Source organism: Asticcacaulis sp., from assembly GCF_051954415.1.
Classification (GTDB): Bacteria; Pseudomonadota; Alphaproteobacteria; order Caulobacterales; family Caulobacteraceae; genus Asticcacaulis.
In genome coordinates, this window is the sequence record NZ_JBQCHT010000023.1 from 1 (window position 1) to 57348 (window position 57348).

The window sequence follows — 57348 nt, forward strand, 5'->3', positions numbered from 1 at the left end:
GAGCGCAAGGACGGCGACGTGATCGACGCCGAAGTCGTAGAAGAAGAGAAGCGCTAAGCGCCGCGTCAGCGCGCGCGCTCCGCGCGCAGCGCTGGCGGCCAAGGCTCGCGGCCAAGGCTTGCGGCAAGACCTGCGGGACAAAGCACCCGCGGGCGGGACCGCCCGCCTCCCCAAAGAAATCCCCTCGCCCCGCGACAGCGGGGAGAGGGTGGCCGAAGGCCGGGTGAGGGGCGGCGTCGTTTGATAAGGTCACAGGTTTCGCCGGATAGAATTGGAAATCATGATCCATTATATGGCCCGCTATTCGCCCATCGCAAATAGCGACGATCGTTTCGAGTATGCCGTCACGGTTCTGCAAGACATGCCCGCTTGGAAACCGCGCCACCGACCAGCCTTCAGCATTCATGAAAAAGTTACGGACCTGATCTTTTGGGTTATCGATATGCTGGCTACCGTCGAGTTCGATAACCAGCTTAAGGTCTAGACACGCAAAATCCGCGATATACGAGCCTATCGGCACCTGACGGCTGAACTTGATCCCATTCAGATTGCGATTACGCAGAGCCAGCCACGATTTATCTTCGGCTATCTTTCCTGCATTGCGAAGCGTTTTCGCTAATGGCGTCAGCCGTGATTTAATGTTGCGCATACGGTCAGCCCCTCATCCGGCCTGCGGCCCCCTTCTCCCCGCGCACAGGGAGAAGGGGCTTTAACGCCCTCCGTCACAGATCGCTGATCTCGTCATGCAGCGGCTTCAACCGATAGCCCAGCCCCCGAACGGTCTCGATCCGGTCGGTGCCGATCTTCTTGCGCAGACGGCCCATGAAGACCTCGATCGTATTGGAGTCGCGGTCGAAATCCTGATCATAGAGATGCTCGACCAGTTCAGTGCGCGAAATCACGCGGCTCTGATGCAGCATCAAATAATGCAGCAGGCGGTATTCCAGCGAGGTCAGACGCAGGGGCTCGCCATTGACCGAGGCCCGCGCCGCCCGCGGATCGAGCCGCACGCCGCCGCAGACCAGCATGGGCTGAGCATGGCCGGCAGCACGCCTGACCAATGCACGCAACCGGGCCAGCAGCTCCTCGGTATGGAAGGGCTTGGTCAGGTAATCATCCGCGCCGGCATCAAACCCCGCCACCTTGTCGTTCCAGGCGCCGCGCGCGGTCAGGATCAGCACCGGCGTGGCCTTGCCGGCGCGGCGCCACTTTTCCAGTACCGAAACGCCGTCGATCTTGGGCAGGCCGAGATCAAGGATCACCGCATCATAGGGCTCGGTATCGCCGAGAAAGTGCGCTTCCTCGCCATCGGGCGCGTGATCGACCACATAGCCGGCATCGCTGAGCGACGCCTTCAACTGGCGCGACAGGTCGGGATCGTCTTCAGCAAGTAATATACGCAACTAGCGTTCTCCAATAATACGGCCGGAATCGGCATCGACCAACAGGTCGACACGCCCGTGATCGGTCGCCACGCGCACCCAGAAGACAGAACCGCCCTGCGGTCCAGCATCAAGCACCCGTCCGCGCTGCCCGGCCACCGCCATGGCGCGATTGATGCGATCATCGCGGTTCTGGAACTGCCTGGCATTGCCGCGATCGAAATTCTGCGCGTTCGCCGGACGATCCCTCGACGGACGGTTGTCATCCTGCCGGTCGTCTCCGCGATCATTGCGGCGATCGTCATTTCCGCGCTGGCGATTGCCGCCGCTGTAATCGCGGTCCTTTTTATTGCCCGCCATAATCATCACGGCCTCATCCAGACCGCCGCGCAGGGTCGGAACTTCCGCCGCCGCGACCGCCGGAGCGGCCACAGGCGCGGCGATCAGCACAAGACTAAGAAGGGGCCAAATCTGTTTCATGACGCCATTTATAGAGGTCGACACCTGAACCTTATCTGAACAGACGCGTCAGGGAAGTAAATAATCGGAAAAAATACAATCTGTCCGATTACACCCTTACCACCCTATTTCCGCCGGGTGGTGATGGTCGGCGTATAGTCCGCCTTGTCGCGCCAGCGTTCCAGCAGACTGGTGAACTCCGCCTTCAGGTCAGCCGGCATCCCGTCCAGGCCCTTGTCCGGCATGGCCAGGACGACATGGGCGAACAGATCGCCGCGCGTGCCGGCCTTGGCATCGAGCGCGCCGCGCCCCTTCAGGCGCAGAATGGCGCCCGAATTGGAGCCCTTGGCGAGATTGACGCTGACCGGGCCATCCGGCGTCGGCGCCTGCACCTTGCCGCCCAGCAGGGCGTCCGGCAGGGAGACGAACAAATCCATATGCAGGTCATTGCCATCCATGCGGAAGACCGGATGGGGCTTGAGGTGCAGTTCGACCAGGGCATCGCCATGCGCGCCACGGCCCGTTGGCGAAGGCGAGCCCTGCCCCTTCAGGCGCAGGGTCTGGCCGTCGCGCGAGCCTTTGGGAATATTGACATCCACCGTGCGGCCATCGGAAAGCAGCACGCGGCGCGTATTGCCGACAATGGTATCGAGCAGGTCGATATCGAGCCGGATCTTAATATCCTGTCCCTTGACCGGCGCCTGTTCGCGCTGACCGCCGAATCCGCCAAAACCACCACCGAACGGACTGCCGCCCCGGCCACCGCTGCCCCCGAACATGCTCATGATATCGTCCATGTCCATGCCCTCAAACTGCGTGCTGCGTCCACCACCGGCGCCAAAGGGCGAACCGCCCGCGCGACCACCACCACCGAAGCCGCGGAAAATCTCGCGCCCATCGGCATCTATCTCGCCGGCGTCGAACTTCTTGCGCTTGTCGGTATCCTTCAGGAAATCATAGGCCGCCGTCACGCGCTTGAAACGCTCCTCGGCCGCCTTGTTGTCGCGGTTGGTATCGGGATGCAGTTCCTTGGCCAGCTTGCGGAAGGCCTTCTGAATCTCGGCATCGCTGGCCCCTTTTTTCAGGCCCAATTCAGAATAGGGATCATTTGCCACTGTGAAACATACCTCCGCAACAGAGGTGTGTCCTACTCGCTATCGTTTCAAGAGGCAAGCATCGCTCGGGCGCCAGAGGTTCTGTTCTTACGCTCCCCCATTTCTTCGCTGGCGCGCTTTAATCCGTTGCCGATCCGGCAATAATTGTAAGCCTTTTTAAATCGGGAATGTAGATACTGAAAAGGAAAACACCCCACCATTCTTTTCCCGCCTCGAAGTAATTCGACACCTCGTTCAGGGAGGGGCTCGTCCAGTCGAGAATAATCGCCGCGCGGCCATCAGGCAGAATAGTTTCTCGAATATCGTCGAACGTCTTCTGAATTTTGGCCGGAGATGCGGACAGACCGTAAGGCGGATTAAGATACGCATAGGCAAATTGCCCGCCCGAACCGACTTCCACACCAGGACTACCACTCGACTTCACCTGAAGCTTTTCGAGCGACAGCAATTTTGGATTGGTGAAATTCTGGCCGTCAATCGTCGTGATGTTGCCAAGTTTAATCAGATTTCCATCTGTGGAATCATACCAGTCGCCAAAAAACTGAACAGGCGATATCTGCCGGCTCTTGAGCTTCTCAAAAGCACTTTCGTTGAGGCTGCCGCTATTGGCGAGCCCATCATGGATCGCCGCCAGGGAATCATTTTCCGCATCTCGCGCGCCATTATAGACGACAAATTGCAAGACGCCGCCCATTTCGTAATAGGGTTTGAAGACTTGCATGACTTCATCACCGGCCATCAGGAGAGTAGGCGACCTGGACAGGTTTTGGGCGAATGAATTATACGGCAAAATCTGCGTACCCATGACAACCGCTATTTTCAATAGTAACCGTCTGTCCACTGTATTCCCCCAGGCCATATGGCTGATAATATGCCGCCATGGCACAGCAGGCAATGGATACCGATGCGATTTGGCAACCGTCACCCAAACGTCAGAATCAACCCCGGCCCATAGCCCCAGACCTGCGACTTCTGCGCGATCTCCACCCGCGCCTCCGCACCAAATCCCGCCGGAAAATCGGCCGCCCGCTCGGCATATACCCATACCGGCGCGCTCACCTCAACTTCCCGCACCAGGTCATCGCCATCCCACACCTGCACGCGATAAAGCTCATAGTCCTCGCATAACGGGGGCTCGGTCTCCCAGCTATCGCCGCCATAGCGTGGCGAGCGCAGCCAGCTAATCACGTCCCCCGACACCTGCCCGAAAACCGGCGCGCGCGGCCGCAAAGCCAGCCCCGTCCAGGTCGCCGTCATATCCCAAGCCCCCGCCGCCGCACCGCCGAAGCCGGTCCGACCCGCGCGCCACAGCCGAGACAGCCCCAGTTCCTCCAGAGCTATATCCGCCCGCACAAACCCGGCCGGCAGGCTTACCACCTCCGCCCCTGCACTCATCCCCACCAGCAGGGCCTGTTCCGTGCCCCACTGCCCGCGGATCAGACCGGTCAGACGATACTGATCGATGCCCAGGGCCGCCGCAGTCAGATACTGGATGATCTCCCATTCGCCATTATCCGCCTGAACGCACAGGTAATTTTCCCCCGCCAGTACCTCCTCCACGCTGCGGCTGACGGGCGCGGCACCTTCCAGATAGATATCGAGTGATGCCCCCTCATGAAGATATTGCGCCCGCTGGACCGGCACGGTCGTCAGCACCCGCCCGACCGACGCCGCCTCACTCACCCGCCCGCGCAGGCGCAGACTGGCCGCACTCGCCCCGGCATAAACATCCGCCCCGGCCCACGGATCGGCGGAAGGCACCAGCACCGGCCGCGCATTCGCCTCGTCCGTGCCGAAACACGGCAGTTCCAGCAGGCGAAAACCGGTCATGATCGCCCCTGCCACCACCGCACTGACCGATCCAGATACCGACGGATCGGCGCTGACAAACGCCCGCGCTTCCGGCGCCGGCGCAAGCGTGACGGTCGGCGTTTCGCCCTGATCAACATGGCCCAGGCGATAGTTCGCCGCCCCGAAGGCCACGCCGTCGCCCGTTTCCAGTTCCAGCAGGCGCAGCGGATCAACATCCAAAGTCACGGTCTGGCTCACGCCCTGCATCGCCCGCAGCGCATAGGCAGCATAGTCCATCGCCTGCCCGGCGCTCAAAACCAGCGCCAGGTCCACCGACGCCTGCGAAGCGCCCGGTTCATCGCCGCGCACCGTCACGGCCAGCAACTGGTAATCACGGTCGACATCGTAACACCGCAGGGTCAGGCTGGCCGGCGGCACCACCAGATCGCGCCGCGCCATCACCGGGTTCTGGTCAGTATAGGCCAGGTCATCGGCCAGCAGCATCCCATCCACCCCATGCGCCGAACCGATCAGCTTCAGCCCCTCGCCGCGCTCAACCACAGCCAGTCCGAGATAGCGCAGCACCGGCGACAGGGCATCCGCCACCGTCATCGGCTGTTCGATGACATAGCCGTCGATCGTGCCCGTCACTTCATCGAGATCGAGTGCATATACCCCCGCCTGCGCCGCGATATCGGCGATCAGATTCCGCGCCTCGCCCGCGCCCACCCGGCCATTCAGCCAGTGACCGGTGCGCCAGTTGGCCGTATCCCCCCAGACATCATCGCGTTGCGGAAAATACGGATAGGGCCGCGCATCGTAAGCCCAGACCGCCATATCCGCCAGCATCGGCCCGCCATAGACTGCCGAGACCGGATTATGCGCTGTGTAATGCTGTATATAGGCGGTGAGACAGGCGCGCTGCGCCCGATCATCACGCGCGCCATTTGAGAACGGCGGCACGGCGCTTTCCGAGCTTTTCGGATCGAGAAAGAGGTTGGGTGCATTCGGCCCTTTGTCGATGGCCCCGCAGCCGATCTCGATAAACCGGATCGGCTTCGATTGCGGCACCCAGTCAGTCGCCACGTATGAGCGCACGCCATTCGGACGGTCGTGATGGGCGTTCGACCACCACGACACGATATCCTTAGGCCGGTAGATCCATGGCTCGCCATAGGCGCCGTCGCTGATCGCCGATCGCGCTTGCGCTACGCGATCGGCCTCGCTGGCATAGTACCAGTCGAAACCCTCGCCGGCGATGATCCGGCCTTGCAGATATCCATCATCATAGAGCGAAGCCGTCAGGGCGCGGTCAAGGTGATCTTCGCCATCGCGCCAGTCTGTCAGGGGCGCGTACCAGTCGATACCGACAAAATCGATATTGGCGTCGGCCCATAACGGATCGAGATGAAAACTGACATGGCCCGTGCCATCGGCCGGCTGATGGCCGAAATATTCCGACCAGTCGGCACCATAACCGATCTGCGCCTCTGGCAAGAGTGCGCGCACCTCGGCCGCCAGGGCGCGTAAGGCGCTGACCATCGGATAGGTGTTTGTGGCGCTGCGCAGGGTCGTGAGCCCGCGCAGTTCGGAGCCGAGCACAATGCCGTCCACCCCGCCCGCCGCCGCGCCAAGGCTGGCACAGTGCTTCACGAAGCGACGGAAACCCCACTCACCATCCATAAAGGCGCTGACTGCCGTGGCTGCGCCTGCCGTCATATCCGTCGCCGAGGTGATCCGTCCACGCCACGGATAGCCGTCGCAATCCATCAGAATAAACGGGATCAGGGTCACGCTGTACCCGCGCGCCTTCAGTTCGCGGATGGCCTCAATCACCACGGCGTCCGCGGGCGTGCCGCCATAGGCCGGTCGCCCCCCGATCCGCGAAACCACATAGGCGTCCTCACGCGCCACGCCATCGACTTCCCAGACGAGCGGCTGCGTGACCTTCTCCGCCACCTCGACACCGGGCCGGATGGTGCATGTGGCCGCATCCAGGCTGGAACCAAACCAGCTCACCACCAGATTGACGGTTGTCACATTCGGCAATTGCGCCTGCAACTGATCGAGCGAGACGACGAAATCCGTGCGTCCGTTACCCGTATGCTGCGTCTCATAGCTGGCGCGCGTCATGCCGCTCAAAACCGCGTTCGGCTCGGTCGCATAAATGAATTCACCCGCACCGGGGATCAGGCAGACGCCCTCGATCAGGGTTTCCAGATCGGCATAATCGCCCTTCGGACGCCGGAAAACCTCGACCGACAGATTGGGCGGACGATTGCCGAACGGGGTGATATCGAGATCCTCGAACACCAGATAGGCCAGGCCGCGATAGGCCGGCGCGGTCTCCTCCACCGCCTCGATCAGGGCATCCGGCGTTTGCGTTTCCTCGCCGCGATAAAGCCGGTAAGCGATCGCCGACTGATCGAGCAATTGCCCGTCGGCCCAGATACGGCCGATACCATCGATCGGCCCTTCGCAAAGCCCCACCGCAAACGACAGGCTGTAGCTGAAACTTTCCGTCTTCCCCGAAGTCTTGCTGGCGCGCGTCGTCGAGCGGTTCTCCTTCAACCGCGCCGCCCAGATAATGGTGCCGGCCACGCGCGCCTTGCCGAAGACCTGTTTGACCGGATCACCCTGCGCGCTCCCGGTCAGTTGCAGGCCGGTCAGCCGCGCCCCGACCTGCCGCGTGGGCGCCAGACTATTCAGCGCCGTCCGGTCAATCGCCGAACCGATCTGCGCGCCGATCCAGCCCCCGACCGGCCCGCCCAGGGCCTGCCCCACCGCACTCAATACCACCTGCGCCAAATCTCAAATCCTCATCGGTTAAGCCTCTCGGCATAAGCCGCTATGGTGAGGCGAAAAGTATTAGCTCTTAAGACCCGTAGCGCAGCGTACGTTTGGGTACGTGAGCAACGGAAGATTAAGAGATGATGCTTTGCAGCCCGCCAGAGCGAGCTTAGGCCAGGGGCGGCGGGAATCGGAACGCCCCCACCACCGCCTTCCGCCAAAACGGCCCCAGCCAGCTCTCGACCACGGCATGGCCCCAATAGGCGTGAATGATCTTCGCCGCCGGATCGCCAATCCCCTCGCCTGCGCTCAAAATGGCCACATGCTTGGCCACCGAACCCGGTTTCATGCGAAAAGCGATCACATCCCCCGCCCGCGCCTCATTCACCGGTTCAAAATGCGCACCCAACTCCGCGATCAACCGGTCTTCCCCGCCAACCTCCGCCCAGTCCGGACTATAGGCCGGCAAGGCGCACGGCTCCGCGCCATAAACCGCCCTCCAGACACCTCGTACCAGGCCGATACAATCGCACCCGACACCCTTCAAACTCGCCTGATGCTGATAGGGCGTGCCGATCCATGACCGCGCCTCGGTGACGATCATCTTCCGGCGCTCTGCTGCCGCGACGCCCCATCCATCACATCGCCACTGCGCGGATAAACCGTCAGGAAATCCTCGCCCGGCAGGTCGGGGAAACCGCGAAAATTCAGCACATTATCGAACACAGTCAGGCAGGTGCTGTAACGCTTGTCGCAACTGGCTGCCGCCAAGGTGCCCGTCAAACCGCAGCGCGCATCGCCGAGGGCGGCATCGCACAGAAACCCAAACCGCCGCCCGATAACGCGATCGAGCTTGGCCGCCGGCCCCTCGATATGGGCGATAAACGATCCGCCTTCCGCCACCCCGCCCCGGCATTCCAGCCGCGCCAGTGTGCCCGCGCCCGTCAGCACATAGTCGGACGGCGCCGTCCAATCGACCGTATAGATTCGCACCGTCGCCGCATCATAAAGCCCCGCCGCGATATCCTCAGTACTGATCGCCTCGCTGGAAATCACGCCAGATATCGCCGCGCTGCCCGCCTCGCCGATATCCGCATTCGCCGCCCCAGCCGTCAAACCCGATTGCGCTTGACAGACAACGCCGAGAAACACCAGCGCTCGGTCATGATCGGTAAAGCCGAGCACCGCACCATCGGCCCGCTCAATCAGCCAGACATGGCAAAACTTCGCCGCTCCCTGCGCCAGCGCAGAGGCCATAGTCTCAAAAATTGTCCTCATACTTACCTTTCTCCTCCCCTGCGAAGCGGGAACTTCGTTCCGAGGGAGGTGGCGCGCGAAGTCGCGCCGGAGGGGGCCTCTGCCTAAACTCGTATCTCGACCAACGACACCGCCGTCAGCCGCCCGGCATCGACACCTTCCAGAGTCAGGTCGATCCGCTCGGAATCGAAGCGCACCGGCGTATCGAACTCGAACCCGGCCGTGACCGTCTGGCCTGCCGCCGGCGCGCCGGCCAGGGTCACGATGCCCGTGGTCTCATCGACCGCAAACCCGACCTCGACACCCTCCACCGCTACGCGCACCGTGCCGTTCACCGGCTTGGTAATATCGCGCACCACGCTGGCGTAAGCCTTCACCAGTTGAAAGGCCGTCGTCACGCCGTCGCCGCTCCCGATCGCCTGGTCGGTCGCCGCCGGACTGACATTCAGCGCGCAGCTCTTGAAATCGGCGAAATCCTTGAAGCGGAAGCCATAGAGCCGTCCTTCCCGCGCCTCAAAAAACGCCAGCAATTCCGCCGCATCGACCAGCGACTTGACGCCCGCCCCGATCAGATAACGCCGGCGCCCAAGCGCCCACGGACTGATCCGCCGCTCATAGCCCGAAGCCAGCGACACGATCTCGGTCTTGCGCTCAATCCCCGAACCCGACCCGAAGGCCAGCCGCGCCGGAAACCGCACCTCATGAAAACCACTCATGAAAATCCTTTCTTATACCTCCCCAACTTGTTGGGGAGGGGGACCGACGCGCCCTTGCGCGTTGGTGGTGGGTGTCTTGCTTCCTTGAAACTTACCTCAGCCCCAGCCGCGCTGCTCGCTGCAAAGCCGTCGCCACCTGCGCCTCCGATCTCACCAAAGCCTGCGGCCCACCCGCCACCATCACGGTCACATTGACAGTAGGCGAAGAACCACCGGCCTCAATCGATCCCGAAACCGCCGGCCGGAAGACCTCCGGCCCGCGCTCACCAACGAGATAACTGCCGCCGGCACCTACAAACCCACCGTCCGCGCGCGCGCCGGAAAACGACGAACTCACCGCCGAAAACACCTCCGACAACACGCTCGCCAGACCGCCCGAAGACGACGACACGCCCGCCGCCGAATTGACCGCCGCCAGCACCGCCGAGGCCAGTTCCTTCAGGCTGATCTTGCCGTCCGAAGCGGCCCGCGCCAGTGACCGCGACAAGCTTGCGCCGGCCTTGGAGAACGCCTGGTCAATGGCAACGGCCGTCTCTGCCGCCGAGGCTTCCAGCGCCTTCAGACTGGCCCCAGCCTCACCAGCCTGGCTACCAAACGGATCACTCATCCGGAAACTCCCGCATCAAATCCTCCAGAGCCTGCCGGCTCAAAACCGCCTGTTCCGGCGCTGCGCTCAGCATCTGCCATTCGCGCCAACTTAAGTGCCAGAAGGCTTCCGGCGCCAGACGCAAACCCAACACGCCATGCCGAAAAAGCGAAATCCAAATATCCTCGCCCGCCCCGTTTGCGGGGAGGGGGGACCGCGAAGCGGTGGGAGGGGCTATCCCACCGCTACCCATTCATCGCCTCGAACGCCCGGACCACGGCTCGAATGGCCTCGGCAAAGCCGATCCCGTCCGGCAAATCATCCATCGCCAGCGCCCGCAAAACGAACATCAGATCCGCCGCACCCAGGGTCTTCAGCCGCTCACCCAGGGCGTCAAATCCGGACACCCCGAAGTGCCCTTCCAGCGCCGCCAGCGCCCCCAGCGTCACGCATAAGCGCACCTCAGCCCCACCCAGCAAGGCCCGCACTTCACCCCTGGCCGAATTACAAAGCGGCAAAGCTGACCTCCCCCGCAGACGCCAGGGTCAGGGCAAAACTGGCCTCGCCATCATGCTGGCCGGCATATTCCAGCGCCGCGATCAGGAACGGCCCCTCGAACTGACCAAAATCGGGTACAATCACCTGCCAGTCGGATTGCGCCTGCGCGAAAAATGCCTCGCGCATCAGCGCATCGGACGCTGCATCCCGAAAGACGCCCGAACCCGAAACCGACAGCGAGCGCACCCCGGCGACTGCCAGCAGTTCGCGCCATCCGCCCGAACCGGAATCGGTGACATCCACCGTCTTCGCATTGAGCGATACCGTCCGCACCCGCAGTCCCGCCACGGTCACAAATGCCTCGCCATCTGAAATCTTGAGCAGCATGTCCCTGCCCTTTTGCACAGCCATATTTTTCTCCTGTTTATCTTCTCCTCCCCTGCGCAGCGGTAACTTCGTTACGAGGGAGGTGGTGCGCGCAGTCGCGCCGGAGGGGGCCAGCCTAAACCGCCTCGGTCACAGCCCTGATCCTGACCAGCGCATAAGTCGTCCGCTGATCCGCTGATCGAAACACATCGACATAGGTCACCCGCAGACTGACCAGACCGGTGATTTCCAGCGCCGCGCCATCGAGCAAAACCCGCAGTTCCGCGGCCATCGCCTTGGCCTCTTCCGAGCCGTCGAACCGCGACACGCACATCAGGTTCAGCGCCTGCTCGGTCACCTCGGCATCCACCCCGCCGATCGATTGTGCCGACACCCGCCCGAAGCTGACATAGGGATAAAGCACCCCCGTTGGCGGCTGGTCATAAACCCGCGCCGGGCTCCCTAGCCAGACGGCCAGGGATGCCTGACCGCGCAGCCAAGCCAGCAACCCCGCCTGTACATCGAGAAGCGCGCTCATGCGTGAACCCTTTCCAGCCGCACGCGCACACTGCCATCCGCGCCCTCATCCAGACTGACAATCCGCCAGTCGAACCCCTTGAGACTAAGCCGGCCGCCACGCGCCATCCCCACTGCCGATCGGCAGAGAAAATCAGCGCCCTGAACCACGGAGGCATCGCCCTCGGCTGTGCTTTCCAGGGCCGGCGTATCGGGCCGAAAATCGCCCCAGATCGTGGCGTCCGGCACCAGCGAAAATGACCGGCCGCCATAGGCACTTTCGGTCTCGGTCACGGCATAGAGCCGCGCCGGCGTCTGCAAACTCATGACCCTCATAGCCGCATCTCCCGGTAAGGCGAGAGCCAGGCTTCCAGCGCCTCCAGGTCCATCACCGTCTCGCCGCGGTTCTGGTACACCTGCGCCACCAGATACAGCAGGCAGAGCCGCAGCGGCGCCGGAGACGCCTCATCGAGCACCACACCGACCTCGCCCTCCAGCCGCGTTTTCGCCGCCGCGATCAGGGTCGTGATCAGGGTGTCCTCGGCATCGTGCGACACGCGCAAAAAGAGCTTGGCCTCGTCAATCGAGACAGGATCAGCCATTTGATTTTCCTTGAGATTATTGATCTGACGACCAATCTAACCCCACCTAAAACAGCGGGGATTATTTCCCCTTACCTGTACCTCCCCGGCTCTGCCGGGGAGGGGGACCGTCCGGCGAAGCCGGATGGTGGTGGGGTTTCTTGCTTAAGAAGCCGCAATCTTCAAAAGTTTGATGGCATCAAAATTCTGCACCCCGCCGCCGACACGCTTGGTGGTGTAGAACAGCACATAGGGCTTGGCCGAATACGGATCGCGCAGCACCGAAATCCCGGCACGGTCGACGATCAGATACCCCTTGGCGAAGTCGCCGAAAGCCACCGAATAGGCATTGGCCGCCACATCCGGCATGTCCTCGATCTCCTGCACCGGGTAGCCGAGCAGCAGCGGCAATTGCCCTGCGGTCATCGCCGGCTGCCAGATATAGTTGCCCTCGGCGTCCTTGAACTTGCGGATCTTCGCAGCCGTGCGGCGGTTCATCACGAAGCTGGCGCCGGGGCGATACTGCGCCTTCGGGGCATAGATCAGGTCGATCAGCGCGTCAGTCGGGTTGGTGGTGGCGAAATCACTGGCCCCACCGGTCGCCACATAGCCGATCTGACCCCAGGTGGCCGAAGCATTGGCTGCCGTGGTGTAGCTCAGAAAGCCCTTCGGCTTTGCCGAACCGTCGCCGGAAACAAAGGCCGTCGTTTCCTGAGCGGCGAAGCTGTCCTCGATCTCCGAAGCCAGCCATTCGTCGAGATTGATATAGGCGTCATCGAGCAGGTCCTGGGTGGCCGAAGGCGAGGCGTAGAGATCGCCGGCCGCGAAGGTGATCAGGTCGAGCGTCGCCGGATTGGTTTCCGGACGCGCGGCGGTTTCCGCCACCCAGCCAGAGGTGACCGAAGCGGTCGTGACCGGCTTTTTGAAGGTCGCCGCACCGACCTGGCGCACAGTGGCCAGCGAACGGAACGGCGACACCTGCGCCAGGCGGCGATCGATAAAGGTTTCCGTTTCGGTCGGCGCCAGCACGCCCGAACCGCTGGAAGACGAAATACCGGCCTTCAGTTCGATGCCCATACGTCCTGAGCGCAGATAACCGTTCCAGGCCGCCTTGGCTTCGTCCGGCTGCACCAGACGGCCCTCTTCGATCACCGGGCGCGACTTCTGGCTCATCAGACGCTGCAAACGTCCCTCGGCCGATTGCAGCGCGCCTTCGATACGCTCCAGCTTGTCTTCCAGCAGGCCGTCACCGCGCTTGGTTTCGATGGCGCTGAGGCGCTCGTCATTGGCCGCCTTGAAGGCTTCAAAATTGGCCAGCACCTCATGCAGGGCCGCACGCACCTCCGGCGAGGCTGCGGCCTGTTTCACTTCTTTCATTCATTTTCTCCAGTTGAAAACATAGTTTCTCATACCTCCCCAACTCGTTTGGGGAGGGGGATCGTCCGGCGTAGCCTCTGGCGAAGCCGATGGTGGTGGGGTTTCTTGCTTACCTATCCCGATATGCTAGGTTCGCCGCCATGATCGGCTTCACTTCACTTGAAATCGCGGTATTGGCAGCCATCTGCGACGGTCAGGTTCCGTCGCTGAGTGCCTTGCTCGATAGTGCCGAAGTGACCGAACGTGAAAATACCGGGCATGGATTTTACACGTCCTTTTCGGTCGATCACGAGCAACCGCCAGTGCCCATTTCAAACAGGCTCCTGGATGGCCTTATCGCTCATATGAGCGACATGGGAGAGGGTATGATCATGGGTTTTATCCTGTGGTTAGAGGACGGCTATCCAGATTGTCTCGAAGGTTTTCAGTACAGTGATAACCAAGGAAACACGGTTGATTTGAAGACGTACGATCTGACGGTCCTCGCCTTCACCCATGTTGAACGGAGGTAATCCGCTTTCTTCTCCTCCCCTGTAGCGAAGCGTACGGGGGAGGTGTCGAGCAAGCGGAGCGCGTCGAGACGGAGGGGGCCACTTGTCACCCTCGATGCCCCCTCCGTCAGCGACACCAGCCCTCTGGGCTTCGCGCTGCCACCTCCCCCGCTATCGCAAGGGAGGAGAATTCAAGCCGCCACGCTTTCCTCACGTATCGACGTGATCCGCGCACTCGGCAGCATAGGGAAGGTGACGATGGAAATTTCCCACAGTTCCACCGCCGTCAGCACCCGCAGGCTGCCGCTATCCTTGCGGCTCTTCACCGTCCGGAAACCAATGCTCAGGCCATCGACCACACCGGCCTTGACGAGGCTACCCACCATCCGGGCCTCGGCGTTCAGATCGAGTATCCGACCGCGTACATAAAGCCCGATGGCGTCCTCTCGCAGCTCATCCCATACGCCCACCGGCGACTTGACCTGATGCTGGTAGAGCATCCGCACACCCTTCGGCCCCGTACTGACAAGCGTGTCACGGAAGGCTCCGGCCACCACCACATCGTCATTCAGGTCGCGCAGGCCAAAGCGCGAGGCATAGCCTTCGATATAGAGGGTCATGAATATTCCCTATCAAGCTTGGTTTCGATCCGGTCGAGCGTGACGCGCTGTGCGAACGCCTGTTCTTCCAGCCGCGCCAGACGTTCATTGACGCCCGCCTGCTGCTCAAGCCGCTGCTCCATCATGTCGAGCCGCGCGCCGGCTCTGCCAACCCACAGCAGGACAAACGCGGTCTGTATAACGATCGTGATAACGGCCGCGACCGGCACGGCCTGCCAGAAATTCATAGCTGCACCTCGCTTAAACCCGCCAGATGCCGACGCTCCGCATCGGTCAGGAAGCTCGCCGCCTCCAGCCTTGCCCACAAAGCGTCCCGCTCGGCCGAAAGCGCCGGCAGGGCCTCGATGTCATTGACGATCCGCGTCCCCGGAAACTTGATCTCCAGCCAGGCGCTCAAACTGCGCGTTGTCTTCTCGGCCAGTGGCAGCACCGCATTGCGCCAGAAGGCGGCATTGGCCTCCTTGTAATTGGCGTAGGAATTATCACCCGGAATGCCCAGCAGTTGCGCCGGCACCCCGAAGGCCAGGGCGATCTCGCGCGCCGCCGCGTTTTTGCCCTGGATGAAATCCATATCGGCCGGCGTCAGCGACATCGGCTTCCAATCGAGCCCGCCTTCCAGCAGCAAGGGCCGCCCGGCATTGTCCTGGCCGGAATAGGTATCGGCCAGTTGATCCTTCAGCCGTGCGAACTGATCCTCGGTCAGCCGTTCTGACGCTTTCGAACCATAGACCAACGCCCCCGATGGCCGCGCCGCATTATCGAGCAACGCCTTGTTCCACGCGCCAGAGGCATTATGCACGTCAATCGAAAATGCCGCTGCCTCCAGTGGCGAAAGGCCGTACCAGTCGTCAAGCGGATGCCATAATTTAAGGTGCAAGACCTTCAGCCAGCCTTCGCTATCGCGGCCGATCATGGTCTTGGCGTTGCCGGTGCTGTATTCATAGGCTTCCGGCCAACCCGAACGCCCGGCCACCACCTTCATCCGGTCGGGCCGCAGGCTCCATAGCTCGCCGGGCGCCTCTTCATCGAGAAACGCCGCCTCGACGTAAGAATTGCCCGCCGTCTGCAAACCGCCATAGAGCGCCTCGCGCAGGTCGGCCCCGCCCTGCTCCGGATTGGGCCGGTCGATCAGCTTTTGCAGCGGATGATCCGGCGCGCGCCGCCCATCAAACTCCACCCGCAAGGGCACCGACGCGCACGCCTCTGCGATCATCCGCACGCAGCGATAGGCGATGGCGTTTTTCGCAAAGCCTTCACTGGCCAGAGCCTGATAATTGCGCGGCGTCCACACCGGCTTCCCGACCAAATTCATGGCGATCACTGACCCCGCCGCACTTTGCTTTTGCTCACGCCTGAAAAGGCCGCTCAGTTTCTCAAACATAAAATTCCTTTCTTCTCCTCCCCTGATTTATCGGGGGAGGTGTCGCGGCTTGTCCGCGACGGAGGGGGCCTCTTCCCTAAACCCGCCGCAATCTCGGCTCCGCCTTCGCGTTCACCAGCAGCGCGCCCAACGCCCAGACCAGCGCATCCGCGCGATCGGGGCTTTTACCTAACGCCCCGCTCCCCAAAGCCATCAGTTCCTCGTCCAGCTCCGCAAATCTCGACCGACCGACAGGGCAGTGACTCACCCGTCCCTGTTCGTACAAGGCCGCCACCGGCTCGGCCCGCGTCCGCTTGCCGGCCCTGGCATGGACCAGTTCGATCGGCACATCGCAGCCCGACATGGCCAGCAGCGACCGCACCATCTCCCCGCCCTGATTGGCCTCAGCGATGATCCGATGGGCGTCATGTTCGGTCACAACCGACGCCACCTTCTGCGCCCAGCCGAGCGGCGAAAATCCGCTGACCGTCGAGTCTTCCAGCACATAGCCACGCTCACCGAGACGCCCCGCCACCACGATCCCGCAGGCATCACCCCCGGCCGTGGCGGACGGATCGACCGCCACCACCACCTCTTCAAAATGGTCCGGCCGCGCGCCATAACAGCGCGCTAGGTCGTCGGCCCGCCACAGGGCACGGTTGTCGTCATCGACCACCAGCCCTTCCAGTTCCTGCGCCGCCAGCCGCGTGCCGCCATAAAGCCCGCGCAGACCTTCCAGAAAGGCCGGCGCCAGGTTTTCAGCATTCTGTGCCGTCGAAGCCCGCGTAATCGCCACGCCCGGCTCGGCCATCAGATTGCGCAGGGCCGTGATCGGCTTGGGCGTCGTGGTCAGGCACAGCCGCGGTTTCTCTCCCAGCCGCAAGCCCATCCGCAGCATGGCCAGGGTCTCGGCCGGATGCCGCCAGGCGCAGAACTCATCCGCCCAAGCGTAATGAAACTGTGGCCCGCGCAAACTCTCCGGGTCTTCCGCCGAATAGGCATAGGCCACTCCGCCATTGGGCCAGCGCAGCCGTTTCCGCGACACCTCATAGCTCGGCCGATTGCCCTTTGAAGCGGTGACTTTCAGCCCCGAAGGCCCTTCGATCATCACCTCGCGGACATCATGCAGGCTGGCCCCGATCAGGGCACACCGCACCCCACGCTGCGCCAGCGCCGCCAGCCATTCGGCGCCCGCCCGCGTCTTGCCCGCGCCGCGCCCACCCATGAACAGCCAGCTATGCCAGTCCCCCGTCGGCGGCGTCTGCGCCGGATTGATGTGGAACGACCACGTCGTCACGAAGTCCGGCGGTTTCGGTCCGTCCGGCAGACTGTCCAGCCAGGCCTGTCTCTCTTCGGGCGGCCACGAGGCGATTGAGTTTATGTTCCAGTTCTGCGCGCCAATCCCGGCCAGCCCAGTCATCATTCATGTCTTCTTCCTCAATATCGTCCGGCGTCTCGTCATCGCCTTTGAAAATCTGCTCGATGGCGGCGTCCGCAGCCTTGAGCGCCTTGGCCATGCGTTCCGCTTCCAGCGGCGTTTTCGGCTCATCCAGGGCTTCAATATGCGCCACCAGCTTTTCCGCCTGCGCCGCCAGCCTCAGCTTCAATGCCTGCTTCCTCTGCGCCAGATCATCCAGTTGTCGTTCCATGCATCCAATCTACCGCACGCCAGGCCAGCGGGGATTTTTCGCACAAAAAAGCCGCCCCATTTTCATGGAACGGCTTTACTTTATACCTCCCCGACTTGTCGGGGAGGGGGACCGACGCGCATAGCGCGTTGGTGGTGGGGTTTCTGACTTACTTCCACACAAACGTCGCCACCGCCCCGGCCGGCAAGGTATATCCAAACGCCTTCCCGTCTGCCTCCACCGTAAACGCCGTCGCTTCCGCATTGCCATTCAATGCAATCAGCACCAAAGATCCATCCGGATTTTTAAACGCCACATTGGAAATCCCGTCCGCCTCATTGGAAGCCACCCGCACCGCGCCCGCCTTGACGAATTTCGACGCATGGCCAAAGGCGTAATATTCGATATTTTTCGTCACCGCGCCTGTGCCGGAATTGATGGTCACGATGCCCCGGCAATCGCTGCATCCGCCCTTGTGCGGACCGAAATTCTCATCCAGCGCCAGGTTCCACATCAGCACGCCCTTCGCCCAGTTGCGCGTCGAGCCAATGATCAGATTCTTCACCGTCCAGTCGAAGGTATCGCTGAACTTTGGTGCCCATTCGCCGCCCGAACATTCGGTGAAATAAGCATCCTTGCCGGGGTAGGCGTCATGCACCGGGCCTTGCGCCGCCACATCGCCGGCATAGCAATGCCAGGCCACGCCGGCGACATAAGGGCTGGCCTTCGCATCATTAAGAACCGTCAGCGGCGAGGACGGCAGATCCCAGTTGTGGTCATAATCGAGAATCTTCGTCTTCCCGCCATCGGCCTTCAGTTTCGGCCCCAGAAACCCGCCGATAAAGGCGGCGCGCGACTCCGGCTCCACCCGCATCCCCGGATAGGAATCCGGCTCGAAGCCCGGCTCATTCTGCAGGGTCAGCAGGGTGATATCGACGCCCTCCGCCCGCATGTCCTTGAGATAGCGCGACAGATAATCGGCAAAATACGGATAGGCGTCCGGCTTCAAAGACCCCTGAATAAGACTATCCGTCGTCTTCATCCAGCCCGGCGCCGACCATGGCGAGGCCATGACCGTCAGCTTCGGATTGATGGCCAGCGCCTGTTTCACCGCCGGGATGACATCCGTCTTCGCGGCATCGATCGAGAAATGCGCCATCTGCGGATCGCTCTGCCCCGCCGGCATGTCATCATAGGAATAATGCGCGCGCGAAAAATCGGAAGCCCCTATGGTCAGGCGCATAAAGCTGAAATTCAGGCCCTCCGCCCCGAACAAATCCCCCATCAGGGCATTACGCTGATCATCCGTCATCCTGTTGCGGATCAGGTAGGCCGAAGCATCCGTCATGGCGGCGCCGAAGCCCACCATGCTCTGGTAGCTCTGCGCCGGATCGACCGTGATCACCGTGCCCGATGCCACCGCGCCGAAATACACATCTCCTTGCGGCGCCAGCAGCTTCGACTGATCGGCATCCGTCTCCCACACCTTGATCGCCGCCTGACTGCCCGCCAGTCCGACGGTCGCGCAGCCGCCCAGGCCCATCAGAGCGGCAAATAGCGCCACCTGGAAAATCCGCATTCTATCCTCCGTCAGGCCTTACAGGTGGCCTCTATATATTGTGCATGGCCCGGCATGGCCGCCACGCATTTTCCGATCACGCCACTGATATCATTGAGATATTTTATTATTTCGCTGTCCGCCCGCAGGTCAACGAACGGATCGTAACCGGCGGGAATCGCACCCTGGCCGATCAGCACCTGTATCCAGCTTTCGTCGACGAAAAGCTCCTCGCCTGTCTTGAAGAACCGCCCGGCCACGCGCCACAAATCCAGCCGCTCACGCAAGGCTTCGGGGATATCCATATCCCGGCAATAGCGCCACATCGGGCTGTCATCGCGCGTGGTCAGCTTGTAGTGCGCGATCAGGAAATCGCGGATCTCACGGTATTCCTCATCGACCAGCCGGTTGAAACTGTCGCGCTGCGCCGGCGCGAACCCGGTGTCCGGAAAGAAGGCCAGCAGCCGCAAAATCACGCTCTGGATCAACTGGATCGAGGTCGATTCCAGCGGCTCCATAAAGCCGCTCGATAAGCCCACCGCCACGACATTCTTGTCCCACACCTTGCGGCGCTTGCCCGTGCGGAAGCGGATCACGCGCGGCTCCGCCAGGGGCTCGCCATCCAGATTGCCCATCAGCACGGCCGTCGCCTCATCATCGCCGATATAGCGTGATGAAAAGACGTGGCCATTGCCGATGCGATGCTGCAAGGGAATCCGCCATTGCCAGCCGGATTTATGCGCGATCGAACGTGTATAGGGCAACAAGTCTCCCGCCGACGTACAGGGAACAGCGACCGCACGATCGCACGGCAGCCAGTGCGACCAGTCCTCATAACCGGCACCCAGGGTCTGCTCGATCAGCAGTGCGCGCATCCCCGAACAGTCTATGAAAAGCTCGCCTTCGACCACCGCGCCGCTCTCCAGCACCACACCTTCGATAAAGCCGTCCGTCGCTCGCTGATTGACCTTTACGACCTTCCCCTCGGTGCGCTTCACGCCCAGCGCTTCCGAATATTTGCGTAGGTAGAGCGCATAGAGTCCGGCATCGAAATGATAGGCATAGGCGATATCGTTGAGCGGCGATGCCTTCATGTCCGGCCGTGCCCGCATGAACCGGTTAGCATAGGCGGCAGCCGTATTGATCGAATAGTCGGCGAAGCGATCCGACACCTGGCCGGTGCCACGCATTTTCAGCCAGTACTGGTGCATCCGCAGCCAACCCAGGTCCTGGCCGATCTTGCCAAAACCGTGGATATAGCTGTCCCCCTCACGGCCCCAGTTGATGAATTCGATCCCCAGCTTGAAGGTCGCCTGCGTGCTCCTGATGAAATCGGTCTCGTCCAGTTCCAGCAGGTGATTGAAGCGCTTGATCGCCGGAATCGTCGCCTCTCCGACGCCGATAGTGCCGATCTCCTCGGACTCCACCAGCTCGATTTCCAGCCCCTTTTTGGCCAGCTTCGCCAACAACGCCGCCGCCATCCAGCCGGCCGTGCCGCCCCCAACGATGACCACTTTCTTCAGAGGAGTCATAGTCGGATACCTGAAACATTTTCTCGTACCTCCCCGACTTGTTCGGGGAGGGGGACCGCGCGCCGGCAATTCAGAAGCCGCGCAAAGAATGGCGCGTGGTGGTGGGGTTTCTTACTTACTTTTTCTCTGCCGGTCGCCAAGTTATACAAGCAAGAAGCCCCACCACCACGCTCATGAAGAATGAGCGCGGTCCCCCTCCCCATCATAGATGGGGAGGTATAAGCATAAGCAAGATTGTTCAGCTTCATTTACATTCCACCGGCGCCGATACGGGCAATGCCCCGACCACACCCGGTTTAGCATAGCTCAGGCCATAGCCCAAAGCGAACTGTGGTGCCGCACCTGGACACCCCGCCGACGGCCAGTCAAACGACAATGTACCCGTAAAATCTTTCGCCCCGAACAGCACATCCGTCACGCCCTTGCCTTCCGTCCCCGGCAGCCAGGCGGCGACAAAGGCATCCGACAGGTTGATCAGGTCATTGGCATAAACCGTCCGGCCCGATTCCAGGACCGTGATCACCGGCCTGCCCTTGCCTGCTACCGCCTGCAACACCTTCAAATCCTCAGGATATCGCGCCGTGTGCGTCAGGTTGCTCACATCCCCCGCCGTCTCGGCATAGGGCGTCTCCCCCACCACAGCTATCACCGCATCATACGCACTGACATCCACGCCCGCCGCATCCGCGCTATAGGTCACATTCCCCGCCTCGGCCTTGATCCCCGCCAGGATGCTGTCGGCATTGGGGAAGTCCGTATTGGCATTATCCGTGCCCTGCCAGGTGACGCTCCAGCCGCCAGTCTGGTTGCCCAGGCTGTCGGCGCTCTTGCCGACCACCAGGATTTTCGCCCCCTTCTTCAGCGGCAGAACGCTGTTGTCATTCTTCAAAAGCACCAGTGACTCGGAAACCGCCCGCCGCGCCAGGTCACGCGCCTGAATGGCCGAAACCTTCCCGGCATAGGGATTACTCGACGGCCGCGCCCCAAAGATCTTCGCCCGCATCTTCACGCGCAAAATCCGCGTCACCGCGTCATCGATGCGCGACATCGGAATGGCGCCGTTCTCGACATCGGCCACGGTCGCATCAATGAATTTGTCCCACTCCAGCGGCACCATCATCATGTCGATACCGGCATTGATCGCCTGCGGGCAATGATAGTTCAGGCAGCCCGGCAATTGCCCGACCGCGTTCCAGTCGGAGATGACAAAACCATCGAAGCCCATCTTGCCTTTCAGCACGTCGGTCAGCAGATATTCATCACCGTGCATCTTGCCGTAATCCTTACCCGTGGCGCCGTCGGTCCACGAGGAATAGGAGGCCATCACGGTCTGCACACCGGCGCCCAGCGCGCCATAATAGCCCTGGCCGTGAATGTTCATCAGGTCGGACTCGGGCGACATATTGACGCCCTGGTCCTTGCCGTTTTCCGTGCCGCCGTCGCCGATATAGTGCTTGGCCGTCGCCACCACATTGCCGGCCTTCGAGAAATCGCCCTGCATCCCGGTGACGTAAGCCGAGGCATAATCTTTCACCTCCAGCGGATCGGAGGAAAAACCCTCATAGGTCCGGCCCCAGCGCTGGTCTTCCACCACGGCAAGCGTCGGCGCGAATACCCAGTTGATGCCCGTGGCGCGTACAGCCTTCGCGGTCGCCGCGCCGATCTCGCCGATCAGTTCCGGATCGTGCGCCGCGCCCAGCCCGATATTGTGCGGAAACAGCGTCGCCCCGATGACATTGCCGTGGCCATGCACCGCATCCGTGCCCCACAACAGCGGAATCTTAGTCTTCATGTCGGTTTTCATGGATGCGTCATAAAATCCGTCTGACATCGCCACCCAATCCTTTAGCGTGGCGTGCTTCATCATATAGGGCCACGAACCGCCGCCATTGAGCACCGAGCCGATGTAGTTCTTGCGGATATCCTCCGGCGTCACCGCCTTGATCTCGGCCTGAGTCATCTGACCGATCTTCTGCCGCAGGGTCATCTGACTGACGATTTTGGCGATCTTCGCCTCCATCGCCGCATCCGGCTTGATGGCGGATTCGATATGCGGCCAGTCCTTCAGTTCCTGCGCATAACTCAAGGGCGCAAACAGAAGGCACAGCGAGATCGATCCGAGCAACACCCGGCGGAAAGACAACTTGGACATGGAAATTTCCTATACCTCCCCAACTTGTTGGGGAGGGGGACCGCGCCATTCTTCATGGCGTGGTGGTGGGGTTTCTTGCTTACTCAAAACTCAAAAAAGACATCCGGGGAAGGCCGGGAGGTGCCCTCCCCGGATAGCCAACACCTGCCGCCACACGCAACGAACGGCGGCAGGCGCTCGGGGGATTACTGGAACTTGTAGCTGACGCCGAAGAGGATCGTCTTGCCGTATTCCTCATAGATTTCCGGATAGGAAGACCCGTCCGCCGTCTTGTTCTCCGTCACCTTCAACTGGGTCTGGTAGTTGGAGTCAGTCAGGTTATAGCCCTGCAACAGGAAGGTGACGCCCTTGAGCGGGCCGTCCTGCATCTGGTAGCTGATCTGGGCATCGACCTGGTCATCGGCCAAGATGCGGGCCGCCGCGCGGTTGGCGTAAAGCGCATAGGTCTCGCCCAGGAAGGCCGAGCGGTAACGGTAGCTCAGGCGCGCCGAGAAACCACCCCGCTCGTAATAGCCGGTGAGGTTGCCGACATCGCCGGAGAAGCCCGGCAGTTTCGACGGATCGATATCATCACCTGAGCGGATATTGGTCCAGCCGCGCGAGAAGCTGCCAATCACGCCAAAGCCATTCAGCTTGTCCCAGATCAGAGCCCCATCCAACGCGCCACTGAATTCAATACCGGACACGTTCTTGCCGCCGCCGATATTGCTGGCGGTGCCGTCATCATTGATCGGCAGGGTAAAGCTGCCGATATTGCTGAGCGGCGTCACCCCGCTGGTATTGGTCCAGCCGGTGAAGTCGTAGTTGGAGACCGTCAGGTTACGGATATAGTTGCGCATGACCTTCTGGAAGCCGGCCACGCCGATATAGCTGGTCCGGTTGAAGTAGCGCTCGTAGGCCAGGTCAACACCATCGGCGATCCATGGCTTCAGGTTCGGATTGCCGCCGGAGCCGCTCCATGTCTGGGTCGTGATACTGACCGAAGCATTGCGGCTGGCGCGCATATCCTCCATGCGCGGACGGGCCATGGCGCGGCTCATCGCAAAGCGCAGCACGGAATTGTCGTCCATGTCGTAGATCAGGTTCAGGCTCGGCAGGAAGTCGCCATATTCCTTGCTGGTCGAGACCCACTGGCCGATCGCCGGCGAGCCGCGCTGGATGATCTCGTTACCGGCCGAGGTCTGCTTGGCGCCGACATATTGCAGGCCCAAATTACCGCGAAGGCCATGCCCGCCCATCTCCGTATCGATGTTCATCTTGGCGAACAGGGTTACGAGTTCTTCATCGACCTGCCAGTACTTGTTGAGGTTGTCCTCGTTCAGGATGGCGCGGCGGTCATAATATTTGTCGAGCACGCTGCCCAGGTCATAGGACAGAACCTTGCCGAAGCCGGCAAAATCGAGATTGGTCGGTTCCTGCAGATCAGCGGCATCGACCGCCACGCGCGTGCCGTGGCAGTCATTGGTCGTCTGGTTCCAGCCCTTCAGACACAGATCCCATTCCTGCACGCCCTTTTCCTTGGTGCGGTGCGAGTAATCAACGCCCAGTTCAATACTCTTGAAGCCGCCCCAGTCCATGTCATGCACGCCGCTGAACCGCGCCGTCGCCAGTTGATCGACCACTTTCGGCTGACGGATGGCGCCATCATGGCCCCAACCGCCCCAGGGCGCCACATCGCCGAGATAGACATTATCGGCATCGGCATAGTTCAGGCCCGGCGTAAGCTGCGGGAAACCGCCAAAGGCGATGTTCTCATCAATCGTATCGAAGGTTCGGCTGACCGGCGTCGGGTCGGTGCCGTAGCCGGCATAGGTTTCGGCGATGCTTTCCTTGCGCACCGAACGCGAATAGCCGAAATCAATCACCGACCGCCACGCGCCGATGTTAAATCGGTTGTTCGAGCCGAAGGAGAACATCTCGTCGCGGCGCAGATTGTTGTCGTTGCGGATGATCGGCGCAATGCCGCTGATCGTTGCCTTCTGCACCACCGGCGTGCCACCGCGGTCCGACACCACCACATTCGAGAAGTGGATGTCGTCGGTCCATTGGGTCTGATACCACTGCGCGCCGTGCGTCACTTCGTTCTGGTCAAAGACCGAGTAATAGAAGTCATTCACGCTGCGGAAATTGTCGTTCGGCTTGAAATCAAGCACGGCCATATAGCCATCGCGCGTCTGGCGGCGGGCGGTCGACCAGATTTCAACGCCGTGCAGACCAAACGCATCAGCATTGCCGAGGCGCGGCAGGCCGGTGACCGAGTCATTGCCCTGCTTGTCCCACCACCAGCTCTTGGAGTGCTGCAATTCCGACGGATCATCGAGGTGCGCATAGGAGAGCGCGACGCCCAGCTTGCCGTCCATGAACTGATCGATATAGGCCAGGCTGATACGATTACCATTGGCGCTGTAGCCGGGCACGATCTCGCCATTGGTATTGACCGAACCACGCACATTCACCGAAATGACGCGCTTGTTATAGTCCAGTGGGCGCACCGTATTCAGCACCACCGTACCGGAAAGGCCCTGGCCCGTCAGGCCGGCGTCAGGCGTCTTGTAGACGATGGCCGAGGAGACCATTTCCGAGGGGTACTGATCGAATTCGGCAGCGCGGTTGTCGCCGGAAGAGACCTGCATCCGGCCATTCAGAAGCGTGGTCGAGAAATCACCGGAAAGCCCGCGAATAGAGATGGTCTGCGACCGGCCGCCGACGCGCTGCGCCGCCAGGCCCGGCAGACGCGCCAGGGATTCAGCGATCGAGGCGTCCGGCAGCTTGCCGATATCTTCGGCCGAAACCGCTTCAACGATCGAGGTGTTCTTCTTCTTGATGGTCAGCGAATCCTGCAAACCCTTGCGGATGCCGGTAACGATCACGACCTGGGTATCTTCGGCCGGCGCGGCCGCGGCCTCATCCTGAGCCTGGGCCGCCGTTGTCAGGCCGCCCAGCGCAATGGCGCAGGCCGCCGTCGTCATCAGAACCGTTTTAATGGACGCAGAACCGCGTCGCGTGACAGATTTCATCATGTTCCTCCCCGGATCGGGTGTTATGCGCTCTTTGGGTGCCGTATAGGGCGAGTTGATCCCGCCATTGGAAGCGCTCTCAATTCCTGCGCTGCAGAATACGCCTCTGTCAAGCGCGACACCACGCACAAGCCCGTTTTCAGCCATATTTGGGCCGATCAGAGACAAAATGTGTTCAATATGACACAAGGTTTAGGCTGAAACCATTTATGGGAGCGCTCCCATTTTTCTCCTCCCCTGCGCAGCGGCAACTTCGTTGTGAGGGAGGTGTCAGCGCGAGGCGCACAGCGCCGGTGTCGCTGACGGAGGGGGCCTGTTTTAACTTTAATCCCTGTGCAAGGGCCTTTCCTCACCCCTGCGGCGGGCTGGCACTCTCGCGCATGACCACCTTATGCGGCACCACGTCAAACCGCAGGGGCAAGGGACCACTGGCCGTCTTGCCGGCCTTGATGCGCTCGACAATCATTTCCACGGCGCGATAGCCGATGGTCTTCAGCGGCTGGTTCACCGTGGTCAGCGGCGGCCAGATGATCTCCGACACCGGCGTATCGTCGAACCCGACGATGGAGAGATCCTGCGGGATGTTCAGCCCCACCTTGTGCGCCGAAAACAGGGCACCGACGGCCATGTCGTCATTGGCGCAGATAAGCGCGCTCGGTCTGCGGCCATTGCCGAGGATCGCCGCCGTCAGTTCCACGCCCGAGCGGAAGGTGAAATTGCCGCGCATCACCGTCACATCCGCCTCGCCTATCCCCGCCTCGGCAATCGCCCGGCGGAAACCGGAATAGCGCTCCTCGGCCGAAAGGTGCCCTTCCAACCCCTTGATAAAGCCGAACCTTTTATGACCCAGAGACAGCATGTAGCGGGTCATTTCATAGCCCGCCACCTCGTCATCGATGCCCACGCCCGAAGCCACCTTCTGCGCCGCCAGACCGGGCGAAATGCACACCACCGGGCAGTTGCGTGCCTCCAGTTCGCGCAGCAGGTCGCAGTCGTCGGAAAAGGGCGGCGTCAGGATCAGACCGTCGCAGCGGCGCGAATCGACCAGTTCGATGATCTTCGCCGTCTTGCCAAGGCTATGCTGGTTGACCGTGTGCATCAGAAGCTGAAACCCGGCCTCGGCGCAGCCCCGCAGCGCACCCAGTTCCAGGCCGGAATGATAGAAGGAGTTGGGCTCGCTATCGAGGTCCGAGGCATAGACCAGGCCTAGCACCTGCGTCTTGCCGCCGGCCAGGAACCGCGCCTGCATATTGACCTTATACTGCAGCTTGTCGACGGCCTTGAGCACACGCTGGCGAACCTCCTCGCGTACATTCGGTCCGCCATTCAGCACGCGCGAAACCGTGGCCCGCGCCACGCCGGAAAGCGCCGCTACATCATCGATCGTCGGTTTACCGGCACGCAATAGTGTGTCTCATTCGCCAAACAGTCATATCCGCTTTATGCGGCCAGTTGCCGCAGGACACAAGCCCCTATCGCACACCTATTGAAAGCGCTCTCAATAATGAGAGTGATCACGATTCCTGTCCTGATCCCGGTCATGATCATGATCGCGTCCGCGGTGCATCCGCGCCGAATGGTAGCCGTCCGCCGCCTCGCGCCGGAAATGCCGGCCATCGTCGCGGCGGTACTGGCGGGACGTGCGGTCGCGGTAATAGTACCAGCCGTCATTGCTCCAGTAGCCATCCCGCACCGGGCCGTAATAGTTGTCATAGTAGAGATCGTCATAATCGTTATAGCCGTAACCGACCCCGGCACCGCCATAATAACCGGCGCAGCCGCTGAGTCCCAGCACAACGGCCAGGGCCGTCGAAAGAACAATTGCGCGTTTCATGACCGTCTCCCTGAAGATTTCCTCAGCAAAACGTGCGCGCAAAATCCTAAGCCGGAAAGACGAAAGCCCTCGCGCTTCGCAAGGATATAGTAAATCTAGTCGATATCCTCGGCCGGCCAGTCGGAGCGGTCTTCACTCAGATCCCAGGCGGCGAAATCGAGCGCCTCTTCCGGATCGCCGAGCGCCAGCTCGGAAATCGTCTGGCCGCGGATCGACACACCTGAACGATGCACCGTCTCACGGTCGCCGGTGATCAGGTAATGCCAGGCCGGCAGCGTCTTGCCTTCATGCAGCCGGCGATAGGCGCAACTCATCGGCATCCATTCCAGGGCCTCGATATTGCGCGGCGTCAGCTTGATGCAGTCCGGCACATGCCTCTTGCGGTTCTGGTAGTCGGAACAGGCGCATTTGTCCGGATCGAACAGCTTGCAATGCACGCGCGTCGGGATGACCTCCAGCGTCTCCTCGTCCTCGAACCGCACAAGGCAGCACAGCCCGCAGCCATCGCACAGGCTCTCCCACTCCTGCGGATTCATTTCGGCGAGGGTCTTGGTTTCCCAGAAGGGTTTTTGCGTCAGAGTATCAGCCATGCGCGGGCTTATAGTCCCCCGCGCTCATTTTTGCACCCAAGTTATTTCCCAACAGCCTGAAAAGCAGATGGGCCGTTCCTCGCTGACGCAGATTTCCTTTGTAAAATAGCCACCAGCACACTACATGGCGCCTATGGCCAAAACACCCGCTACAAAGGCGCCCCTGCTCGCCCTGAAAGACGTCCGCCTGATGGACGGCATGAACCCGCTGTTCGACGGCGTCGATATCGCGCTGGAGCGCGGCGTGCGCGCCTGTCTCGTCGGCAAGAACGGCGCCGGCAAATCGACCCTGATGCGCCTGATGTCGGGCCTGATAGAGGCCGACTCCGGCGAGCGCATCGTCAGCAACGGCATCCGCTATGCCTTCGTGCTGCAGGAGCCGGAACCCAAGGGCGAAACCATCCTCGACTGGGCCTGTTCCGGCGGCGCCGAGCACTATACCGCCGAGGCCGAGCTCTATGCCTTCGAGATCGATCCGAACGCGCCGACCACCTCCATGTCCGGCGGCGAAAAGCGCCGCGCCGCATTGGCAAAAGCGTTTGCCGAAGAGCCCGACCTCCTGTTCCTGGATGAGCCGACCAACCACCTCGATATCTTCGCCATCGAGACGTTGGAAGACCGCCTGCGCTCCTTCCGCGGCGCCGCGCTGATCGTCTCCCACGACCGCACCTTCCTGGAACGCACCACCCAGCGCTGTTTCTGGCTCTATGATCGCAAGGTGCTGAAGCTCGACCAGGGCTATGCCGGCTTCGAACCGTGGTCCGATTCGGTCATCAGGGACGCCGAGGAATCGCTGGCCCGCCTGCAAAAGGCGATCGAGCGCGAGACCAAAACCTTCTATTCCTCGATCACCGCCCGCCGCACGCGCAACGAAGGCCGCGCCTCACGCCTGGCCGCCATGCGCGCCGACGCCACGGCCCGCCTGATGCAGCGCGGCAAGACCATGGAGATGAGCATCGATTCCGGCGGCACCTCCGGCAAGCTGGTGGCTGAACTGAAAGGCGTCTCCAAGGCGTTCGGCGAACGCACACTTTTGAAGAACTTCTCGACCCGCATCATGCGCGGCGACCGCCTGGCGATCGTAGGCCCCAACGGCGCCGGCAAGTCCACCCTGGTCAAGCTGCTGCTCGGCCAGATCCCGGCGGATTCGGGCGAAATCAAGCTCGGCACCAATCTCGAAGTCGCCTATCTCGATCAGGGCCGCGACGCCCTGAAAGGCGAAGAAACCCTGTGGGATGTGCTGGCCAATTCCGGCTCCGACCAGATCATGGTCCAGGGCACGCCGCGCCACGTTGCTGCCTACGCCAAGGATTTCCTCTTCCGTGAAAACCAGTTGCGCCAGCCGGTTAAGTCGCTGTCCGGCGGCGAGCGCAACCGCCTGCAACTCGCCCGCGCCCTGGCCAAGGCCACCAACCTGCTGGTGCTCGACGAACCGACCAACGACCTCGACATGGATACGCTCGACCTGCTCGAAGACATGCTGGCCGATTACGACGGCACGCTTATCCTGGTCTCCCACGATCGTGACTTCATCGACCGCCTGGCGACCTCGACCCTGGCCCTGAACGGCAAGGGCGATGCCGCCGAAACCCCCGGCGGCTGGCAGGATTTCATCCGTCAGAATCCGGATTTCTTCTCGGAAATCTCGCGCATGGAATCGATCAAGATCAAGGGCGACACGCCGAAAGTCCTGTTTGAAAAACCGGTCGAGGTGGCGATGCTCAGCAAGAAGCCGGCGGCAAAGCTCAGCTACAAGGACCAGAAGCGCCTGGAAGACCTGGAGCGCCTGATGCCCGAATGGCAGGCCGAGATTGAAAAGCTGGAAGAGATTCTCAGCGATCCCAACCTCTACACCAGAGCGCCCAAGGCTTTCGAGCAGACAACCCGGCAACTGACCCACACCCGTACATCGCTGGAAAACGGCGAGATGGAATGGCTCGAACTGGAAGAAAAGCGCGCCCAACTCGCGGGCTAATCTCTCTTGTACCTCCCCATTTTACTGGGGAGGGGACCGCGCCAATTCATTGGCGTGGTGGAGGGTATCTTGTTTTACCGCTTATCCACTTCCCGCGGCTGCAACCGAAAATCCCCGTCTATTAGGTCTTAATTAAACTCACTGGCTTAAGCTTTCAGGGTTACAACCTGACGTACCGCGTGAAAGTCATCAAGCAAGCCATGACCAAGCCTGCCCGCCGTGCCTGTTATCTGCTGCCCGCCGCCGTCGCCCTGACGGTGATCGCAGCCCCTTGCGCGGCCTTCGCCAATTCGGCCGGTCCCTACCTGAACTGGAGCGCCAAGGCCCAACCGGTCACGGAGACACCCCTGCAGACCGAGCAGGTCCAGACCGCCACCGGCGCCTATCCCGTTCCGCCGTCGCCCTATGGCCAGGTTGGCGATCCCTATGCTCGCCCCTTGCGCTGGCCCGCCAAGCAGTCGTCCCCCGTCGCCGCCATCTCACCACCGCCGCAGCCGGATTTCGCCCCAGTGCCGACCGCCGCCATCCGCAATCCGGCGCCGGTTTCGGTGTCGCAACCTGTGCCGATGGCTGCACCGAAACCGCCTGTCGTTGTCCCTCTTCCCCAGGCGCCCGAACGCGAAGACCCCGGCCTGGCCGACGATCCCGACCTGACACCCGAAGCGCCAATCGCTTCACAGCCCTCACCGCCTCAAGCCGCCCGCAAGCCTGCGCCCACTGTGGCTTCAGCGCCGACACCCGCACGCGCCGAAGCCGCGCCGCCCTCGGCCGCCGTCGCTTCCGCCATGAGTACTGACGGCGCCTACGAAGTGCCCACCACCAGCAAATATGCCGCCCGCATCGCCGCGGCCCGCGCCGCGCAACTGCCGACCGCCGAAGTCCCCAAAACCGGCAAGCCAGAGGCCAAACCAACCGCCACCGCGCCGGAACCCGATGTCTCTCTGGCCTCGCAGGAAACCGATCATGTCTTCATTCCCGGCGAGCACTACACCACCCCGGCCGACGAACCACGTCTTTACAGCCTGCATCGCCAGTACGGGATGCGCCCCGATCCGATCAGCGTCACGCCCGGCGCCACGGGCGCATTGCTGACCGTTTCGCCGGAAGAAGGCGGCGATCCGAACGATGACGATAAGACCAGTGATGCCGGCAAAAAATCCGACACCGATAAGAACTGATCCATACTCTCTAAATCTTCCCGCCAGAATGGCCCGCAAGGAAACAGAATGTCCCGCGTCCCGACCTCAGCCCTGACCGACCTGATCGAACTGGCCCAGGAACCTTCGAGCGCCAAGCGCCGCGAACTGCTGCGCCAGGTGACCGGTATCTTCATGACCAATCCGGAAGAGATCAGCGGGCCGGAAATGGAACTTTACGATTCGGTGATGAGCCAGTTGGCCGCCGATATGGAAACCGCTGTCCGCGCCGAAATCTCCACCACCATCTCGCAAACCCGCAACGCCCCGCTGGGCCTCCTGCGCCGCCTGGCGTCCGATGACATCGCCGTCGCCGAACCGATCCTGACCCGCTCGCAGGCGCTCAGCGAAACCGACCTGATGCACATCGTCTCGACACAAGGCCAGGATCACCTCCGCGCCGTTTCCAGGCGCGACACCGTGCCGGAAAGCGTCTCCGGCGTCATCGTCAACCGCGGCGACGACACCACCCTGCACACCCTCCTCAGCAATGACGGCGCCCGCCTGTCGCGCGCCACAAACGAACAGGTCATCCAGCGCGCCCAGGCCAATCCGGCCCTGCACGAGGTCGTGGTCAACCGCGCCGACATGCCGGTCGACCTGATGAACGACATGTATTTCGTCGTCGAGGCTCGCCTGCGCGAACGCATCATGCGCGAAAACGAAAAGCTCGATCCCGCCGTGCTCGAACAGGCCCTGTCAAAGGGCCGCGACAAGGTGGCCGTGGCCTATGGCAGCTTCCCGGATGATTACGAGAAGATCTTCGCCGAGGTCGAATCCCTGCGCCGCAATTCGCGCCTGACCCCGACCCTGCTCGCCAAGTACATGCGCGATCCGAACCCCACCTATTTCCTCTGCGCCCTGGCGCAGATGGCCGATATCGATTTCCTGACCGCCCGTCACCTGGTCGAGAAAAAGGAAATCGACGCGCTCGCCATCGCCTGCAAGGCGGCCGATCTCGACAAGGCGCTCTTCCTGACCTACGCCATGATCATGCTGTCGGACCAGGAAAACGCCATGGGCAAGGCCAGCGAATATGGCCGGCTCTACACCGACCTGCCGCGCGATACGGCGCTTCGCACCATCCGCTTCTGGCGCCTCAGGCGCGCCGAGGGCCACGCCGCTTAATCGGGACTTTGCCCCGATTAAGCTTTTTTCGTAAGAAAATGCCTCGCAACGGAGCTAGGCGCCCCCCTCGGCGGGCAGTCGCGCTTGCCAAAATGCGATTAGGCATCGCATTTTGGAGGTTTCATGCCTCTATCTCCTCCCTACCGTAAGGTGGGGAGGTGGCAGCGCCCAGTACTTTCCGGCGAAGCCCGAAGGGCTGGTGTCGCTGACGGAGGGGCGCCCTTCCTCCCCCCTTCCGCGCAAAAAAAAGCCGCGCTAAACAGCGCGGCCAGTTTACAGGGAGGAAACGCCCAGGAAGGGCAAAGACCTCGAACAAGGTCTAGGTCCTCCCTATAGCAGTCTGTTAGCGCTACCGCAAGTAAAAAATGACAGCGCTGTCATGTTTTTTCACTCACCCCTCACCATGCGCGTGCAGGAACTTCGCCAGCGGTTCACGCAGGGCTTGCGGCCCGGAAACCGCCGCCTCGAACAGACGCTTCTGGATATCACGTGGCAGGTCGAACCAGCGCATGACCACCGCTGCGCCCAGGGCCTGAACCAGTTCGCGCTCATCTTCACGCAGGTCGTGGCCAGCCGAAAGGTTCCATGACAGGTATGGCTTACCGCCGTCAGATGTCTTTTCCATCACACCGCCTCCGGCTGGCGCGCCGCCCGAGCATCCGGTTCCGGTAAAGGCTCCGGCACGGGCATGGGGTCATCGCCTTCCGGCACCGGCGAAAGGTCGGGCACATTGGGCGCCGGATCGGGCACGGGCGGCGGCGGATCGTCCTCAGTATGGGGGTCAGTCAGGATCATAGTGATGCTCCCGGATGGATATCGGACAGATCAACCTAGCACTCAAACCGTAAAATCCGCAGACCGCAAACCGGCAGCTAAATCAAAATTTCATAAATACAGGAAAAATCCCTTATCCGTAAAACATATCCGCTTTTCATAAACCGTCCGAAAAACGAATACTTCCGGTCTGTTTGCCGCACCGACAAGACTTACAATCTCTTTACCGTGGTTACTCGCCATATGGATGACAATCTTACGGATCGGAGCGTAGGGTCTGCGCCGTGCCCGGCGATCCTGGGCACGGCATCAATCCACACATACCCCGTTACCATCCCGCCTCCCTTGCGGGAAAAGGAGATACCATGCCCAGAAACAACGACGACCAACGCGGCTCCCAATCCCGCGAACGCGACGAAGAGGGTCGCTTCACCAGCAGCCCCGGCCGCTCATCTTCACGCTATGACGATGACGACGACGATTACCGCACGCAAGGCCGCGACCGCGATGAAAACGGCCGTTTCACCAGCGGCCGCTCCCGTGACGAAGACCGCGACTTCGAGGACTGGCACGCCTATGGCCACGCCCGCGGCTGGCACGCTCACCAGCAGGGCCGCCACGGCCAGGCCAACCGCAACCGTAACGAAGAAGGCCGCTTCACCAGCGGCGGACGCGGCGCGCGGGATCGTGACGATGACCGCTCTTACGGGGCTTCATCGGGCGGGGCTTCATCGGGACAAGGCCGCGGCTGGCACGGCGATCCGGAAGGCCATGCCCGTGCCGGCAGCATGAGCCACGGCGGTTCGCAAAACCGTAGCCGCGATTATGACGACGATGATGATATGCGCGGTCGTGGCGCCACCAACCGCGAACGCGACGACGATGGCCGCTTCGTCGGCAATCGTCACTAGCCAGAGTCAGATGCTTTTAAGCTGAAGCTTTGCATCGGATGCGCACAAGAAGCCCCACCACCACGCCCGAAGTCGGGCGTGGTCCCCCTTGTAAGTTATTTGCGTCTGCTCTTTTCTGGACAGCGCACTCAATGCAAAGACCCACAACAAGACTTTCAAGACCTTCTTTGAAAACCTGGTCAAAGCCAGAAAGCCTAAAATGGTCGCCATGATCGCTGTCGCCAGGAAGCTACTGACACAGATCAACGCCATGATCAGAGATAACAGCCCCTGGACTGAACAAAAACTTGGCCAACAACGCAGTCGCTCTCCGACAAGTCGGGGACGTACAAAAAAGCCCGCCTCTTGCGAGACGGGCTTTTGTGAGAACCGCGACAACGGCGCGATTACCACCGTCACGATCCCGGGTGCAGGGTCTGCGACCCTGCTACCAGATTTTCACGCGATCAGCCGGCTTGACATAGTATGTCTGGTCCGGCTTGACATCGAAGGCCGAATACCAGGCATCGACATTGCGCACTGGACCGATGGCCCGGAACTTTTCTGGTGAATGCGGATCGGAGGTTAATTGACTCTTAAGGGCGTCATCCAGCGTCTTTGCTTGCCAAACCTGGGCGAAACCGAGGAAAACGCGTTGATCACCGGTAAAACCATCGATGACCGGCGCTGGCTTGCCACCAAGCGACATATGGTAGGCATCAAGGCCAAGCAGGATACCGCCGAGATCGGCGATATTCTCGCCCATGGTCAGGCCGCCCTGAATATGAAAGCCCGGTACGGGCTCGTAAGCATCGTATTGCGCGCCGAGCGCCTTGGTCTGGGCCTCGAACTTGGCGGCATCTTCCGGCGTCCACCACTCCACCAGCGCACCGGTCGAATCATAATGGCGGCCCTGGTCATCGAAACCGTGGGTGATTTCGTGGCCGATGACCGCGCCGATGGCGCCGTAATTGACCGCCATGTCGGCCTTCGGATCGAAGAAGGGTGGCTGGAGGATAGCGGCGGGGAAGACGATCTCGTTCTTGGTCGGCGAATAGTAGGCATTGACCGTCTGCGGCGTCATTTCCCAGTCTTCCGGGTCGATCGGCTGGTCGATATGCGACACCTGATAGGCCCATTCAAAAGCCGATGAACGCTCGATATTGCCATACAGATCATCGGCCTTGATGGTCAGGGCGGAATAGTCGCGCCACTTGTTGGGGTAGCCGATCTTGACGCCAAACGTGGAGAGCTTTTCCAGCGCCTTGGCCTTGGTGGGGGCGCTCATCCAGGTCAGGTTTTCGATGCGCAGCTTCATGGCCGCCAGAAGGCCATGGACCAGGTCTTCCATCTTGGCCTTGGATTCGGGCGGGAAGTAATCACGGACATAGGCGCGGCCGAGGGCTTCGCCCATCTTGTCGTCGGTGGTGCCGACGGCGCGCTTCCATAGTGGACGCTGTTCGGCGATGCCGTACATGGTCTTGGAGCGGAATTCGAAGCGGCGGGTATAGAAGCGATCCGACAGATAGGCCGAGCCCTGGTCGAGCGCATTGAAGGCTTCCCAGGCTTTCAGGGTTTCCAGCGGGGTATCGGCATAGATCTTGGCGATCTTCGGAATGGCGGTATTCTGCGCCACGATCACCTTCTGCGCCTGGGAGACATGGGCAGCGGCAAAGAAGCCATCCCAGTTGAAACCGGGCGCGTAGGTATTGAGATCCTTGAGCGCCATCGGGTTATAGGTCTTGGTGTCGTCGCGGCTCTCGATCTTGGTCCAGCTCACCTCGGCGATCTTGGTTTCCAGCGCCACGATATCCTTTGCCGCCTGTTCGGCGCCCGGATAGCCGGCCATGGTCAGCATGTCCTTGATATAGACCTCATAAGCGGCCTTCTTGTCGGCAAACCCGTCCTGCAGGTAATAGTCGCGGTCGGGCAGGCCCAGGCCGCCTTGCGACATCTGCAGGGCGCGGTAGCCTGGCTTCTTGGCGTCGTCATAGACGAAGATGCCGAAAAAGGCAGAGCCAAAGGTTTCCGAGGTCGCGCCCATGAAGGCGGCCATGTCGTCCTTGTTGGAGATGGCGGCGATCTTCGCCAGTTCGGCCTGTGCCGGCTTGAGATCGAGCTGGTTCTTCAGATCGACATTCATGGCCGAGCGGTAAAGATCGGCGATCTTCAGGTCTTCGCCGGTCAAATCCGTGCGGGCCGCCAGCCCGGTGACCAGGGCCTTAAGGCGCAATTCAGAAAGATCATAAAGAGCGTTGAAGCTGCCATAACCGGGCTGGTCGCCGGGGATGACCATATTTTTCAGCGCGGTGCCATTGGCATAGTCGAAGAAATCGTTACCCGGCTTGATGGACTTGTCCATACCGGCGGTATCGAAGCCCCAGGTGCCGTAGGTCTTGGCGACCGTACTTTCCGGGACCGCAACGGCGGCCGGGGCTTCGGCAAAGGCCGGCATGGCGGCTATAGGGGCGCTCAGCAAGGCGGCAGCGATCGCCAATGAGGAAATAAGGGGTTTGGCCAAGGGTTTAAAATGCATGTGGCTCTCCGGCAATGGACGGCCGGACTATCAGCGCGCCCCCAAAATCAGGCCCGCACATTGATACAGTTTAACAAACCTGTCTCATGAACATTTGGTAATCTTGTTGCGAAAGTTACCGCCGTACCAGAAGCGCGGCCATTTTTGACGCTATCGTCACTTTTCTCGGATTTTCAGGGTAAAAAAAAGCCCGCCTGGGGGGATAAACCCGGCGAGCTTTTTATTCTGTAAATTAAAGAGCGTTTCCTCCCCGAAACGCCGGAGCTGACTTCTCTCTACGGGAAAAGTTCTGCTCTCTTGCAACGGAGAAAACATTTTTTTGCCGGGACTGTCAACCAGTTTTGTCACATTACGTCAAAATTATTTCAGCAACGTGGCCATATTGTTTTTTTGCGTCAAAAACAGATCGCCATTGGCAGCGCTTCCATCCGCAACATCTTATGATTCCACTATGGATTTCAGATGCTTGATAGCTTCGGCACGGGGCAGGGTTACCTGTCCGGGCCGGCCTTCGCGCCAAGCCTTATTGTCACTTATTTGCATCGCCAGGTCACGGCCGAGATCGAGATCCTTGATGGTAACCGTACCAGATTTCAGTTCATCTTCACCAATCATGACCGCGGCGGGGCTTAATCGGCGGTCGGCATATTTCATCTGCGCCTTCATGCCGGAACGACCAAGATAGACTTCGGCGGGCAGGCCGGCGGCGCGCAGTTCGGCGGCCAGGCTGAAATATTCGCCCATGTCCGAATCCGAGAAGGCGATGATGACGATCGGGCCACGGGCACCGCTGCGCTTGCCGCCATCGAGCAGGCTGAGGGCGGCGGCCAGGCGCGAGACGCCGAACGAGAAGCCGGTAGCCGGCACGGACTGGCCGGTGAAGCGCGCCACGAGATCATCATAGCGCCCGCCACCGCCGACACTGCCCATCTGGACCAGATTGCCCTTGTCGTCGCGCAGCTCGCGCAGGAATTCCGCTTCGAACACCGGGCCGGTATAGTATTCGAGACCGCGCACGATACCGGGGTCGAAGATAGCTTCCTCTTCGGCAACGCCCATGGCCGAAACGGCGGCATTGATGCGCGCCAGGTCTTCCAGTCCCGCCTGTCCTTCGGCCGAACTGGCGAGCACGGCCGCCAGCTTTTCCAGCACGCCGGAGCGGGTATCGGCCCCGCCGGCCAGAACAAAATCAAGCACCGGCTGGATGGCGGCTTCGGGCAGTTGGGCGCCCTTGGTATAATCGCCACTTTCGTCCTTGCGGCCGGCGCCGAGCAGCATGGCCACGCCTTCCGGGCCGAAGCGGTCCATCTTGTCGATGGCGCGCAGGACACCCAGTTGCTGCGCAGAGTCGGTGACGCCGAGGCTCACCAGCAGGCCATTGAGCAGCTTGCGGTTATTGATGCGGATACGCGCCGGCACATCGAGCGCCTTGTAGCCGGCGACGGCCAGGGCGATCATTTCGGCATCGGCCTCCGGGCGGTCTGAACCGACGATATCGGCGTCGCACTGCATGAATTCGCGCAGGCGGCCAGGCCCTGGCTTTTCATTGCGCCAGACAGGGCCATAGGCATAGCGGCGGAAGGGCTTGGGCAGAGTTTCCCAGTTCTGCGCGGCGAAGCGGGCGAGCGGCGCGGTCAGGTCGTAGCGCAGGGCCATCCACTGGTCGTCATCATCCTGCTGGGCGAAGACACCGACATTGGGGCGGTCGGAATCGGGCAGGAACTTGCCGAGCGCATCGGCATATTCAAAGGCCGGCGTTTGCAGGGCCTCGAAGCCGAAGTCTTCATAGACTTTCGACACGGTCTCGATCAGCCGGCGCTCGATGGCGATCTGGCCGCTGCGCTTGTCGATAAAACCGCGCGGGCTGCGGGCCTCGGGCCGGAAGGTCTCAACAGTGTCTTTGTCGGTGTTCTGGGTCATGGCGGGCGAATTAAAGCATCCCGCCGCCGGAGACAAGCCGAAACAAAAACCCGTTCGCCCATAAGGGGAAAATAAAGGCGCCACGGTATTTTGACACTTAAGTCAAAAAAATGCGATCAACCCCTTCAAAATGCGGTAAAACAGTGTTATAAATATGGTTCCCTTAAGGAGGGCAAAACAATGAGTAAGTCGCATACAGCAGAGAACTTTTCGCGTTTTGTCGTAGCCATGGTCGTCGTCGTCGCCCTGATCGGCGCTGTCGTCTGGGCCTTCTCGACCTTCGACTCGATAGGTTGTGCCGCCGGTGTTCCGTGTCACAAGGGCGGTGAGCCCACGCACGTCAGTTACTGACGAAGCTCAAGGCTTCGCCATCCGTCATTTGCAGGAGTGACCTCCGGCTCAGTCCATGTGATTGCGCCGCTTGGCAGGTGCATTCCTGATACGCGGCCATTAACGCCGCTCCGTGCCCCATCGGAGCGGCGTCAGTGGTGTCTTTTGTAATGACGTCAGCTATTCGTTAACGCTTTCTTGGCCGCCATATTGCATAGTGCCGGGCAGTTTGTGTCACTCCCGGAGCGCGCCGTGAACCGTCCCCTTGCCATTGCCTGCATGGCCAGCCTGCTGCTGGCGTGGGGCGCGCCAGTTTTCGCCGCAGATGCCGCCGCAGGCTCACCAGCAAAAAGCGCCATATCGCAGGAACCCTTCTTCGCCGGGCTGGTGACGGAAGCCGGGCGCCTGAAAGCCGAAACCGAAGGCTTCACGCCGACGCCGAACCTCGTGTCACAACCCGATTTCCAGACCTATGCGCAAGCCATCAAGGCCCTGTCCGCGGGCGATCTGAAGGGCCACATGACGCTGAAAGCGCGCGGCACCGACCGTGACCTGAAATGTATCCTGACCGGCCTGTCACGCGACCTGCCGATCAAGCTGACGGCGATAGAAGCGGCAAAAAATGACGCCGATATGAAAACGGCGCTGACCAATATGGCCGACCTGCTGAGCGACAATATCGATGTGATCGTCACGCCGGCCACCGCCGATTCCGGGCTGGACTGTACCCTCGAATTCGGACCCGACGCCTGATGCGCCGCATCACGCTGACAGCCTGTCTTGCGATTGCGCTGCTCTCAGGCTGCGACAAACCGAAGCCTGAGGCCGCACCAACCGCGCAAGGCCTATCGCTCCCGGCGAGCCAGACCGCCTTCCTGGCCCTGCCGCGCACCGGCGCGGCGACGGATGACTTCTGCACGCGGTTCAAGACCTTTGACCGGTTTGAAAACTGGCAGGGCAAGGTGCAGGATCTGCGTATCTCGACGCTCGATGGCACGGCTGACCTGGAGATTAACATAGGCCAGGGCATACGTCTGGAGGCGATCGTGCAGAAGAGCGACCCGGTGTATCCGTCGCTGCTCAAGCTGGGCCTTGAGCAGGCGATCGTCGTTTCGGGGCAGTTCACCCACGCCAATAATGACGCCGACTGCCTCTATTATCGTGGGCCATTCGGTGTGCATCTGACCACTCTTAAGCTCTAGCGCGCCCGGACCACCTTCACCACATCGGCCGTCTTGAGCAGTTGCGGCAGGACCACCGGTTCGGCATTATTGGGGCCATAATAGACATAGAGCGGCACGCCGGAGCGGCCGAACAGGGTCAGGTAACGGGCGATGGCGGCGTCCTGGTTGGTCCAGTCGCCCACCATATAGACCGTGCCGGTATCGGCCACGGCCTTTTCAAAATCCTTTGTCGACAGTACCAGCCGTTCATTGACCTTGCAGGTGACGCACCAGGCGGCAGTCAGGTCGACGAAGACCGGCTTGCCCTCGGCGCGCAAGGCGGCCAGGGTTTCGACGCTGAAGTCTTTGTGCGGCAACAGGCCGGACGGCAGGGATTGAATTTTTTCGGCGCGCGGCAGTGAGGCCGCCAGACCGCAGAGCACGAGCCCCCCCGCCAGGACCAGCGGCTTGACGATCTTCGGCAGCGGACTTTTCAGTACGGCGATAACGACCAGCGCCAGGGCGAAGACCAGCAGGACCAGGCCATAAAGCTCGACCTGCTGCGCAAACACCCAGACCAGCCACAGGCATGCGGCATACATCAGCAGCGACAGGACGTGCTTGAGGACGTCCATCCACTTGCCGGGCTTCGGCAACAGGCGGGCGAAACCCGGCACCAGGTTGATCAGGAAGGTCAGGACGACGAACGGCAGGGCGAAACCTACGCCTAAGCTGACGAACACGGCAAAGGACACCAGTCCCCCTTGCGCCAGGGCCACGCCGATCGCCGTGGCCATGAAGGGCGCGGTGCAGGGTGCGGCAACGACCACGGCCAGAACACCAGTCAGGAGGGCGCTGAGCCGAGGGCGTTTCGCGGATACCTGGATGCCGCCCACGGCCTGCAGGGACGAACCGATCTCGAAGACACCCGACATATTGAGCGCCACCAGCAACATGACCAGGCTCAGGAACGCCGTGACATATGGCGACTGCAACTGGAAGCCCCAGCCGATCGACTGGCCAAAGGCGCGCGCCGCCACCAGGATCAGGGCGAGGCCGACAAAGGTAATGATGGTGCCCGCGCCATAGAACAGGGCTTCCTGTTGCGCCAGCCCCTTGTCATGGCCGGAGCGCGCCAGGCTGAGCAGTTTCATGGAGAGGACCGGGAAGACGCACGGCATCAGGTTGAGGATCAGTCCGCCAATAAAGGCGCCGGCGATGGCAATCAGGATGCCGGAGAGGGATGCCTTTGCAGTGGCCTGGGACACAGCGCCAAGACCATGGACCGACGGATCAAGCGGGGCGCGGTTCAGCCTGATCGCATAGGCTGTGCCATCCGCCAGTTTGAGCACACCGGACAAGTCGCCCTCCGGCAGGGCCGTGCCCGCCGCCTTTGTGCGCAGGGTAAAGCCCCTGGCGCCCATATCGAGCGCCTGCGGGGCCGGTGCACTGGTGACGCCACTCTGTTCGGGGAAGAAGTAGGCCCCTTGCGCGGTTACATCCGCCAAGGGGAAACCCAGTTCGATTTCGCCATTGCGCAGGTCGATGGTCGCGGCGGCGGAGTTGGCCACAGGCAGGGCCTTGCGAGCCTTTTCTATCACACCGGCCTCCGCGCCCGGTTTCGGCGCACCGACCTTGAGATCGAGGCTGACATCGAGGCTTTCGGGGATGCAGACATCGGCGCAGACAAGAAAATCGACATGGGCTTTGATGGGCAGGGTGTCTCCCGCCGCAAGGCTGGAGCCGTTATGCGCCGGGATCAGCAAGACCGTTCGGCCGGTAAAGCCATAGCTCATCAGGCCAAAGGCCGGCAGCAATTCCGGTGCCGGAAACTGCGCGTCTGCCGTGGTCACGCCGTCCGGCAGGTTCCATTTGAACTTCGGCGGCAGGCCGGTATCGCCGGGATTGATCCAGTAGGTATGCCAGCCAGGGGCCGGGGTATAATCGAGCGCCAGGGTGATGTCGCCATTCGGCGCAACCGTGGCGGACTCGGCGATCAGGCGGGCGGTGATATGGGGGGATTTGCCTTCGATGGCGCCATCCTGGGCATTGGCCGGCAGGGCAAAAGCAAGCACGAAGAAACAGACAACAAACCGCAGAATTGAAGACACGCGCCACCCGATGGAATTGGTTTTGCCTATCTATACGTTGAAGGCCGCGTTTTGGTGACAGAAAAATTTTTGATGGAGCAAGATGATTTCATGTTGAATCATCTCCCTCCACTTCCCTCTCTCCCCATTTTCATGGGGAGAGGACGACGGGCAAGGCGAAGCCGCAGATCGTCGGGTGAGGGGCTGCCAGTCTAACGGCCCCTCACCCGGTCGCCTTCGCTACGCTCGGCTCCCGTCCTCTCCCCATAAAAATGGGGAGAGGGGACATCAGGGCTCTATAGCCGTTTCGCAGTCGCGGTTGCCGTTCATGCGCGTCACCCAGACCGGCTCGACATAACGATCGCCATCGCGGAAGCCGGGCGCACAGCCCTCTGGGGTGCTTCTGCCGCTGCGGTTCTGGCCGGTCATATCGAGCGACAGGCCCACCGATTGCGAGGTGCTGCCGCGACGCCCCCAGCCGCGTCCGTAACCATAATCGTCATAGCCGTAAGGGTCGCCATAATAGCCAAAGCCGCCATTCTTGCCGTAATCGGTCTGGCTGACGGCAATGCCCAGGGTGCCGTTTTCGCCCAGCGGAATAAGCGATGAAACATAGGCGCTGCGGTAACCGCCGGTGCCGACGGTCACGCTCGCCACGCCATGCACCTCGCGCTTGGCGCTACTATCCTGGTTGGTATTATCGGCGGGCCACAGGGCGTCAGCCTGATCGTCGGAGCGGCTGATTTTCGGGGAACGGGCGGTCCAGGCGGCCACCTGTTCCTCGGTGGTCAGGGGGCGCGATGCCTGGGCAGCCTTGGCCTGCAGATCCGCCTTGGCCTTGGTCTGCTCGGCCTCGGTCGGCAGGGGCGCCGGACGCGAGGCAGCGACCACCTCTTCATCGGCGGCAACCGCGTAAGAGGCGACCGATACACCAGCCGCCAGCGCAAGGGCGAAAACAATACGGGACGCAACCATGACCAAACCCTCCAACCGGGCCATATTGTACCCGGTCTGCAACCAAATTATGGCCTTAATGTATCGGGGAGGCAAGCGGCCTACATATCCAGATCGAGCTTGCGCGCCAAGGACAGGATTTCGTTGCGCACGCTGCCGTTGGAACTGGTCATCAGCTTGGTGATCGCCTTGGCGGCGGCCTCGCGGTCGCAGGACAAAATCATGCGCTTGACCTGCCCCAGGCCCGCCGGCGGCATGGACAGGCGCTCGAAGCCCAGCGCGATCAGCACGAAGGCTTCCAGCGGCCGGCCGGCGATTTCCCCGCAGACCGACACCGGCGTACCTGAGTCCTTCGCCGCCTTCTGGATCATCGACAGGGCGGTCAGGAAGGGCGGCGACAGCGGATCGTAGCGGTCCGACATCTTCGGATTGGTGCGGTCGGCCGCAAAGATATACTGCATCAGGTCATTGGTGCCGACCGAGGCGAAATCGACCAGCGGCAGCAGGGCATCGAGGTGGAACAGCAGTGACGGACATTCGATCATCGCTCCCACGCGCAGCAGGGCCGGCAGGACGCGCCCGCGCCGCTTGGCCCAGGCGCATTCGATATCGACCATTTCCCGCGCCTGGCGGAATTCATCGATCGAGGCCACCATGGGGAACATGATGCGCAGTTCGCGGCCGCGCGCCGCCGTGATCAGGGCGCGAAGCTGCATCCGCAGAAGCGCCGGCCGATCCAGCCCCATGCGGATGGCGCGCCAGCCAAGCGCCGGATTTTCCTCACGCTCCATCTCCATATAGGGCAGGATCTTGTCGCCGCCGAGATCGAGCGTGCGGAAGGTGACCGGGCGGTCGCCGGCGCCATCCATGATGCGCTCGTAAAGCTCGGTCTGGCGCTTAAGGCGCGGCAGGTCGTCCGACACCATGAACTGGAACTCGGTGCGGAAAAGCCCGATGCCTTCGGCACCGGTTTCGTTCATGATCTCGATATCGAATTCCAGACCGGCGTTCATCAGCAGGGTAATGCGCTGTCCATCGCGCGTAACCGCCTCGACATCCTTGATCTTGCTGAATTCGGCGCGCTGGGCGGCACGGACCTCGATCCGCATCGTCGCCGCCTCGATGATATCCGGACGCGGTCGCAGGTAGGCTTCGCCGGTTTCGCCGTCGACAATGACCAGGTCGCCCTGGCTGACCTTGTCACGCAAACCTTGCAGGCGGCCGACGCAGGGGATTTGCAGGGCGCGCGCCACGATGGCGGCGTGGTTCGAGGCCGAGCCTTCTTCGAGCAGTATGCCTTTCAGGCGCGAGCGGTCATATTCCAGCAGGTCGGCCGGACCGAGATCGCGCGCCACCAGGATCGAATTATCCGGAATGTCGCGGACGGTGGTGTTCTTGCCGGCAAGGACGCGCAGCAGGCGGTTGGCCAGGTCTTCGAGATCATGCAGCCGCTCGCGCATATAGGCATCGCGGGCATTGTTGAGCTTGGCGCGCTGCTCGTTACGCACGCGATCGACCGCCGCTTCCGCCGTCAGGCCGTTGCGCACCGCCTCGGTCAGGTTGCGCACCCAACTCGTCGAGTGGGCGAACATGCGGTAGGTTTCGAGCACGTCGAAGGTGGGCCCAGCCAGGCCGTGCGTGCCTTCGAACATGGCGTCGATCTGTTCGCGCAGGACCACAATGGCATCATTCAGGCGCGCTTCCTCGGCCACCGAATCGTCGCTCAGCAGATGCTCGGAGGTCACCGGCACCTCGTGCAGGATGACGACGCCCAGGCTGATGCCGTCGGCGAAGATCGAGCCCTTCAGGCGCTCCGGGCGCGAGGGCGCCAGTTCGATATCCTTCAGTTCTTCCAGGCCGACCAGTTCGCCCGCCGTCACGATCTCGGACAAGACCATGGCGATGATCTGGAGATCCTCGACCTCCTCTTCCTCGTAGCGGCGGGCCGCCATGTTCTGCACGACCAGGACGCCAATGGTGCGGCCGCCACGCAGCAGGGGCACGCCGAGGAAGGACTTGTAAGGGTCTTCGCCGGTTTCCGGACGGTAGGAGAAGCTGGGGTGCGAGGTCGCATCCATCAGGTTGAGCGGCACGCCGGCGCGCGCCACTTCACCGACCAGACCTTCCGACAGCCGCATCCGCGTCTTGTGGACGGCGGCGGCGTTCAGGCCCTCGGTGGCGAAGAGTTCCAGTTCTTCGGAGGTGCGGCGCAGATAGATCGAGCAGACCTCGGCCACCATGCTGGAGGCGATGATGCGCACCACCGTATCGAGGCGCGCCTGGGCGGACTGGCCCTCCTCCATCGTCTCGCGGATCTGGCGCAGCAGGCCGCGCTGGCCGCGAACGGCCATGAAGGGTTTCGGAATACCTTCAAACGGACCCAGTTTTACCACCCTAATATCCCTTCCGGCCCTTTGGGCGCCGATACGCGACAGGCTCTTATTCTGAAACCCTTTTCGCGCGCTGTCTAGCGGCAGCACCCGCCGCCGCGCAAGTCACGAAGGGGTTATAATCACATTGATTTAACAGTCTGATACATTTGAGGCACGTACCGAAGCGGCGAGACGCCATGATGCGGCGAAAACCGTTAGCTGACGAGAACCGGAGCGCAGCGTACTTAAGTACGTGAGCACCGGATCGCAGTCAGATGACGCGTTTGCAGCCCATCATGGCGTCTCGCCTTACGCCGCCTGCAACTGCTTGACGAAGTTCTGCACTTCCTTTTGCAGGTCGCCGGCCTGTTCGCTGAGATTGCCCGAAAGGCCCATCAGTTGCGTGCTCGCCGCGCCGGTCATTTCCGCCGCCCGGCCGACGCCGAAGATGTTCTCGGTCACCTGTTGCGTGCCGTCGGATGCCTTGACCGTATTGCCGGCGATTTCGTGCGTGGCGGCGCCCTGCTGCTCCACCGCCGAGGCGATATTGGCCGAGATGTGGCGCATGTCGGTGATGGTGGCGACGATCTTCTCGATCGAGGCGACCGTGCGCTGGGTGGCCTCCTGAATCTGCGACACACGATCACCGATATCCTGGGTGGCGCGCGCCGTCTGGTTGGCCAGGGTCTTGACCTCGGAGGCAACGACCGCGAAGCCCTTGCCGGAGTCGCCGGCGCGCGCGGCTTCGATGGTGGCGTTCAGCGCCAGCAGATTGGTCTGGGCGGCGATATCATTGATCAGGCTGACCACGGCGCCGATACCGGACGCGGCTTCGGAGAGGGCGCGGATTTCATGCTCGGTGCTGCCGATCTCGTCGGCGGCTTCGCTGGCCACCTGTGCGGCCCGCAGAACCTGGCCGTTGATTTCGGAAACCGAGGCCGACATTTCCTCGGTGGCGGCGGCGACTGTCTGGACATTGACGGCGGCTTCTTCGGCCGCGCCCGAAACTACCATGGCCTGACGACTGGTCTCCTCGGCCGTGGCCGAAAGACTCTGCGCCGCATCGGAAACTTCAGAGGAGGAGCGCACAAACGAATCGGCGAGATCGACCATCTTGCCCTGGAAGGTTTCGACCACCTGGCGTTCGCGTTGCAGGCGCGCCAGTTCGGCGGCCTTGGCGGCCTCGGCGGCTTCACGCAGACGCCGGCCTTCTTCCAGCCCCTGGCGGAAGGTTTCCAGAGTGCGGGCCATGCCGCCCAGTTCGTCCTTGCGATCCTGACCGGGCACGGTGATATCAAGCGCGCCCTTGTCCATCTCGCTCATGGTGGCATTCAGCGCCGACAGCGGCCGCACAATACCCATGCGCGTCACCATGATGGCGCCCACCATGACGATCACCAGGCCAAAGCCCAGGCCCGCCCAGGTAATGCCGATGGTATGCTGCGTATCCGCGCCGGCAGCGGCAGACGCGGCGACATTATCCGCAATCGTTTCATCAACCACCTGCGCCATGGTTTTTTCCAGTTGCGATATGGCGGGATCGCAGGTGGTTCGCATCAGGCGCAGCGCATCGGCATCGTCGCCGCTCTCGGCCAGGCGGCGGGTCTCGGCACAGGTTTCGTCGATCGCGGCATTATAGCTGGCCTGGATGCCCTGGATGCGCTTCGCTTCCGATGGCAGGGCCTTCAGCGCCTCGTTGGTTTCCTTGGAGAAGGAACTCTGGGCCAGTTTCAGTTCGCTGGTGGCGTCGGCTATATCCTGGGGATCATTGAAAGAGACCAGCTTGTAGAAGGCCGTCTGGACGCGCTGAATATTCTTGCTGGCGCGCTCCATGTCCACCGCGGCCGTGCCCGGCCCGGAAATCACCCGGCCGTAATCGGCGCTGATAGCGCTCATGCGCGAGGTCGTGAAAAAGACGGCGCCAATGACGACGAGCGACAGAAAACCGAGCAAACTCAGGATCTTGCCCAGCATGGGCATGTTTTTGAACGACACGGACAACCTCAGAAGCGAAGGACGCATACGCTTGGATCTCGAACGGAATGCCCCCGGATTCGTCCGGACCGTCGATCTTCGTGCATGTCAGGTGATGTATTATGTAACGAACTGTAGTTAATGCCGGTTTAACTGCGATCTTATCCTGCCTTATAATACCTTGTCTCAGGCCGTGCGGAGCTGGCTGACGAACGCATTGACCTCGCGTTGCAGATCGTCGGCCTGGGCGGACAGCGTGCCGGAGAGGCCCATAAGCTGGGTGGAGGCCGCGCCGGTCATTTCCGCCGCCCGGCCAACGCCGAAAATGTTCTCGGTCACCTGCAGGGCACCCGTCGAGGCGCGGGCGGTATTGCCGGCGATTTCGTGCGTCGCCGCGCCCTGCTGCCCGACCGCCGAGGCAATGGCGGTGGAGATTGAACGAACATCGCCGATAGTGGCGACGATCCGGCCGATGGACGCGACCGTGCGTTGCGTAGCTTCCTGGATTTGTGCGACCTTGGCGCCGATATCGCCGGTCGCTTTCGCCGTCTGGGTGGCCAGTTGCTTGACCTCGGAAGCCACGACGGCAAACCCCTTGCCGGCCTCGCCGGCACGGGCGGCTTCGATGGTGGCATTGAGCGCCAGCAGGTTGGTCTGTGAGGCGATATCGCTGATCAGGCTGAGCACGGCGCCGATTTCCTGCGCCGCTGCGGACAGTTCGCGGATGTCGGTTTCCGAGCGCGCCGCCTCGTTGGCGGCCTCGACCGTGACGCCGGCGGCGGCGGTCACCTGGCTGTCGATCTCGCGGATCGAGACGGTCATTTCCTCTGTGGCGGCGGCGACCGTCTGGACATTGACCGCGGCTTCCTCGGCCGCGCCGGAGACGACCTGGGCTTGACGGCTGGTTTCCTCGGCCGTGGCGGCCAGGCTTTGCGCCGCTTCCGAGACTTCGCGCGACGAGCGGACGAAGGCATCGGCCAGCACGCCCATTTTCGACTGGAAGCTGTCGGCGATGCGATCACGCTCCGCCTGCATCTTCTCGGCATTGAGCCGCTCGGCATCGGCGGCCTGGGTACGCAGGGTTTCAGTTTCCTGCAAACCCCGGCGGAAGATATCGGAGGCGCGCGCCATGGCGCCAATCTCGTCACGGCGGTCCTGCCCCGGCACCTCAACCGCCAGGTTACCGCCGGTCATGGCCGTCATGGTGCCGGTCAGGCTTTTCAGCGGCCGGACAATGAACATCAGGGTCATCCAGACCGCCAGGGCCAGAACGATTCCCAGTCCGGCGATGACGCCCGTCCATGACAGGCCGATGGTCTGGCGCGTTTCGGCACCGGCGGCCGCCGAGGCCGCGGCATTATCCGCCAGGGTGTCATCGACAACCTTCGACATGGTGCTGGTCAGTTGGCCGATGGCCGGATCGCAGACATCCTGAAGCTGCCTGACCGCACCGGCGTCATTATCGGCATCGGCCAGTTCGCGGGTGGGCGCACAGGCGTCATCAATGGCGGCCACATAGCTGGCCTGCATGTCGGATATGCGTTTCGTCTCCGCCGGCAGGGCTTTCATGGCCTCGCCGGTTTCCTGGGTAAAGGCGGCCTGGGCCTTTTTGAGATCGGCCTCGGCCTTCGCCCGGTCCTGCGAGCTGATGGCGATGGCCAGTTTGTAAAAAGCGGTCCCGGAACGTTCGATCTGCCGGCTGGCGCGTTCCATATCGACCGAGGCGACGCCCGGCCCGGCGATGACGGCGCTGTAATCAGCGCCGATCTTCGCCATCTTGGTTGTGGTGAAAGCGACGGCCGCGATAACGACGACGGCGAGCGACAGCAGCATGGCCAGGGCCTTGCCGAGCATGGGCATATTCTTGAACGACACCGGTAACCTCATGAAATAAGGACGGCATTCGCGCAGATGTCAGAGAAAGCAGGCCCCGGATACGCTTACAGAGACGATCTTCGTGGATGTCCCGGCGGAAGGTATGCCGACACGGTTAACAACACCTTAAGGTTGTAAGGCGTCGTTCAGAGGTGTCGAAAAGCTATATAGAAAAACTGCTGACGTCTAAGCCGACATGATGTGGCGAAAATGGTTGGCTTGCGAGAACCGGAGCGGAGCGTACTTAAGTACGTGAGCACCGGATCGCAGCAAACAGCCATTTGCAGCCCAGCAGGGCGAGCTTAGATTTGGTCCAGGCCGTAGGCGGCGTGTAGAGCCCGCACCGCCAGTTCGGTATAGGCTTCATCGATCAGGACGCTGATCTTGATTTCCGAGGTCGAGATGACCTGGATATTGATGCCCTTCTCGGAAAGCGCGCGGAACATGGTCTCGGCCACGCCGGTGTGAGACCGCATCCCGACGCCGACGATCGAGATTTTCGACACGCCTTCGTCGACCTTGATGTCGTCGAAACCGAGTTCTGCTTTCGCGGCCGTCATGATTTCGGCGGCGCGCTGGGCGTCACGACGGCCGACGGTGAAGAGCTGGTTGGCATATTCGCCCGAGCGCTTTTCCGACTGGACGATCATGTCGACATTGATGTTGGCGGCGGCCAGTCGGCCGAAGACGGCGGCGGAGACGCCGATCTTGTTGGGCAGGCCCAGCAGGGTGATCTTGGCCTCATCACGGCTGTAGGCCACGCCGGAAACGATATGTTTTTCCACGATTTCTTCCTCGTCGCACACCAGGGTGCCTTGATCTAAATTCTCGCCGGGTTCGACGAAGGATGACAGAACGCGCACCGGCATCCGGTAGGCCATGGCCAGTTCGACAGAGCGGGTCTGGAGCACCTTGGCGCCGAGCGAGGCCATCTCCAGCATTTCCTCGAAGGAAATCTTGGGCAGGCGCTTCGCCTTGGCCTCGATGCGCGGGTCGGTGGTATAGACGCCGTCGACATCGGTATAGATATCGCAGCGGATGGCTTTGGCGGCGATGGCCACGGCCACGGCGGAGGTATCCGAACCACCACGGCCAAGGGTCGTAATGCGGTCATCATCCGTCACGCCCTGGAAGCCGGGGACAACGACGATCTGGCCGGAATCGAGCGCATTGATCAGGTTGTCGGCCTCGAAATCGCCGATGCGCGCCTTGCCGTGCAGGTTCGACGTCTTGATCGGCAGTTGCCAGCCCATCATCGAGCGCGCCGGATAGCCGAGATTGCGCAGGGTCATGGCCAGCAGGCCGGCGGTCACCTGTTCGCCGGAGGCCACGACCACGTCGTATTCGTCATCGCTGTTGGCATGGACCTCGGCGGCCTTGCCGGTGGGCTGGCCGGCGCCATCTGTCCAGGCGACCAGTTCATTGGTCTTGCCGGCCATGGCCGAAACCACCACCGCCACCTTGTGACCGGCGTCAACCTCGGCCGCCACCAACCGCGCCGCCCTGCGGATGCGTTCGAGATCGGCCATGGAGGTGCCGCCGAACTTCATCACTAAACGCGTCATTTCGCCACTTTCTTTCTGACGGACAGGCATCTATCCTTGTCCGGACTTGTTGCGCGGCCTAATTAGCGGTTAAGCCCCTGTGCCGCAAGGCCGATTCCGGCGACAAATGATGAGAAATAGGCACGCAAAATGGCGCAAAACCTAAACAGTTTGGATTCTGGTGCGGCCAGTGGTTTTTCCATCGATGAGGGCGAACCGCGCTCAAGCAGCGCAGCGGTAGCGCAACGTAAAATGGACGAGCCCAAGTCATGAACACGACAGTCAACGATTCCGGCTCCGCAGAAGGCTTCAGTATCGATCAGGGCGAAGTCTCGCGTTTTTCGGCGCTTGCCGCCAAGTGGTGGGACGTGAAGGGTGAATTCGCACCGCTGCACAAATTCAACCCGACGCGGGTGAAATTCATCCGCGAGACCTGCCTGGAGCATTTCGCGCTCGATTACCGCAAGCGCGCGCCCTTCGAAGGCCTGCAACTGCTCGATGTCGGCTGCGGCGGCGGGCTCTTGAGCGAACCGATGCGCCGGATGGGCTTCACCGTCACCGGCCTTGATGCCTCCGAAAAGAATATCGGCACGGCCAGTGCCCATGCGGCGCAAGGGGGGCTCGATATCCGCTACCTAAACCAGACGGTCGAGCAACTGGCGGCTTCCGGCGAGGTGCTTTACGATGTGGTCCTGACCATGGAGGTCATCGAGCATGTCAGCGATCCGGAAGCCTTCCTGAAAACCTGCGCCTCGCTGGTCAATCCGGGCGGCCTGCTGTTCGTCGCCACGCTGAACCGCACGGCCAAGGCCTATGGCCTGGCGATCATCGGCGCCGAATATGTGCTGCAATGGGTGCCGAAGGGGACGCACGACTGGCAGAAATTCCTGACGCCGGAGGAGATCCGGAACTTCCTCGACGGCACGCCGCTCCAGCCGGAACCACCGGTCGGCGTCAGTTATCAGCCGATTTCCGGCACCTGGGCCTTGTCGGACGATACCGATGTGAACTACATGATGGTGGCGAAATATCCGGTTACGGCCGCGTTTTAACCTAGCAAGCAAGATACCCCACCACCATTGGCTTCGCCGAACTTCGTTTGCTTCGCAATGGTCCCCCTCCCCAACAAGTTGGGGAGGTATAAGAATGAGAGCCGTTCTTTTTGTACCTCCCCGGCTGTGCCGGGGAGGGAGACCGCACGAAGGAGCGCTTGCGCGACGAGATGTGGTGGTGGGGTTTCTAGCTTTTCAAACACTGAAGATCTTCCATGCCCCTCACACTCGTCAAAGCCTGGACCGGCGCCCAGCAACGCCTCAAGGCCGCCTTTATCGATTCGCCGGCCATCGACGCGCGCCTGCTGCTGGAGGCCGCCACCGGCGCCACCCGCGCCGACATCCTGACCGACCCCTACCGCGAACTGACCGACGATCAGGTCAATACGCTGGAGGAATTCCTGGCGCGGCGCGAAAAGCGCGTGCCGGTGGCGCGGATTCTGGGGCGTAAGGGCTTCTGGAAGCTGTTGCTCAACCTCTCCGAACATGTGCTGATCCCGCGGCCGGAGACCGAGGTGATCGTCGATATGATCCTCAAGCGCAGCCAGCCGGGTGATGCCTTCCAGTTAGCCGATCTCGGCACCGGGTCCGGCGCCATCCTGCTGTCGGTGCTGTCCGAACGCCCGGCCGCCAGGGGACTGGGCACCGATATCAGCGAGGACGCCCTGGCCGTGGCACGCGACAATGCCGCCAATCTCGGCCTGTCGCACCAGACCGCCTTCCTGCGCACCTCATGGGGCTCGGGCCTGCATGACGGCACCTTCGATATCGTGGCGTCGAACCCGCCCTATATCCGGTCCGACGTGATCCCGACCCTGGAGCCGGAGGTCAAGGAGCACGACCCGATTCTCGCGCTCGATGGCGGTGCCAGCGGTCTGGACGCCTATATCGAACTGGCGCCGGAGATTTTCCGCCTGCTCAAACCGGGCGGCATGGCCTATCTCGAAATCGGTTTCGACCAGGCAATGGATGTGGAAAACCTAATGAGATCAGCGGGTTTTGACGACGTTAATACCTATCTTGACCTCTCCAACCTGCCGCGCGTCGTCACCGGCCAAAAGCCGCATCAGGCCTGACATAAAATTCCGCTTGGCAGAAAGCTTCGGAAAGGCTAGACATAATTGTCTTCCTCACATCGCAGCAGGCCCGGCCTAAAACAGACGGTATGAACGCGGCGGAGGACTGTGAGAGCGCGAGGTTTCTTCGGGTCATAAAAACGGCCCCCGCGCCCCTTAAAGCCAGGACAATTGCAAGGTTCAGGACCGCTCGACACGACGATAGCCAACGGTCCGACCTGACATTTATGCACATATTTCGCCGCCCAACGAACAGACCGGGCGGAGCGTAAGAGAGACGAAATTACCGATGAAAGACTTCAGGGGCATGAAACGGCAACGCAGCCGTAACCGCAAACCCGCCGGCAATTCAAACAACCCCAACCGCGCCTACGAGTCGAACGGACCCGAAGGCACCAAGGTGCGCGGCAACGCCCAGACCATCTACGAAAAGTACCAACAGCTCGCCCGCGATGCCAATTCGTCCGGCGACCGGGTTCTGGCTGAAAACCACCTGCAGCACGCCGAACACTATTTCCGCATGATCCGCCAGATGCAGCCGACGCGCCCGGTCTCGGAATTCGTGCAGCGCGATCCCTTCTCCAGCGGCTTCGACGATGACTACGAGGATGTGGAGGTCGAGGCCACCGACTCGGAAAGCGAAGCTCAAGGCGACGAGCAGACCTCGGACGAGCCGCGCTATGAGAGCCGCGAGCGCAACACTGATCGCGGCGATCGCAATAACCGTGATCGTGACAACCGCAATAACCGCGACCGTGACAACCGCAATAATCGCGACAACCGCAACAATGGCGATCGCAACAACGAGCAACGCAGCTTCGAACCGCGTAATAATAATCAGCCGCGTGATTCCGAACCCCAATATGACGAAAACGGCAATCGCCGCGAAACCCGCCGCGAGCGCTATGAGCGCCGTCGCCAGCAGCGTTTTGCCGAGCAGGAAGCCAATCTGAATGCGCCTGTGCCGCTGCCCGTGGCGGAACCGGCCTACACGGCGCCTTCCTATATCGCTTCCACTCAACCGCTGGGCGCCAGGCCCGCTGCGCAACCGGACCTCGGTTTTGAGGCGCCAGCTGCCGAAGCACCGGTGAAGGAAAAGCGCGAACGCCCGGAACGCAAGCCGCGCGCCGAAGCTTCGGATGATGCGTCGCAATTGCCGGCCTTCCTGCATCGGCCAGCCCCGGTGGCCGCTGATGCACCCGCCCCGGAGCCGGAAGCCAAGCCAAAGCGTACCCGCAAAAAGAAGGAAGACGCCAGCGCGTCCGAAGAAGCCTGATAAAAAAGCCTCCGATGCAAATCGGAGGCTTTTTTACTTAGTCTCCCCCTCTTGGAGGGGGAGGTGGCACGTAGTGCCGGAGGGGGTAAATGCCAGAACCTGTTACCTTACCCCCTCTTGAAATTGCTACTCGCAATTTCCAATCTCCCCCTCCAAGAGGGGGAGATCATTTAGTTCAGCTTCTTATCGATCATCGGCGCTGCGGGCGGCAACACAGGCATCTTCGCCTCTCCTTCCGTTGCCGGCGAAAAGACCGGCACGGCGGCCACCGGCACGCCGTCCTCAACCAGCCCCTTGACCTCTTCCGGCGTCGCCTCGCCATAGATCGGCCGTTCCGGCGTCAGACCCTCGTGCATATCGCGCGCCTCGCTGGCAAAATCATTACCGACATAATCATGCGTCGTCTCGACATGACGGCGCAGGCGGTGCAGGGCCTCTGCCACGGCCTGCTGTGCCTCCGCCAGCGATTGCGGCGCTTCCCTGCCCTTGGTGGTGCGCACCATCGGCGCCATGATTGCCTTGCTCACGGCCTTCGAACCGCACATCGGGCATTCGACCAGCCCTTTGGCCACCTGTTCGTCAAAGCCATCGGATGACGAAAACCAGGCATCGAACTCATGCTCGACAATACACTTCAACGCGTAACGGATCATACTCGGAACTCTCTGTCGTGCTGCAAACTCGGCAGGGCCTGGCGCGCACGGGTCACTTCACTAAAATCGATACTGGCTTCCAGGACCGCCGGGCGGTCATGGTCCAGACGGGCGATGACCTCGCCCCAGGGCGAGATCACCATGGAATGGCCATAGGTGGTGCGGCCGTCTTCATGCAGGCCGCCCTGGGCCGGGGCGAGCACAAAACAGCCGGTCTCGATGGCGCGGGCGCGCAGTAAAACTTCCCAGTGCGCCCTGCCGGTCGGCACCGTAAAGGCGGCGCAGACGGCGATCATGTTGGCGCCCTGCCTGGCCAGCGTGCGGTGAAGATGTGGAAAACGCACATCGTAGCAAATGGTCAGGCCCAGACCGCCCCACGGCGTTACGGCGACGGCCGCCGCCTCCCCCGGCCGCATGGTGGCGCTTTCGCGGTAAGACCGGCCATCGGGCGTATCGGCATCGAACAGGTGGATCTTGTCGTAACGGGCGACGATCTCGCCGCGGGCATCGATGAGCAGACTGCGATTGGCGGCCCGGTCATCGACCTCGGATTTGACGATGGCCGAACCGATCAGGATTTCGACACGCAATGACTGCGCCAGTTCGCGCACACCCCGTATAAAGACATCCTCGGCCTCGGTCGTCACCACCTGCGCCTTATGCTCTTTACGCGCCTCCATCAGGTTGGCGCATTCCGGCAGCAGGATAAGCTGCGCGCCATTGGCGGCGGCCTGCAGGATCAGCGGACGCGCATGGTCCAGCGCCGCCGCCGGTGTGGCCGGCGTCCGCGTCTGGATCAGGGCGAGGTTGAGGATGTCGGTCATGCCTTATGCGGCCAGCAGCGGATCGAGACCGCCACGGGCATTCAGCGCCATCAGGTCATCGCAGCCACCGACATGGGTGCCGTTGATGAATATCTGCGGATAGGTGTAGCGGCCGGAGCGCTCATTCATTTCAGCGCGCAGGGCCGGATCGTGCGAGGCGACGATCTCGTTATATTCGGCGCCCTTTTCTTCCAGCAACGCCTTGGCGCGCTCGCAATAGGGGCAATAGGGCTTGGTATAGATATCGATCTTTGACATGGGGCACTCGGCACAAAATGAAACTGAATCGAGAATATAGGAAAACGTGTAAGAATTTAAAGCGGTTAATGTTTTACCGCTCTGGCCAGCACGCAGACATCCACCGAGGCCGCGCCGGCCTTCAGCAGGGTATCGGCGCAGGCCCGCAGCGTGGCACCGGTAGTAAACACATCGTCGATCAGCACGATCCGCTTACCCTGGATGCGCTTCTGATCGCGCGGCGCCACCGCGAACGCCCCGCGGACATTTTCCCAGCGCGCCTGGGCGCCCTTGCCGCGTTGATGGGTCTGGCGCGTGCGTTTTAAAGCATTGCCAAGATAGGTCCGACCGAAGCGCCGCGCCACCGGCCGGGCCAGTTCAGCCGCCTGGTTGAAGCGGCGATGCAACAGCCGCAACGGATGCAGCGGCACCGGCATGACGATATCGGCCTCGGCGATGACATCGGCACCGGCGCGTTCCAGCCAGCGGGTCAGCATGGGAGCGAGATCAAGCCGGTCGCCATTCTTGAAGCCCAGAATCAGACCGCTGACCGCTTCGTCATACACGCAGGCGGCGCGGGCATGGCGGAAGGGAAAAGGCTTGTCAGTACAGTCATTGCAGCACACACCTGCGCCAAGGAACAGCCCGCCCTCGAATGGCCGGGCGCACATATCGCAGCCGTCATGATCGAGAAAGCGGATACGCGACCAACTGGCCGACGCCAGTCCGGCCCCCATCAGGGCTTCGGGTGGCGCGTCTTCCGCGCTGTCAAAGCGGTGCGGCGGAAAAACCGTATCGAGCGCCTGCGCCATTGAGGCGCGCAGATGAGACAGCGTCAGGCGGTCATCGACAAAAGCCTTAACCTCGGACCGGATTTGGCCTAAACGGGAGGCTAGTCGCATATAGAGTCCCCCATCATGTCGCTGCCTCCCCGTTTGTTTGATCGCAACCTGCTCGCCCATCGACTTGATCGCGCGGCCGGCGGTTTTTCGCAAGCGCATTTTCTGCGCGAACGGGCGGTGGAAGACCTGATCGAGACGCTCTCCGCCATCAACCGGCAATTCGATGTGGCGCTCGATATGGCGGCGCGCGACGGCGCCTTTGGCCGCGCGATCATGGGCACGCCGGTGGCCGGCAAGATCGGCCTGCTGATCGAGGGGGACCTGTCGGAAAAGCTGTCAGTGCAGCAATCGGGCACGGCGCGGCTGATGATGGACGAGGAAACCCTGCCCTTTGGCGATGACAGCCTGAACCTGGTGGTCAATGCCCTGGGGCTGCATACGGTCAATGATC

55 protein-coding genes (1 of these 55 only partly in view) are annotated in these 57348 nt (G+C 61.7%); 12 read left to right on the forward strand and 43 right to left on the reverse strand.

Annotated features, from left to right (window positions below):
• The 17 genes from ACTHND_RS07945 to ACTHND_RS08025 form a co-directional block, all read right to left on the reverse strand.
• A partial coding sequence (locus tag ACTHND_RS07945; RefSeq protein ID WP_440177413.1) for an endonuclease domain-containing protein occupies positions 1-649 on the reverse strand: 649 nt, incomplete at its 3' end.
• A 73-nt stretch (positions 650-722) separates the two neighbouring features.
• Complete coding sequence (locus ACTHND_RS07950; protein ID WP_090646434.1) at positions 723-1403, reverse strand: response regulator transcription factor; 681 nt, start codon at positions 1401-1403, stop codon at positions 723-725.
• Positions 1404-1862, reverse strand: a complete 459-nt coding sequence (locus ACTHND_RS07955; protein ID WP_440177414.1) for a hypothetical protein — start codon at positions 1860-1862, stop codon at positions 1404-1406.
• Positions 1863-1966: 104 nt separating this feature from the next.
• Positions 1967-2956 (reverse strand): J domain-containing protein, encoded by a 990-nt coding sequence (locus ACTHND_RS07960; protein WP_440177415.1) that lies wholly within the window; start codon positions 2954-2956, stop codon positions 1967-1969.
• 118 nt (positions 2957-3074) lie between these two features.
• Positions 3075-3761, reverse strand: coding sequence for a hypothetical protein (locus ACTHND_RS07965; protein WP_440177416.1), 687 nt, complete (start codon positions 3759-3761; stop codon positions 3075-3077).
• Positions 3762-3877: 116 nt separating this feature from the next.
• Complete coding sequence (locus tag ACTHND_RS07970) at positions 3878-7546, reverse strand: baseplate multidomain protein megatron (RefSeq protein ID WP_440177486.1); 3669 nt, start codon at positions 7544-7546, stop codon at positions 3878-3880.
• A gap of 160 nt (positions 7547-7706) precedes the next feature.
• Complete coding sequence (locus ACTHND_RS07975) at positions 7707-8141, reverse strand: NlpC/P60 family protein (protein ID WP_440177417.1); 435 nt, start codon at positions 8139-8141, stop codon at positions 7707-7709.
• Positions 8138-8815, reverse strand: a complete 678-nt coding sequence (locus tag ACTHND_RS07980) for a DUF2163 domain-containing protein (RefSeq protein ID WP_440177418.1) — start codon at positions 8813-8815, stop codon at positions 8138-8140. Before ACTHND_RS07980 ends, ACTHND_RS07975 begins: the two co-directional genes overlap by 4 nt.
• 83 nt (positions 8816-8898) lie before the next feature.
• Positions 8899-9510, reverse strand: coding sequence for a phage distal tail protein, Rcc01695 family (locus ACTHND_RS07985; RefSeq protein ID WP_440177419.1), 612 nt, complete (start codon positions 9508-9510; stop codon positions 8899-8901).
• 91 nt (positions 9511-9601) lie between these two features.
• Positions 9602-10117: a phage tail tape measure protein gene (locus tag ACTHND_RS07990; protein ID WP_440177420.1), complete on the reverse strand. Its 516-nt coding sequence runs from the start codon at positions 10115-10117 to the stop codon at positions 9602-9604.
• Positions 10110-10250 (reverse strand): phage tail assembly chaperone, encoded by a 141-nt coding sequence (locus ACTHND_RS07995; protein ID WP_440177421.1) that lies wholly within the window; start codon positions 10248-10250, stop codon positions 10110-10112. Before ACTHND_RS07995 ends, ACTHND_RS07990 begins: the two co-directional genes overlap by 8 nt.
• Before the next feature lie 91 nt (positions 10251-10341).
• Positions 10342-10614 carry a GTA-gp10 family protein gene (locus tag ACTHND_RS08000; protein WP_440177422.1) on the reverse strand — a complete coding sequence of 91 codons (273 nt, stop codon included), beginning with the start codon at positions 10612-10614 and terminating at the stop codon, positions 10342-10344.
• Positions 10601-11005, reverse strand: a complete 405-nt coding sequence (locus ACTHND_RS08005; RefSeq protein WP_440177423.1) for a phage major tail protein, TP901-1 family — start codon at positions 11003-11005, stop codon at positions 10601-10603. The genes ACTHND_RS08000 and ACTHND_RS08005 overlap by 14 nt, the downstream gene beginning before the upstream one ends.
• A gap of 91 nt (positions 11006-11096) precedes the next feature.
• Positions 11097-11498: a DUF3168 domain-containing protein gene (locus tag ACTHND_RS08010; protein WP_440177424.1), complete on the reverse strand. Its 402-nt coding sequence runs from the start codon at positions 11496-11498 to the stop codon at positions 11097-11099.
• Positions 11495-11812 (reverse strand): hypothetical protein, encoded by a 318-nt coding sequence (locus ACTHND_RS08015; protein ID WP_440177425.1) that lies wholly within the window; start codon positions 11810-11812, stop codon positions 11495-11497. Before ACTHND_RS08015 ends, ACTHND_RS08010 begins: the two co-directional genes overlap by 4 nt.
• Positions 11809-12078, reverse strand: coding sequence for a head-tail connector protein (locus tag ACTHND_RS08020; protein WP_440177426.1), 270 nt, complete (start codon positions 12076-12078; stop codon positions 11809-11811). Before ACTHND_RS08020 ends, ACTHND_RS08015 begins: the two co-directional genes overlap by 4 nt.
• A 144-nt stretch (positions 12079-12222) precedes the next feature.
• Positions 12223-13434 carry a phage major capsid protein gene (locus ACTHND_RS08025; protein ID WP_440177427.1) on the reverse strand — a complete coding sequence of 404 codons (1212 nt, stop codon included), beginning with the start codon at positions 13432-13434 and terminating at the stop codon, positions 12223-12225.
• A 140-nt stretch (positions 13435-13574) separates the two neighbouring features.
• Here ACTHND_RS08025 and ACTHND_RS08030 point away from each other — a divergent pair, with 140 nt between their 5' ends.
• Positions 13575-13946, forward strand: a complete 372-nt coding sequence (locus ACTHND_RS08030) for a hypothetical protein (RefSeq protein WP_440177428.1) — start codon at positions 13575-13577, stop codon at positions 13944-13946.
• Between the two features lie 170 nt (positions 13947-14116).
• Here ACTHND_RS08030 and ACTHND_RS08035 read toward each other — a convergent pair whose 3' ends face one another.
• The 12 genes from ACTHND_RS08035 to ACTHND_RS08090 all read right to left on the reverse strand — a co-directional run bounded on the left by ACTHND_RS08035 (position 14117) and on the right by ACTHND_RS08090 (position 28216).
• Positions 14117-14545, reverse strand: coding sequence for an HK97 family phage prohead protease (locus ACTHND_RS08035; protein ID WP_440177429.1), 429 nt, complete (start codon positions 14543-14545; stop codon positions 14117-14119).
• Positions 14542-14772 carry a hypothetical protein gene (locus ACTHND_RS08040; RefSeq protein WP_440177430.1) on the reverse strand — a complete coding sequence of 77 codons (231 nt, stop codon included), beginning with the start codon at positions 14770-14772 and terminating at the stop codon, positions 14542-14544. The genes ACTHND_RS08035 and ACTHND_RS08040 overlap by 4 nt, the downstream gene beginning before the upstream one ends.
• Positions 14769-15926 carry a phage portal protein gene (locus ACTHND_RS08045; RefSeq protein WP_440177431.1) on the reverse strand — a complete coding sequence of 386 codons (1158 nt, stop codon included), beginning with the start codon at positions 15924-15926 and terminating at the stop codon, positions 14769-14771. Before ACTHND_RS08045 ends, ACTHND_RS08040 begins: the two co-directional genes overlap by 4 nt.
• A gap of 76 nt (positions 15927-16002) precedes the next feature.
• Entirely contained in the window at positions 16003-17202 is a 1200-nt protein-coding gene (locus tag ACTHND_RS08050) for a DNA-packaging protein (RefSeq protein ID WP_440177432.1), read from the reverse strand.
• On the reverse strand, positions 17141-17554 hold the full coding sequence (locus ACTHND_RS08055; protein WP_440177433.1) for a hypothetical protein: 414 nt from the start codon (positions 17552-17554) through the stop codon (positions 17141-17143). The genes ACTHND_RS08050 and ACTHND_RS08055 overlap by 62 nt, the downstream gene beginning before the upstream one ends.
• Before the next feature lie 148 nt (positions 17555-17702).
• Positions 17703-19112 (reverse strand): glycoside hydrolase family 30 protein, encoded by a 1410-nt coding sequence (locus ACTHND_RS08060; protein WP_440177434.1) that lies wholly within the window; start codon positions 19110-19112, stop codon positions 17703-17705.
• A gap of 11 nt (positions 19113-19123) precedes the next feature.
• Positions 19124-20623: a tryptophan halogenase family protein gene (locus ACTHND_RS08065; protein ID WP_440177435.1), complete on the reverse strand. Its 1500-nt coding sequence runs from the start codon at positions 20621-20623 to the stop codon at positions 19124-19126.
• Positions 20624-20867: 244 nt separating this feature from the next.
• A complete protein-coding gene (locus tag ACTHND_RS08070) occupies positions 20868-22775 on the reverse strand; it encodes a glycoside hydrolase family 3 protein (protein ID WP_440177436.1) in 1908 nt (635 codons plus the stop codon).
• 185 nt (positions 22776-22960) lie between these two features.
• Positions 22961-25795: a TonB-dependent receptor gene (locus ACTHND_RS08075; RefSeq protein WP_440177437.1), complete on the reverse strand. Its 2835-nt coding sequence runs from the start codon at positions 25793-25795 to the stop codon at positions 22961-22963.
• Between the two features lie 346 nt (positions 25796-26141).
• A complete protein-coding gene (locus tag ACTHND_RS08080) occupies positions 26142-27197 on the reverse strand; it encodes a LacI family DNA-binding transcriptional regulator (protein ID WP_440177438.1) in 1056 nt (351 codons plus the stop codon).
• Between the two features lie 93 nt (positions 27198-27290).
• Positions 27291-27626 carry a hypothetical protein gene (locus ACTHND_RS08085; protein ID WP_440177439.1) on the reverse strand — a complete coding sequence of 112 codons (336 nt, stop codon included), beginning with the start codon at positions 27624-27626 and terminating at the stop codon, positions 27291-27293.
• A 95-nt stretch (positions 27627-27721) separates the two neighbouring features.
• Positions 27722-28216, reverse strand: coding sequence for a YcgN family cysteine cluster protein (locus ACTHND_RS08090; protein WP_440177440.1), 495 nt, complete (start codon positions 28214-28216; stop codon positions 27722-27724).
• Positions 28217-28349: 133 nt separating this feature from the next.
• Between ACTHND_RS08090 and ACTHND_RS08095 the strand changes: the two genes are divergently transcribed.
• The 3 genes from ACTHND_RS08095 to ACTHND_RS08105 all read left to right on the forward strand — a co-directional run bounded on the left by ACTHND_RS08095 (position 28350) and on the right by ACTHND_RS08105 (position 32515).
• A complete protein-coding gene (locus tag ACTHND_RS08095) occupies positions 28350-30191 on the forward strand; it encodes an ABC-F family ATP-binding cassette domain-containing protein (protein WP_440177441.1) in 1842 nt (613 codons plus the stop codon).
• Between the two features lie 200 nt (positions 30192-30391).
• Positions 30392-31369: a hypothetical protein gene (locus tag ACTHND_RS08100; RefSeq protein ID WP_440177442.1), complete on the forward strand. Its 978-nt coding sequence runs from the start codon at positions 30392-30394 to the stop codon at positions 31367-31369.
• Between the two features lie 48 nt (positions 31370-31417).
• On the forward strand, positions 31418-32515 hold the full coding sequence (locus tag ACTHND_RS08105) for a DUF2336 domain-containing protein (RefSeq protein ID WP_440177443.1): 1098 nt from the start codon (positions 31418-31420) through the stop codon (positions 32513-32515).
• Positions 32516-32906: 391 nt separating this feature from the next.
• Here ACTHND_RS08105 and ACTHND_RS08110 read toward each other — a convergent pair whose 3' ends face one another.
• A complete protein-coding gene (locus ACTHND_RS08110; protein WP_440177444.1) occupies positions 32907-33140 on the reverse strand; it encodes a hypothetical protein in 234 nt (77 codons plus the stop codon).
• Complete coding sequence (locus ACTHND_RS08115; RefSeq protein ID WP_440177445.1) at positions 33140-33310, reverse strand: hypothetical protein; 171 nt, start codon at positions 33308-33310, stop codon at positions 33140-33142. Before ACTHND_RS08115 ends, ACTHND_RS08110 begins: the two co-directional genes overlap by 1 nt.
• Before the next feature lie 344 nt (positions 33311-33654).
• Between ACTHND_RS08115 and ACTHND_RS08120 the strand changes: the two genes are divergently transcribed.
• Positions 33655-34200 (forward strand): hypothetical protein, encoded by a 546-nt coding sequence (locus ACTHND_RS08120; protein ID WP_440177446.1) that lies wholly within the window; start codon positions 33655-33657, stop codon positions 34198-34200.
• A gap of 427 nt (positions 34201-34627) precedes the next feature.
• On the opposite strand, the gene ACTHND_RS08125 is transcribed toward ACTHND_RS08120, so the two are convergent.
• Both ACTHND_RS08125 and hisS read right to left on the reverse strand, forming a co-directional pair.
• A complete protein-coding gene (locus ACTHND_RS08125) occupies positions 34628-36715 on the reverse strand; it encodes a M13 family metallopeptidase (protein WP_440177447.1) in 2088 nt (695 codons plus the stop codon).
• A 438-nt stretch (positions 36716-37153) separates the two neighbouring features.
• A complete protein-coding gene (gene hisS / locus ACTHND_RS08130; protein ID WP_440177448.1) occupies positions 37154-38635 on the reverse strand; it encodes a histidine--tRNA ligase in 1482 nt (493 codons plus the stop codon).
• Positions 38636-38815: 180 nt separating this feature from the next.
• Here hisS and ACTHND_RS08135 point away from each other — a divergent pair, with 180 nt between their 5' ends.
• From ACTHND_RS08135 to ACTHND_RS08145, 3 genes are all read left to right on the forward strand, one after another.
• Positions 38816-38986 carry a hypothetical protein gene (locus ACTHND_RS08135; RefSeq protein WP_170828259.1) on the forward strand — a complete coding sequence of 57 codons (171 nt, stop codon included), beginning with the start codon at positions 38816-38818 and terminating at the stop codon, positions 38984-38986.
• 231 nt (positions 38987-39217) lie between these two features.
• Complete coding sequence (locus tag ACTHND_RS08140; RefSeq protein WP_440177449.1) at positions 39218-39718, forward strand: hypothetical protein; 501 nt, start codon at positions 39218-39220, stop codon at positions 39716-39718.
• Complete coding sequence (locus tag ACTHND_RS08145; protein WP_440177450.1) at positions 39718-40167, forward strand: hypothetical protein; 450 nt, start codon at positions 39718-39720, stop codon at positions 40165-40167. Before ACTHND_RS08140 ends, ACTHND_RS08145 begins: the two co-directional genes overlap by 1 nt.
• Here ACTHND_RS08145 and ACTHND_RS08150 read toward each other — a convergent pair.
• The 6 genes from ACTHND_RS08150 to ACTHND_RS08175 form a co-directional block, all read right to left on the reverse strand.
• Positions 40164-42239: a protein-disulfide reductase DsbD family protein gene (locus tag ACTHND_RS08150; protein WP_440177451.1), complete on the reverse strand. Its 2076-nt coding sequence runs from the start codon at positions 42237-42239 to the stop codon at positions 40164-40166. The two genes, ACTHND_RS08145 and ACTHND_RS08150, sit on opposite strands and share 4 nt — an antisense overlap.
• Positions 42240-42506: 267 nt before the next feature.
• On the reverse strand, positions 42507-43193 hold the full coding sequence (locus ACTHND_RS08155) for a hypothetical protein (protein WP_440177452.1): 687 nt from the start codon (positions 43191-43193) through the stop codon (positions 42507-42509).
• Positions 43194-43273: 80 nt separating this feature from the next.
• The gene (ptsP, locus tag ACTHND_RS08160) at positions 43274-45523 is read right to left on the reverse strand and encodes a phosphoenolpyruvate--protein phosphotransferase (protein WP_440177487.1); all 2250 of its coding nucleotides are present in this window, start codon (positions 45521-45523) and stop codon (positions 43274-43276) included.
• A 330-nt stretch (positions 45524-45853) separates the two neighbouring features.
• A complete protein-coding gene (locus ACTHND_RS08165) occupies positions 45854-47539 on the reverse strand; it encodes a methyl-accepting chemotaxis protein (protein WP_440177453.1) in 1686 nt (561 codons plus the stop codon).
• A gap of 165 nt (positions 47540-47704) precedes the next feature.
• On the reverse strand, positions 47705-49393 hold the full coding sequence (locus ACTHND_RS08170) for a methyl-accepting chemotaxis protein (protein ID WP_440177454.1): 1689 nt from the start codon (positions 49391-49393) through the stop codon (positions 47705-47707).
• 302 nt (positions 49394-49695) lie between these two features.
• Positions 49696-50958 carry an aspartate kinase gene (locus tag ACTHND_RS08175; RefSeq protein WP_440177455.1) on the reverse strand — a complete coding sequence of 421 codons (1263 nt, stop codon included), beginning with the start codon at positions 50956-50958 and terminating at the stop codon, positions 49696-49698.
• Between the two features lie 248 nt (positions 50959-51206).
• Between ACTHND_RS08175 and ubiG the strand changes: the two genes are divergently transcribed.
• The 3 genes from ubiG to ACTHND_RS08190 all read left to right on the forward strand — a co-directional run bounded on the left by ubiG (position 51207) and on the right by ACTHND_RS08190 (position 54341).
• On the forward strand, positions 51207-51989 hold the full coding sequence (gene ubiG / locus ACTHND_RS08180; RefSeq protein ID WP_440177456.1) for a bifunctional 2-polyprenyl-6-hydroxyphenol methylase/3-demethylubiquinol 3-O-methyltransferase UbiG: 783 nt from the start codon (positions 51207-51209) through the stop codon (positions 51987-51989).
• 215 nt (positions 51990-52204) lie between these two features.
• Positions 52205-53065 carry a peptide chain release factor N(5)-glutamine methyltransferase gene (gene prmC / locus ACTHND_RS08185; RefSeq protein ID WP_440177457.1) on the forward strand — a complete coding sequence of 287 codons (861 nt, stop codon included), beginning with the start codon at positions 52205-52207 and terminating at the stop codon, positions 53063-53065.
• A gap of 289 nt (positions 53066-53354) precedes the next feature.
• Positions 53355-54341, forward strand: coding sequence for a DUF4167 domain-containing protein (locus tag ACTHND_RS08190; protein WP_440177458.1), 987 nt, complete (start codon positions 53355-53357; stop codon positions 54339-54341).
• Positions 54342-54511: 170 nt separating this feature from the next.
• Here ACTHND_RS08190 and ACTHND_RS08195 read toward each other — a convergent pair whose 3' ends face one another.
• From ACTHND_RS08195 to ACTHND_RS08210, 4 genes are all read right to left on the reverse strand, one after another.
• On the reverse strand, positions 54512-54994 hold the full coding sequence (locus tag ACTHND_RS08195; RefSeq protein WP_440177459.1) for a DUF1178 family protein: 483 nt from the start codon (positions 54992-54994) through the stop codon (positions 54512-54514).
• Positions 54991-55818: a carbon-nitrogen hydrolase family protein gene (locus ACTHND_RS08200; protein ID WP_440177460.1), complete on the reverse strand. Its 828-nt coding sequence runs from the start codon at positions 55816-55818 to the stop codon at positions 54991-54993. The genes ACTHND_RS08195 and ACTHND_RS08200 overlap by 4 nt, the downstream gene beginning before the upstream one ends.
• A 3-nt stretch (positions 55819-55821) precedes the next feature.
• On the reverse strand, positions 55822-56076 hold the full coding sequence (gene grxC / locus ACTHND_RS08205; protein ID WP_303830762.1) for a glutaredoxin 3: 255 nt from the start codon (positions 56074-56076) through the stop codon (positions 55822-55824).
• A 65-nt stretch (positions 56077-56141) separates the two neighbouring features.
• Complete coding sequence (locus ACTHND_RS08210; protein WP_440177461.1) at positions 56142-56957, reverse strand: ComF family protein; 816 nt, start codon at positions 56955-56957, stop codon at positions 56142-56144.
• Between the two features lie 15 nt (positions 56958-56972).
• Between ACTHND_RS08210 and ACTHND_RS08215 the strand changes: the two genes are divergently transcribed.
• Positions 56973-57348: the start of a methyltransferase domain-containing protein gene (locus ACTHND_RS08215; protein ID WP_440177462.1), read on the forward strand. 524 nt of this gene lie beyond the right edge of the window; only the first 376 of its 900 coding nucleotides appear in the window; its start codon is at positions 56973-56975; its stop codon lies off the right edge, out of view.

Coding starts and splice junctions, on each gene's coding strand:
- ACTHND_RS07955 (WP_440177414.1), bottom strand. CDS start 1,862: ATGAAACAGATTTGGCCCCTTCTTAGTCTTGTGCTGATCGCCGCGCCT.
- ACTHND_RS07965 (WP_440177416.1), bottom strand. CDS start 3,761: ATGGGTACGCAGATTTTGCCGTATAATTCATTCGCCCAAAACCTGTCC.
- ACTHND_RS07975 (WP_440177417.1), bottom strand. CDS start 8,141: ATGATCGTCACCGAGGCGCGGTCATGGATCGGCACGCCCTATCAGCAT.
- ACTHND_RS07980 (WP_440177418.1), bottom strand. CDS start 8,815: ATGAGGACAATTTTTGAGACTATGGCCTCTGCGCTGGCGCAGGGAGCG.
- ACTHND_RS07985 (WP_440177419.1), bottom strand. CDS start 9,510: ATGAGTGGTTTTCATGAGGTGCGGTTTCCGGCGCGGCTGGCCTTCGGG.
- ACTHND_RS07990 (WP_440177420.1), bottom strand. CDS start 10,117: ATGAGTGATCCGTTTGGTAGCCAGGCTGGTGAGGCTGGGGCCAGTCTG.
- ACTHND_RS08005 (WP_440177423.1), bottom strand. CDS start 11,005: ATGGCTGTGCAAAAGGGCAGGGACATGCTGCTCAAGATTTCAGATGGC.
- ACTHND_RS08010 (WP_440177424.1), bottom strand. CDS start 11,498: ATGAGCGCGCTTCTCGATGTACAGGCGGGGTTGCTGGCTTGGCTGCGC.
- ACTHND_RS08015 (WP_440177425.1), bottom strand. CDS start 11,812: ATGAGGGTCATGAGTTTGCAGACGCCGGCGCGGCTCTATGCCGTGACC.
- ACTHND_RS08020 (WP_440177426.1), bottom strand. CDS start 12,078: ATGGCTGATCCTGTCTCGATTGACGAGGCCAAGCTCTTTTTGCGCGTG.
- ACTHND_RS08025 (WP_440177427.1), bottom strand. CDS start 13,434: ATGAAAGAAGTGAAACAGGCCGCAGCCTCGCCGGAGGTGCGTGCGGCC.
- ACTHND_RS08030 (WP_440177428.1), top strand. CDS start 13,575: ATGATCGGCTTCACTTCACTTGAAATCGCGGTATTGGCAGCCATCTGC.
- ACTHND_RS08035 (WP_440177429.1), bottom strand. CDS start 14,545: ATGACCCTCTATATCGAAGGCTATGCCTCGCGCTTTGGCCTGCGCGAC.
- ACTHND_RS08040 (WP_440177430.1), bottom strand. CDS start 14,772: ATGAATTTCTGGCAGGCCGTGCCGGTCGCGGCCGTTATCACGATCGTT.
- ACTHND_RS08045 (WP_440177431.1), bottom strand. CDS start 15,926: ATGTTTGAGAAACTGAGCGGCCTTTTCAGGCGTGAGCAAAAGCAAAGT.
- ACTHND_RS08055 (WP_440177433.1), bottom strand. CDS start 17,554: ATGGAACGACAACTGGATGATCTGGCGCAGAGGAAGCAGGCATTGAAG.
- ACTHND_RS08060 (WP_440177434.1), bottom strand. CDS start 19,112: ATGCGGATTTTCCAGGTGGCGCTATTTGCCGCTCTGATGGGCCTGGGC.
- ACTHND_RS08065 (WP_440177435.1), bottom strand. CDS start 20,623: ATGACTCCTCTGAAGAAAGTGGTCATCGTTGGGGGCGGCACGGCCGGC.
- ACTHND_RS08070 (WP_440177436.1), bottom strand. CDS start 22,775: ATGTCCAAGTTGTCTTTCCGCCGGGTGTTGCTCGGATCGATCTCGCTG.
- ACTHND_RS08075 (WP_440177437.1), bottom strand. CDS start 25,795: ATGATGAAATCTGTCACGCGACGCGGTTCTGCGTCCATTAAAACGGTT.
- ACTHND_RS08085 (WP_440177439.1), bottom strand. CDS start 27,626: ATGAAACGCGCAATTGTTCTTTCGACGGCCCTGGCCGTTGTGCTGGGA.
- ACTHND_RS08090 (WP_440177440.1), bottom strand. CDS start 28,216: ATGGCTGATACTCTGACGCAAAAACCCTTCTGGGAAACCAAGACCCTC.
- ACTHND_RS08095 (WP_440177441.1), top strand. CDS start 28,350: ATGGCCAAAACACCCGCTACAAAGGCGCCCCTGCTCGCCCTGAAAGAC.
- ACTHND_RS08100 (WP_440177442.1), top strand. CDS start 30,392: ATGACCAAGCCTGCCCGCCGTGCCTGTTATCTGCTGCCCGCCGCCGTC.
- ACTHND_RS08105 (WP_440177443.1), top strand. CDS start 31,418: ATGTCCCGCGTCCCGACCTCAGCCCTGACCGACCTGATCGAACTGGCC.
- ACTHND_RS08110 (WP_440177444.1), bottom strand. CDS start 33,140: ATGGAAAAGACATCTGACGGCGGTAAGCCATACCTGTCATGGAACCTT.
- ACTHND_RS08115 (WP_440177445.1), bottom strand. CDS start 33,310: ATGATCCTGACTGACCCCCATACTGAGGACGATCCGCCGCCGCCCGTG.
- ACTHND_RS08120 (WP_440177446.1), top strand. CDS start 33,655: ATGCCCAGAAACAACGACGACCAACGCGGCTCCCAATCCCGCGAACGC.
- ACTHND_RS08125 (WP_440177447.1), bottom strand. CDS start 36,715: ATGCATTTTAAACCCTTGGCCAAACCCCTTATTTCCTCATTGGCGATC.
- hisS (WP_440177448.1), bottom strand. CDS start 38,635: ATGACCCAGAACACCGACAAAGACACTGTTGAGACCTTCCGGCCCGAG.
- ACTHND_RS08135 (WP_170828259.1), top strand. CDS start 38,816: ATGAGTAAGTCGCATACAGCAGAGAACTTTTCGCGTTTTGTCGTAGCC.
- ACTHND_RS08145 (WP_440177450.1), top strand. CDS start 39,718: ATGCGCCGCATCACGCTGACAGCCTGTCTTGCGATTGCGCTGCTCTCA.
- ACTHND_RS08155 (WP_440177452.1), bottom strand. CDS start 43,193: ATGGTTGCGTCCCGTATTGTTTTCGCCCTTGCGCTGGCGGCTGGTGTA.
- ptsP (WP_440177487.1), bottom strand. CDS start 45,523: ATGGCCGTTCGCGGCCAGCGCGGCCTGCTGCGCCAGATCCGCGAGACG.
- ACTHND_RS08175 (WP_440177455.1), bottom strand. CDS start 50,958: ATGACGCGTTTAGTGATGAAGTTCGGCGGCACCTCCATGGCCGATCTC.
- ubiG (WP_440177456.1), top strand. CDS start 51,207: ATGAACACGACAGTCAACGATTCCGGCTCCGCAGAAGGCTTCAGTATC.
- prmC (WP_440177457.1), top strand. CDS start 52,205: ATGCCCCTCACACTCGTCAAAGCCTGGACCGGCGCCCAGCAACGCCTC.
- ACTHND_RS08190 (WP_440177458.1), top strand. CDS start 53,355: ATGAAAGACTTCAGGGGCATGAAACGGCAACGCAGCCGTAACCGCAAA.
- ACTHND_RS08195 (WP_440177459.1), bottom strand. CDS start 54,994: ATGATCCGTTACGCGTTGAAGTGTATTGTCGAGCATGAGTTCGATGCC.
- ACTHND_RS08200 (WP_440177460.1), bottom strand. CDS start 55,818: ATGACCGACATCCTCAACCTCGCCCTGATCCAGACGCGGACGCCGGCC.
- grxC (WP_303830762.1), bottom strand. CDS start 56,076: ATGTCAAAGATCGATATCTATACCAAGCCCTATTGCCCCTATTGCGAG.
- ACTHND_RS08210 (WP_440177461.1), bottom strand. CDS start 56,957: ATGCGACTAGCCTCCCGTTTAGGCCAAATCCGGTCCGAGGTTAAGGCT.